This is a genomic window from Streptomyces sp. 5-10 (assembly GCF_014712245.1).
GTDB lineage: Bacteria > Actinomycetota > Actinomycetes > Streptomycetales > Streptomycetaceae > Streptomyces > Streptomyces violaceusniger.
The window spans coordinates 115,344-170,838 of sequence record NZ_JACVYG010000013.1; the positions used below are offsets into that span (position 1 = coordinate 115,344).

Annotated in this window: 54 protein-coding genes and 1 pseudogene (2 of these 55 only partly in view); 29 read left to right on the forward strand and 26 right to left on the reverse strand. The window is 71.0% G+C overall.

Features of this window, described 5'->3' with window-relative positions:
• Nucleotides 1–153 carry the 5' portion of a SpoIIE family protein phosphatase gene (locus tag IEJ02_RS17770; RefSeq protein ID WP_191065767.1) on the reverse strand. It extends 1,749 nt beyond the left edge of the window, so the window shows 153 of its 1,902 coding nt (coding positions 1–153); its start codon is at nt 151–153; the stop codon falls past the left edge of the window.
• Nucleotides 154–246: 93 nt separating this feature from the next.
• Here IEJ02_RS17770 and IEJ02_RS17775 point away from each other — a divergent pair, with 93 nt between their 5' ends.
• Together IEJ02_RS17775 and IEJ02_RS17780 are read left to right on the forward strand one after the other, a co-directional pair.
• Nucleotides 247–4,896 (forward strand): HAMP domain-containing protein, encoded by a 4,650-nt coding sequence (locus tag IEJ02_RS17775; RefSeq protein WP_191065768.1) that lies wholly within the window; start codon nt 247–249, stop codon nt 4,894–4,896.
• On the forward strand, nt 4,893–5,384 hold the full coding sequence (locus IEJ02_RS17780; RefSeq protein WP_191065769.1) for a response regulator: 492 nt from the start codon (nt 4,893–4,895) through the stop codon (nt 5,382–5,384). Before IEJ02_RS17775 ends, IEJ02_RS17780 begins: the two co-directional genes overlap by 4 nt.
• 24 nt (nt 5,385–5,408) lie before the next feature.
• Here IEJ02_RS17780 and IEJ02_RS17785 read toward each other — a convergent pair whose 3' ends face one another.
• Nucleotides 5,409–6,113, reverse strand: coding sequence for a nucleopolyhedrovirus P10 family protein (locus tag IEJ02_RS17785; RefSeq protein WP_191065770.1), 705 nt, complete (start codon nt 6,111–6,113; stop codon nt 5,409–5,411).
• A 171-nt stretch (nt 6,114–6,284) separates the two neighbouring features.
• Between IEJ02_RS17785 and IEJ02_RS17790 the strand changes: the two genes are divergently transcribed.
• Genes IEJ02_RS17790 through amaP form a run of 5 tightly spaced genes read left to right on the forward strand, consistent with a single transcriptional unit; the run spans nt 6,285 to nt 8,773 of the window.
• Nucleotides 6,285–6,809 carry an Asp23/Gls24 family envelope stress response protein gene (locus IEJ02_RS17790; protein ID WP_191065771.1) on the forward strand — a complete coding sequence of 175 codons (525 nt, stop codon included), beginning with the start codon at nt 6,285–6,287 and terminating at the stop codon, nt 6,807–6,809.
• Between the two features lie 41 nt (nt 6,810–6,850).
• Nucleotides 6,851–7,042, forward strand: coding sequence for a hypothetical protein (locus IEJ02_RS17795; protein WP_020872298.1), 192 nt, complete (start codon nt 6,851–6,853; stop codon nt 7,040–7,042).
• Nucleotides 7,043–7,072: 30 nt separating this feature from the next.
• A complete protein-coding gene (locus IEJ02_RS17800) occupies nt 7,073–7,522 on the forward strand; it encodes an Asp23/Gls24 family envelope stress response protein (RefSeq protein WP_275560383.1) in 450 nt (149 codons plus the stop codon).
• Complete coding sequence (locus IEJ02_RS17805; protein WP_223863985.1) at nt 7,519–8,211, forward strand: DUF6286 domain-containing protein; 693 nt, start codon at nt 7,519–7,521, stop codon at nt 8,209–8,211. Before IEJ02_RS17800 ends, IEJ02_RS17805 begins: the two co-directional genes overlap by 4 nt.
• A gap of 7 nt (nt 8,212–8,218) precedes the next feature.
• Entirely contained in the window at nt 8,219–8,773 is a 555-nt protein-coding gene (amaP, locus tag IEJ02_RS17810; protein ID WP_191065772.1) for an alkaline shock response membrane anchor protein AmaP, read from the forward strand.
• Nucleotides 8,774–9,998: 1,225 nt separating this feature from the next.
• Here amaP and IEJ02_RS17815 read toward each other — a convergent pair.
• From IEJ02_RS17815 to IEJ02_RS17840, 7 genes and pseudogenes are all read right to left on the reverse strand, one after another.
• Complete coding sequence (locus IEJ02_RS17815; protein WP_191065773.1) at nt 9,999–10,754, reverse strand: SDR family oxidoreductase; 756 nt, start codon at nt 10,752–10,754, stop codon at nt 9,999–10,001.
• Between the two features lie 4 nt (nt 10,755–10,758).
• Nucleotides 10,759–10,932, reverse strand: a complete 174-nt coding sequence (locus tag IEJ02_RS17820; protein ID WP_191065774.1) for a glycoside hydrolase family 15 protein — start codon at nt 10,930–10,932, stop codon at nt 10,759–10,761.
• Nucleotides 10,883–11,121: pseudogene (locus IEJ02_RS48620) on the reverse strand (trehalase-like domain-containing protein); the annotation flags it as partial. The gene IEJ02_RS17820 and the pseudogene IEJ02_RS48620, both read right to left, overlap by 50 nt.
• Nucleotides 11,122–11,750: 629 nt before the next feature.
• Entirely contained in the window at nt 11,751–12,560 is an 810-nt protein-coding gene (locus IEJ02_RS17825) for an SURF1 family cytochrome oxidase biogenesis protein (RefSeq protein WP_191065775.1), read from the reverse strand.
• 77 nt (nt 12,561–12,637) lie between these two features.
• Nucleotides 12,638–12,871: a metallothionein gene (locus tag IEJ02_RS17830; RefSeq protein ID WP_137977402.1), complete on the reverse strand. Its 234-nt coding sequence runs from the start codon at nt 12,869–12,871 to the stop codon at nt 12,638–12,640.
• 63 nt (nt 12,872–12,934) lie between these two features.
• Entirely contained in the window at nt 12,935–13,921 is a 987-nt protein-coding gene (locus IEJ02_RS17835) for a DEDDh family exonuclease (RefSeq protein ID WP_191065776.1), read from the reverse strand.
• 101 nt (nt 13,922–14,022) lie between these two features.
• A complete protein-coding gene (locus IEJ02_RS17840; RefSeq protein ID WP_191065777.1) occupies nt 14,023–14,925 on the reverse strand; it encodes a hypothetical protein in 903 nt (300 codons plus the stop codon).
• Nucleotides 14,926–15,045: 120 nt separating this feature from the next.
• On the opposite strand from IEJ02_RS17840, the gene IEJ02_RS17845 reads away from it, so the two are divergent.
• Both IEJ02_RS17845 and IEJ02_RS17850 read left to right on the forward strand, forming a co-directional pair.
• A complete protein-coding gene (locus IEJ02_RS17845) occupies nt 15,046–16,011 on the forward strand; it encodes a sterol desaturase family protein (RefSeq protein ID WP_191065778.1) in 966 nt (321 codons plus the stop codon).
• Nucleotides 16,008–16,715 (forward strand): lysoplasmalogenase, encoded by a 708-nt coding sequence (locus IEJ02_RS17850; RefSeq protein ID WP_317985829.1) that lies wholly within the window; start codon nt 16,008–16,010, stop codon nt 16,713–16,715. The genes IEJ02_RS17845 and IEJ02_RS17850 overlap by 4 nt, the downstream gene beginning before the upstream one ends.
• 125 nt (nt 16,716–16,840) lie before the next feature.
• On the opposite strand, the gene IEJ02_RS17855 is transcribed toward IEJ02_RS17850, so the two are convergent.
• Nucleotides 16,841–17,389, reverse strand: coding sequence for a hypothetical protein (locus IEJ02_RS17855; RefSeq protein WP_223863986.1), 549 nt, complete (start codon nt 17,387–17,389; stop codon nt 16,841–16,843).
• A gap of 66 nt (nt 17,390–17,455) precedes the next feature.
• Nucleotides 17,456–18,988 (reverse strand): S8 family peptidase, encoded by a 1,533-nt coding sequence (locus IEJ02_RS17860; protein ID WP_223863987.1) that lies wholly within the window; start codon nt 18,986–18,988, stop codon nt 17,456–17,458.
• Between the two features lie 690 nt (nt 18,989–19,678).
• Here IEJ02_RS17860 and IEJ02_RS17865 point away from each other — a divergent pair.
• From IEJ02_RS17865 to moaA, 3 genes are all read left to right on the forward strand, one after another.
• A complete protein-coding gene (locus IEJ02_RS17865; protein ID WP_191065779.1) occupies nt 19,679–20,035 on the forward strand; it encodes a DUF485 domain-containing protein in 357 nt (118 codons plus the stop codon).
• The gene (locus IEJ02_RS17870) at nt 20,032–21,651 is read left to right on the forward strand and encodes a monocarboxylic acid transporter (protein ID WP_191065780.1); all 1,620 of its coding nucleotides are present in this window, start codon (nt 20,032–20,034) and stop codon (nt 21,649–21,651) included. Before IEJ02_RS17865 ends, IEJ02_RS17870 begins: the two co-directional genes overlap by 4 nt.
• Nucleotides 21,652–21,753: 102 nt before the next feature.
• A complete protein-coding gene (moaA, locus tag IEJ02_RS17875; RefSeq protein WP_191065781.1) occupies nt 21,754–22,743 on the forward strand; it encodes a GTP 3',8-cyclase MoaA in 990 nt (329 codons plus the stop codon).
• Here moaA and IEJ02_RS17880 read toward each other — a convergent pair whose 3' ends face one another.
• A complete protein-coding gene (locus IEJ02_RS17880) occupies nt 22,744–22,983 on the reverse strand; it encodes a hypothetical protein (protein ID WP_191065782.1) in 240 nt (79 codons plus the stop codon).
• A gap of 193 nt (nt 22,984–23,176) precedes the next feature.
• Complete coding sequence (locus IEJ02_RS17885; protein WP_137980662.1) at nt 23,177–23,566, reverse strand: DUF3099 domain-containing protein; 390 nt, start codon at nt 23,564–23,566, stop codon at nt 23,177–23,179.
• A gap of 216 nt (nt 23,567–23,782) precedes the next feature.
• On the opposite strand from IEJ02_RS17885, the gene IEJ02_RS17890 reads away from it, so the two are divergent.
• Entirely contained in the window at nt 23,783–24,067 is a 285-nt protein-coding gene (locus tag IEJ02_RS17890) for a GlsB/YeaQ/YmgE family stress response membrane protein (protein WP_191065783.1), read from the forward strand.
• Between the two features lie 123 nt (nt 24,068–24,190).
• Here the strand turns inward: IEJ02_RS17890 and tyrS are convergent, their stop codons facing one another.
• The 5 genes from tyrS to IEJ02_RS17915 all read right to left on the reverse strand — a co-directional run bounded on the left by tyrS (nt 24,191) and on the right by IEJ02_RS17915 (nt 29,848).
• Nucleotides 24,191–25,606, reverse strand: a complete 1,416-nt coding sequence (gene tyrS, locus IEJ02_RS17895; protein WP_191065784.1) for a tyrosine--tRNA ligase — start codon at nt 25,604–25,606, stop codon at nt 24,191–24,193.
• A gap of 94 nt (nt 25,607–25,700) precedes the next feature.
• Nucleotides 25,701–27,095 carry a metallopeptidase TldD-related protein gene (locus IEJ02_RS17900; RefSeq protein WP_191065785.1) on the reverse strand — a complete coding sequence of 465 codons (1,395 nt, stop codon included), beginning with the start codon at nt 27,093–27,095 and terminating at the stop codon, nt 25,701–25,703.
• A complete protein-coding gene (locus tag IEJ02_RS17905; RefSeq protein WP_191065786.1) occupies nt 27,092–28,627 on the reverse strand; it encodes a TldD/PmbA family protein in 1,536 nt (511 codons plus the stop codon). The genes IEJ02_RS17900 and IEJ02_RS17905 overlap by 4 nt, the downstream gene beginning before the upstream one ends.
• 223 nt (nt 28,628–28,850) lie before the next feature.
• On the reverse strand, nt 28,851–29,054 hold the full coding sequence (locus tag IEJ02_RS17910; RefSeq protein ID WP_191065787.1) for a DUF397 domain-containing protein: 204 nt from the start codon (nt 29,052–29,054) through the stop codon (nt 28,851–28,853).
• A complete protein-coding gene (locus tag IEJ02_RS17915) occupies nt 29,051–29,848 on the reverse strand; it encodes a helix-turn-helix domain-containing protein (RefSeq protein WP_191065788.1) in 798 nt (265 codons plus the stop codon). Before IEJ02_RS17915 ends, IEJ02_RS17910 begins: the two co-directional genes overlap by 4 nt.
• A 186-nt stretch (nt 29,849–30,034) precedes the next feature.
• Between IEJ02_RS17915 and IEJ02_RS17920 the strand changes: the two genes are divergently transcribed.
• Entirely contained in the window at nt 30,035–30,502 is a 468-nt protein-coding gene (locus IEJ02_RS17920) for an ATP-binding protein (protein WP_191065814.1), read from the forward strand.
• A 30-nt stretch (nt 30,503–30,532) separates the two neighbouring features.
• On the forward strand, nt 30,533–31,126 hold the full coding sequence (locus tag IEJ02_RS17925; protein ID WP_223863988.1) for a Uma2 family endonuclease: 594 nt from the start codon (nt 30,533–30,535) through the stop codon (nt 31,124–31,126).
• Nucleotides 31,127–31,745: 619 nt separating this feature from the next.
• Here the strand turns inward: IEJ02_RS17925 and IEJ02_RS17930 are convergent.
• The 3 genes from IEJ02_RS17930 to IEJ02_RS17940 are packed head-to-tail and all read right to left on the reverse strand — an operon-like array spanning nt 31,746 to nt 37,064.
• On the reverse strand, nt 31,746–36,164 hold the full coding sequence (locus IEJ02_RS17930; RefSeq protein WP_223863989.1) for a putative T7SS-secreted protein: 4,419 nt from the start codon (nt 36,162–36,164) through the stop codon (nt 31,746–31,748).
• Nucleotides 36,164–36,685, reverse strand: coding sequence for a hypothetical protein (locus tag IEJ02_RS17935; protein WP_191065789.1), 522 nt, complete (start codon nt 36,683–36,685; stop codon nt 36,164–36,166). Before IEJ02_RS17935 ends, IEJ02_RS17930 begins: the two co-directional genes overlap by 1 nt.
• Nucleotides 36,678–37,064 (reverse strand): SseB family protein, encoded by a 387-nt coding sequence (locus IEJ02_RS17940; RefSeq protein WP_223863990.1) that lies wholly within the window; start codon nt 37,062–37,064, stop codon nt 36,678–36,680. The genes IEJ02_RS17935 and IEJ02_RS17940 overlap by 8 nt, the downstream gene beginning before the upstream one ends.
• Nucleotides 37,065–37,293: 229 nt before the next feature.
• Between IEJ02_RS17940 and IEJ02_RS17945 the strand changes: the two genes are divergently transcribed.
• The 4 genes from IEJ02_RS17945 to IEJ02_RS17960 all read left to right on the forward strand — a co-directional run bounded on the left by IEJ02_RS17945 (nt 37,294) and on the right by IEJ02_RS17960 (nt 40,554).
• On the forward strand, nt 37,294–38,163 hold the full coding sequence (locus IEJ02_RS17945) for an MBL fold metallo-hydrolase (RefSeq protein WP_137977392.1): 870 nt from the start codon (nt 37,294–37,296) through the stop codon (nt 38,161–38,163).
• 267 nt (nt 38,164–38,430) lie between these two features.
• Nucleotides 38,431–39,135, forward strand: a complete 705-nt coding sequence (fabG, locus tag IEJ02_RS17950; RefSeq protein ID WP_137977391.1) for a 3-oxoacyl-[acyl-carrier-protein] reductase — start codon at nt 38,431–38,433, stop codon at nt 39,133–39,135.
• Between the two features lie 5 nt (nt 39,136–39,140).
• Nucleotides 39,141–39,911: an enoyl-ACP reductase FabI gene (gene fabI, locus IEJ02_RS17955; RefSeq protein WP_191065790.1), complete on the forward strand. Its 771-nt coding sequence runs from the start codon at nt 39,141–39,143 to the stop codon at nt 39,909–39,911.
• Between the two features lie 319 nt (nt 39,912–40,230).
• Nucleotides 40,231–40,554: a hypothetical protein gene (locus IEJ02_RS17960; protein WP_137977389.1), complete on the forward strand. Its 324-nt coding sequence runs from the start codon at nt 40,231–40,233 to the stop codon at nt 40,552–40,554.
• A gap of 95 nt (nt 40,555–40,649) precedes the next feature.
• On the opposite strand, the gene IEJ02_RS17965 is transcribed toward IEJ02_RS17960, so the two are convergent.
• Nucleotides 40,650–41,324 (reverse strand): FadR/GntR family transcriptional regulator, encoded by a 675-nt coding sequence (locus tag IEJ02_RS17965; RefSeq protein ID WP_137977388.1) that lies wholly within the window; start codon nt 41,322–41,324, stop codon nt 40,650–40,652.
• A 140-nt stretch (nt 41,325–41,464) separates the two neighbouring features.
• Between IEJ02_RS17965 and IEJ02_RS17970 the strand changes: the two genes are divergently transcribed.
• From IEJ02_RS17970 to IEJ02_RS17980, 4 genes are all read left to right on the forward strand, one after another.
• Nucleotides 41,465–42,778, forward strand: a complete 1,314-nt coding sequence (locus IEJ02_RS17970; protein WP_223863991.1) for a CynX/NimT family MFS transporter — start codon at nt 41,465–41,467, stop codon at nt 42,776–42,778.
• A 104-nt stretch (nt 42,779–42,882) separates the two neighbouring features.
• On the forward strand, nt 42,883–42,999 hold the full coding sequence (locus tag IEJ02_RS49900; protein ID WP_251983317.1) for an SGM_5486 family transporter-associated protein: 117 nt from the start codon (nt 42,883–42,885) through the stop codon (nt 42,997–42,999).
• A 151-nt stretch (nt 43,000–43,150) separates the two neighbouring features.
• Nucleotides 43,151–43,369, forward strand: a complete 219-nt coding sequence (locus IEJ02_RS17975) for a hypothetical protein (protein WP_044577431.1) — start codon at nt 43,151–43,153, stop codon at nt 43,367–43,369.
• Between the two features lie 115 nt (nt 43,370–43,484).
• Nucleotides 43,485–44,003 (forward strand): SixA phosphatase family protein, encoded by a 519-nt coding sequence (locus IEJ02_RS17980; protein WP_191065791.1) that lies wholly within the window; start codon nt 43,485–43,487, stop codon nt 44,001–44,003.
• 182 nt (nt 44,004–44,185) lie between these two features.
• Here IEJ02_RS17980 and serB read toward each other — a convergent pair whose 3' ends face one another.
• Together serB and IEJ02_RS17990 are read right to left on the reverse strand one after the other, a co-directional pair.
• Nucleotides 44,186–45,418 (reverse strand): phosphoserine phosphatase SerB, encoded by a 1,233-nt coding sequence (gene serB / locus IEJ02_RS17985; protein ID WP_137977386.1) that lies wholly within the window; start codon nt 45,416–45,418, stop codon nt 44,186–44,188.
• Between the two features lie 124 nt (nt 45,419–45,542).
• The gene (locus IEJ02_RS17990; protein ID WP_191065792.1) at nt 45,543–47,057 is read right to left on the reverse strand and encodes a streptophobe family protein; all 1,515 of its coding nucleotides are present in this window, start codon (nt 47,055–47,057) and stop codon (nt 45,543–45,545) included.
• A gap of 224 nt (nt 47,058–47,281) precedes the next feature.
• On the opposite strand from IEJ02_RS17990, the gene IEJ02_RS17995 reads away from it, so the two are divergent.
• Nucleotides 47,282–49,975, forward strand: coding sequence for an ABC transporter ATP-binding protein/permease (locus IEJ02_RS17995; protein WP_191065793.1), 2,694 nt, complete (start codon nt 47,282–47,284; stop codon nt 49,973–49,975).
• Nucleotides 49,976–50,098: 123 nt separating this feature from the next.
• Here the strand turns inward: IEJ02_RS17995 and IEJ02_RS18000 are convergent, their stop codons facing one another.
• Complete coding sequence (locus IEJ02_RS18000; RefSeq protein WP_191065794.1) at nt 50,099–50,857, reverse strand: transglycosylase SLT domain-containing protein; 759 nt, start codon at nt 50,855–50,857, stop codon at nt 50,099–50,101.
• 440 nt (nt 50,858–51,297) lie between these two features.
• Between IEJ02_RS18000 and IEJ02_RS18005 the strand changes: the two genes are divergently transcribed.
• The 3 genes from IEJ02_RS18005 to IEJ02_RS18015 all read left to right on the forward strand — a co-directional run bounded on the left by IEJ02_RS18005 (nt 51,298) and on the right by IEJ02_RS18015 (nt 53,476).
• Nucleotides 51,298–52,461, forward strand: a complete 1,164-nt coding sequence (locus IEJ02_RS18005; RefSeq protein WP_191065795.1) for a GAF domain-containing sensor histidine kinase — start codon at nt 51,298–51,300, stop codon at nt 52,459–52,461.
• Nucleotides 52,454–53,098, forward strand: coding sequence for a response regulator (locus IEJ02_RS18010; RefSeq protein ID WP_191065796.1), 645 nt, complete (start codon nt 52,454–52,456; stop codon nt 53,096–53,098). Before IEJ02_RS18005 ends, IEJ02_RS18010 begins: the two co-directional genes overlap by 8 nt.
• 138 nt (nt 53,099–53,236) lie before the next feature.
• Nucleotides 53,237–53,476, forward strand: coding sequence for a chaplin (locus IEJ02_RS18015; protein ID WP_137977380.1), 240 nt, complete (start codon nt 53,237–53,239; stop codon nt 53,474–53,476).
• A gap of 108 nt (nt 53,477–53,584) precedes the next feature.
• Here IEJ02_RS18015 and IEJ02_RS18020 read toward each other — a convergent pair whose 3' ends face one another.
• Entirely contained in the window at nt 53,585–54,388 is an 804-nt protein-coding gene (locus tag IEJ02_RS18020) for an Rv1486c family protein (RefSeq protein WP_191065797.1), read from the reverse strand.
• A 110-nt stretch (nt 54,389–54,498) separates the two neighbouring features.
• On the opposite strand from IEJ02_RS18020, the gene IEJ02_RS18025 reads away from it, so the two are divergent.
• Together IEJ02_RS18025 and IEJ02_RS18030 are read left to right on the forward strand one after the other, a co-directional pair.
• Nucleotides 54,499–55,290: an ABC transporter ATP-binding protein gene (locus tag IEJ02_RS18025; protein ID WP_191065798.1), complete on the forward strand. Its 792-nt coding sequence runs from the start codon at nt 54,499–54,501 to the stop codon at nt 55,288–55,290.
• Between the two features lie 82 nt (nt 55,291–55,372).
• Nucleotides 55,373–55,495 carry the start of an NfeD family protein gene (locus IEJ02_RS18030; protein ID WP_317985831.1) on the forward strand. 303 nt of this gene lie beyond the right edge of the window, so 123 of the gene's 426 nt are visible here — the first part of the coding sequence; it begins with the start codon at nt 55,373–55,375; its stop codon lies off the right edge, out of view.

Consider the following 55,495-nt stretch of genomic DNA (forward strand, 5'->3'; position numbering starts at 1 on the left):
CTCGTCGAGGGTGATCGGGGCGAACGCCTCCGCCGCGCTCCGTCCCGTGAGCGCCGTATGGACGAAGGCGCGTGCCGCGGCGGGCGCGCGCACGCTTCCGGGCAGCGTCGTCCGCGAGACGGACTCACGCGCGAGAGGAAACAGGGCTCCCACGTGCGGCTCCAGGGCAATATGGGCGGTTTAGGCCATCTAGGTGCCATATTATGACAGACAGGGGGATATGAATGATCTTTAAGGGACGACGCCATGGCTCTCGACCCGATCACCACCGACACTTCCCCGGCCCCGCCCGTGGAATGTCCGGAATCCGCTCGGCCGTCCGGCCCGGCGCGCGGTGAGGAGACCGCGACCGCAGCAGAGCTGCGGTCGCTGCTGGCGGCGATGAACGCCCTGTGCGACGGTGACTTCACCGTCCGCGCGGACACCTCGGCCGAGGGCGTGGTCGGCGAGATGGCCGGGGTCTTCAACCAGCTCGTGGTGCGCAACGCGCATCTGTCCGGGGAGCTGCACCGGGTGCGCCGCGAGGTGGTGCGCCAGGGCAGGCTGGACGAGCGGATCACCGCGAGCCCCGGCCAGGGGGCCTGGGCCACCACTGTGGACGCGGCGAATCAGCTGGTGGACGCCCTGGCCGGCCCGGTGTCCAACGCCACGCGGGTGCTCGACGCGATCGCCTCCGGCGATCTGACCCAGCGGGTGGATCTGCACGACGGCAACCGCCAGCTCCGCGGCGATCTGCGGCGGCTGGGACGCGGGGTGAACCGCACGGTGGACCAGCTGGCGCTGTTCACCGGCGAGCTGACCCGTATCGCCCGCGAGGTGGGCACCGAGGGGCGGCTGGGCGGCCGCGCCAAGGTGCAGGGGCTCTCCGGCGACTGGCGCATGGTGACGGAGGCCGTCAACACCATGGCCTCCCGGCTGACCGCGCAGGTCCGCGACATCGCCGAGGTGACCACGGCGGTCGCCCGTGGTGACCTCACCCGCCAAGTGACGGTCGAGGCCACCGGTGAGCTGCTGGAGCTCAAGCTGACCGTGAACACCATGGTCGACCAGCTGGGCGCGTTCGCCGACGAGGTGACGCGGGTGGCCCGCGAGGTGGGCACCGAGGGCGAGCTGGGCGGCCGGGCCCAGGTGCGCGGCGTCTCCGGGGTCTGGAAGGACCTCACGGACAGCGTCAACTTCATGGCGTCCAACCTGACGTCCCAGGTCCGCAACATCGCCCAGGTGACCACGGCGGTCGCCACCGGTGATCTCTCGCAGAAGATCACCGTGGATGCGAAGGGCGAGATCCTGCAGCTCAAGCTGACCGTGAACACCATGGTCGACCAGCTCTCCGCCTTCGCCGACGAGGTGACGCGGGTGGCCCGCGAGGTGGGGACCGAGGGACGGCTGGGCGGCCGGGCCCAGGTCCGCGGTGTCTCCGGGGTGTGGAAGGACCTTACGCAGAACGTCAACTTCATGGCGGACAACCTCACCTCCCAGGTCCGCAACATCGCCCAGGTCGCCACCGCCGTCGCGGACGGCGATCTGAGCAAGACGATCACGGTGGAGGCGAAGGGCGAGATCCTGCAGCTCAAGCTGACCGTGAACACCATGGTCGACCAGCTCTCCGCCTTCGCCGACGAGGTGACGCGGGTGGCCCGCGAGGTGGGGACCGAGGGACGGCTGGGCGGCCGGGCCCAGGTCCGCGGTGTCTCCGGGGTGTGGAAGGACCTTACGCAGAACGTCAACTTCATGGCGGACAACCTCACCTCCCAGGTCCGCAACATCGCCCAGGTCGCCACCGCCGTGGCGGAGGGCGATCTGAGCAAGACGATCACGGTGGAGGCCAAGGGCGAGATCCTGGAGCTGAAGTCGACGATCAACACCATGGTGGACCGGCTGTCGTCCTTCGCCGACGAGGTGACGCGGGTGGCCCGCGAGGTGGGCACCGAGGGCAACCTCGGCGGTCAGGCCCAGGTCCGCGGCGTATCCGGGGTCTGGCGGGACCTCACCGAGAACGTCAACTTCATGGCCCTGAACCTGACCTCCCAGGTCCGCAACATCGCCCAGGTGACCACGGCGGTCGCCAACGGCGATCTGTCGAAGAAGATCACGGTCGATGCCCGGGGCGAGATCCTGGAGCTCAAGGACACCGTGAACACCATGGTCCAGCAGCTGCGCTCGTTCGCCGACGAGGTCACCCGGGTGGCCCGCGAGGTCGGCACCGAGGGCCAGCTGGGCGGCCGGGCCGGAGTGCCGGGCGTGTCCGGGGTCTGGAAGGACCTTACGGACAACGTGAACTTCATGGCGTCCAACCTGACGTCCCAGGTCCGCAACATCGCCCAGGTCGCCACAGCCGTGGCGGACGGCGATCTGAGCAAGAAGATCGACGTCGACGCGCGCGGCGAGATCCTCGAGCTGAAGACCACCATCAACACCATGGTCGACACGCTCTCCTCGTTCTCCGACGAGGTGACGCGGGTGGCCCGCGAGGTCGGCAGCGAGGGCCGCCTGGGCGGCCAGGCCCGGGTCGAGGGCGTCTACGGCACCTGGAAGCGGCTGACCACCGGCGTGAACGAACTCGCCCTCAATCTGACCACCCAGGTGCGCGCGATCGCCGAGGTCGCGTCCGCCGTCGCCCAGGGCGATATGTCCGGGTCCATCTCGGTCGAGGCGCAGGGCGAGGTCGCCGAGCTGAAGAACAACGTCAATCTGATGGTCGCCAACCTCCGCGAGACCACCCGCGCGAAGGACTGGCTGGAGTCCAACCTGGCCCGTATCGCCTCCCTGATGCAGGGCCACCGCGATCTGGTCGAGGTCGCCGATCTGATCCTGAGCGAGCTGACCCCGCTGGTCAACGCGCAGTTCGGGGCGTTCTTCCTCAGCGCGGCCGGTGCCAGGCCCGGTGAGGGGCTCGAGCTCATCGCCGGATACGGCACCGATCAGGGCGCGGTCGGGGGCGACGGCCAGACGCCGCGGGCCGGTGTCCGGGGCCGCGGGCTGGTCGCCCAGGCGGCGGTGGAGAAGAAGCGGATCCTCATCAACGACGTCCCGCCCGACTACATCACCATCGACTCCGGGCTGGGCTCCGCGCTCCCGGCCAGCGTGGTGATCCTGCCGATCCTCTACGAGGACCAGGTGCTCGGAGTGATCGAGCTCGCCTCGTTCAGCCGGTTCAGCGATGTCCATCTGGCCTTCATCGACCAGTTCGTCAACACCATCGGCGTCTCGATCAACACCATCATCGCCAACGCCCGCACCGAGTCGCTGCTCTCCGAGTCCCAGCGGCTCACCACCGAGCTGCGCCAGCGCTCGAACGAGCTCCAGCGCTCCAACGCGGAGCTGGAGGAGAAGGCCGCGCTGCTGGCGACCGCCTCCCAGTACAAGTCCGAGTTCCTGGCCAATATGTCGCATGAGCTGCGCACCCCGCTGAACTCGCTGCTCATCCTGGCCCGGCTGCTCGCCGACAACCCCGAGGACCGGCTGTCCGCCCAGGAGGTGCAGTTCGCCGCCACCATCCACCGCTCCGGCTCCGATCTGCTCCAGCTGATCAACGACATCCTGGATCTGTCGAAGATCGAGGCGGGCCGGATGGACGTCCGGCCGAAGAAGCTGCCGCTGGTCAAGATCCTCGACTATGTGAACGCCACCTTCCGGCCGCTCGCCGTCGACCGGGGCCTGTCGTTCGAGATCGCGGTCGGCGAGGACGTACCGCGCGAGATGTTCTCCGATGAGCAGCGGCTCCAGCAGATCCTGCGCAATCTGCTCTCCAACGCCCTGAAGTTCACCTCGTCGGGCGGGGTGACGCTGCGCGTCGAGCGCGCCCCGGCAGCGCAGTTCGAGGAGGAGACGCTGCGGGCCGCGGGCGCCGTCATCGCGTTCTCCGTCACCGACACCGGTATCGGCATCCCGCCGGAGAAGCTGCCGGTGATCTTCGAGGCGTTCCAGCAGTCCGACGGCACCACCAGCCGGAAGTACGGCGGGACGGGCCTCGGCCTGTCCATCAGCCGGGAGATCGCCGGAATGCTCGGCGGCCGGATCGTGGCCGAGAGCGAACTGGGCGTCGGCTCCCGCTTCACCCTCTACGTCCCCGCGCACTACAGCGGCGTCGCCCCGGCCCCCGACCCCTCGGACCCCAGGGCCACCGGCTCCACCGTCCCGGCGGTCGCGCCCGCCTCGGACGAGACGCTGCCGGACACCGCCGACCACGCCCCGAGCGGGGTCTTCGGCGAGGCGGACAGCCTGGACGCCGGCCGGCTCGCCACCCGGGCCCCGGGCGGCGGGGCGGAGGCCGAGGCCGGGAGCAGCGGGGAGAGCGAGGGCGAGGACCACGACGACGGCTGGCCGGGAACCACCCGGCTCAAGGAGTGGCAGCGCGGACGCCCCGGCCAGGTGCTGAACGGCCGCCGCATCCTGATCGTCGACGACGACATCCGGAACGTCTTCGCGCTCACGCATGTGCTGGGCCGGGTCGGCATGACGGTGAAGTACGCGGAGAACGGCCGCGAGGGGCTGGAGGTGCTGCATCGCAACCCGGACGTCTCGCTGGTCCTGATGGACGTGATGATGCCGGAGATGGACGGGTACGAGACGATCCGGGCCATCCGCTGCACGCCGCGTCTCGCCGATGTGCCGATCCTCGCCCTGACCGCGAAGGCCATGCCCGGCGACCGGGAGAAGGCCATCGACAGCGGCGCCAACGGCTATGTCCCCAAGCCCGTGGACGTCGACCGGCTGATGTCGGCGATCCTCGATCTGCTCGATCCGGACAGTGAGGTGGGGGAGCCGGGCCGGCCCGGAGAGTCGGGTGAGTCGGGGGAGGCGGGCGAGTCCGGGAGCGGTGACGCCACGTCCGATGGTGAGACCGCCGCGCCTGCCGAGACCGGTCCGCCGAGGCCGAGGCAGGGGGAGAGATGACTACGAGCGTGCCCGAGAAGGCCGGAATCCTCATCGTCGACGACATGGAGGAGAACCTGATCGCGCTGGAGGCCGTCCTCGGCCCGCTCGATCAGCAGCTCGTCCGTGCCCGCTCCGGCGAGGAGGCGCTGAAGGCGATGCTGCGGCAGGACTTCGCCGTCGTTCTGCTCGACGTCCTGATGCCGGGCATGGACGGCTTCGAGACGGCCGCCAACATCAAGCGGCTCGACCAGACCAAGGACGTCCCGATCATCCTGCTGACCGGGACCGACGCCGACTCCGACTACGCCTACCGGGGCTATGCGATCGGCGCCGCCGACTTCCTCACCAAGCCGTTCGACCCCTGGCTGCTGCGGACGAAGGTCAATGTGTTCCTGGAGATGCACCGCAAGAACCGCCTGCTCGAGGCGCGGACGGAACAGCTGGCGGACCGGGTCGAGGAGCTGGAGCGCACGGTCGAGGGGCTGCGGAAGTACGCCGAGGAGTGAGTGACCGGCCGGGGCTGGTTCCGGTCAGGGCTCCACGGCCGTGACGAGGACGGCCACCGTGGGCGGCTGGTCTCCCGGGCCCGGGGCGGCCTCCGCCACCGCCGTTCGTACCGCCCTCGCCACGTCCACGGCGCGGTGATCCGCCGCCACGGCCAGTTCGATCCGGATGTGCGCACCCTCGATCCGCACGGCCCGGGGCGAGCCCAGCACCGGCGCCAGCCGGGCGACGCCGGGCACGGAGGCGGCGGCGCGGGCGACGGCCGCGGTGGCGGGGTCGGATTCCGGGCGCTCGATCCGGTGGGGGCGCGGGGTCTCCGGGGACGGGGCCGGGAGCTCGGCCAGCACCTCCGTCACCCGTATGTCCACCGCCTCCACCAGGAGACCGAGCCGGTCCGTCGCCGCGTCGAGCAGTGCGTCGCGCAGCCGGTCCGCCGTCACCGGAAGCGGTTCCTCCAGCGTCGCCCCGCACTCCGCCGCGATGCGCAGGGGCCCCGGCGGCAGCGCGCTCGGCGGGGGCGGGACCGCGGGCGTCCCGGCGGTGCCGGGGTCGGCGGGCCCGATCCGCAGCGCTCCCAGATGTGCTCCGGGCACCTCGGCGGCGGCCCGCCCGAGCACGTCGCTCGCCGCGCGTTCGGTGATCCAGGAGCCGTCCTCCCGCGTGCCCAGGGGCAGCAGCCGACCGAGCCGCAATTGCTCCCTTACGGTCTGCGCGAGCCGGTCCGTGACCACCGTGTCACCCCTTACCGCCGTACGGACGTGAGCCCCACCGCTCTCAGCCTGCCGTATCGATCGCGCGAGTGCCGCATCTCCGAAGCGGTTCGGGGAAGGCCCCTTTAAGGTGGCAAGTAGAGCGAACGGAAACCGCTTCCACCGCTCTTCGCTCGGAAGGGACGATCGGTGATGTCCGAGACCACACCACGGAACCGACCCGAGAACCCCGCCACGGAACCCGCCGCCGGTACGCCCAAGACGCTGGGCGCCGGGACCGGCGTCGCCCCGGCGGCCGCCGCCACCGATCGCAACCGGCGGGGCGGAGGCGACCCGGCCGCGCGGGGGCGCACCACGATCGCCGATGGCGTCGTGGAGAAGATCGCGGGTATGGCGGCCCGCGATGTGGTCGGCGTCCATGCGATGGGCGGAGGTCTCGCGCGTACCTTCGGGGTCGTACGGGACCGGGTGCCCGGCGGCCGGTCGGTCACCCGCGGGGTGAAGGCGGAGGTGGGGGAGGTACAGACGGCCCTCGACCTGGAGATCGTGGTGGACTACGGCGTCTCCATCGCCGATGTCGCACGGGCCGTACGGGAGAACGTGATCGCGGCCGTCGAGCGGATGACCGGCCTCGAGGTCGTCGAGGTCAATATCGCGGTCAGCGATGTGAAGTTGCCGGACGAGGAAGAGGAATCGCCGGAGCCGCGGCTCCAGTAGGCCGGCAGCGGTTCCGGTTGGCTCCAGCGAAGGAGCACACGATGAGCATGGCCGTGGTCGGGATGATCGCGGGAATGGCGCTGGCTTTCGCGGGTTATTTCGGTGGTTTCGGGGCCTTTCTGCTGGTGGCGGCGTTGGGAGCCGTCGGGTTCATCGTCGGCCGGTTCCTGGATGGTGATCTGGAGCCGGGCGACTTCTTCCGTTCCCGTGGCCGGGATGGGCGGCCACGGTGAGCGCCATGACGACCGTAAGGACGTGCCGTGGTGGAGCCGGGTGAGCGGGGTGCGACGCGGATCGCGGACCGGGTCGTTGCGAAGATCGCCTCGCAGGCGGCGCGGGAGGCGTTGCGGGGTGGCGGCGCGGCGGCTGCCGGTGCGAATACGGGTGCGGGTGCGGATATCGGTGCGGATGCCGGTGCGGCTGCCGGTGCGGGCCCCGGTGAGGCCGCCCTCGCCGGTGGCGTCGGCGCGCGGCCGTACGCGGTCGCCGCGGTGCGCGGGGGCGTCGCGCGCGTCCGGATCGCCGTCGAGCTCGGCTATCCCTCGGACATCGGCGCGCACTGCGGTGCGGTGCGTCGTCAGGTGATCGAACGGGTAGGCGAGTTGACGGGCATGGAGGTGCCCGAGGTCGCGGTGACGGTGGAACGGCTGCATGTGCCGCGGTGGGAGCGCCCGGAGCGCGGGGCGCGTCGGGGGAGGGACAGGGTGCGATGAACGCGGACCAGAAGATACGTCAGTCCACCTCGGCGTCGGCGTACGGCGCGAGGGCGGGTGCGGGTGCCGGTTCCGGTGCCGGGGACGGGGATCCGCCCGGGCGCGTCCGGCGCTTCTGGTCCGAGCGGCGGGTACCGGCCGGGATCGCCGCCCTGGTCATCGCCGCCGTCAGCGGGCTGCTGCTGTACGACGTGGCGGCCGTGCGCTCGGGGCGGCGCGCCCTGCGGTGGCGGGACTGGCTCGCCGATGAACTCGCCTCGCGGCCGCTGGACGACGCGTGGGTCATGGGCGGGGCGGCGCTGCTGGCGGCGCTCGGGGTGGGGATGGTGATCCTCGCGATGGCGCCGGGGCTGCGGGGGCTGCTGCCGATGCGCGCGCCGGAGCCGGAGCCGGAGCCGGGGCCGGAACCGGAGTCCGGGGCCGGGGCTGTCGTTCGAGCCGGAATCGACCGGACGTCGGCGGGGCTGGTGCTGCGCGACCGGGCGATGGAGGTGCCCGGTGTGCGATCGGCCCGCGTGGACGTCGGCCGGCGGCGGATCAGGGCCCGCGCGCTGGCCCACTTCCGCGACCTCGACGAGGTACGCGCGGATCTGGACGCCGCCCTCCACGAGGGCATCCGCCAACTGGGCCTGGCCCGGCCGCCCGCCCTCTCCGTTCACGTCCGGCGCTCGGCGAAGTCGAAGGGGTGAGCGCGCCATGCTGAGTGTCGTCAACCGGGTGCTGCTGGGGCTCGTGGGCCTGGTGCTGGCCGGTGCGGGCGCGGTGGTCCTGGCCGGGTGGCCGCCGTTCGACGGCCGCGACGATGTGCTGCTCAGCCGGGCGGACCGCACGCGGTGGCGGGACACCGGGTGGTGGTGGCCCGCCGTCATCGCGGCGCTCGCGGTGCTGTTCGTGCTTTCGCTGTGCTGGTTCCTGGCCCAGCTGCGACGGCGTCGGCTCCAGGAAGTGCTCGTGGAAACGGGCGACGGCGAGGGCGCCCTGCTGCGCGGCCGCGCCCTGGAGGCCGCGCTGCTGTCGGACGCGGAGTCGCTGGACGGCGTGGAGCGCGCCCACGTCCTGCTACGGGGCCGCCGGACGACGCCGGAGGCCCGGATGGGCTTGGCGCTGGACGCGCGGGCGGACCCGCTGTCGACTCTGGACGCGGTCCGAGCGGATGCTTTGGAGCGCGCCCGCGCTTCGGCGGGGCTGGAGCGGCTGCCGGCGGAGGTGCGGCTGAGGGTGGCGCGGCATGGGGCGGAGCGGGCGCGGTAGCTCTGCGAGCGCGAATGCGCGCCGCGACCCCCGCCCACCCGTGTTCGCCTCCGGCGGGCATTCCCCACCCCGCCCCTCCCCGAAACGCAGGGGCTCCGCCCCCACGACCCCCGGGGGGCTTCGCCCCGAGCCCCGTGCCGGGTTGTGCCCCTGCGGCCCGCGGGGCTGAGCCCGACGTCTTCGCTGGGGTTGCGCTCCACGGCGCCCGGGGCTGCGCCGCAAGCTGCCTGCCGGGGGCTTCGCTCTCACGCTCACGCCCCCGGGGGGCTTCGTCCCGAGCCCCGTGCCGGGGTTGTGCCTCTGCGGCCCGCGGGGCTGAGCCCGACGTCTTCGCTGGGGTTGCGCTCCACGGCGCCCGGGGCTGCGCCGCAAGCTGCCTGCCGGGGGCTTCGCTCTCACGCTCACGCCCCCGGGGGGCTTCGTCCCGAGCCCCGTGCCGGGGTTGTGCCTCTGCGGCCCGCGGGGCTGAGCCCGACGTCTTCGCTGGGGTTGCGCTCCACGGCGCCCGGGGCTGCGCCGCAAGCTGCCTGCCGGGGGCTTCGCTCTCACGCTCACGCCCCCGGGGGGCTTCGTCCCGAGCCCCGTGCCGGGGTTGTGCCTCTGCGGCCCGCGGGGCTGAGCCCGACGTCTTCGCTGGGGTTGCGCTCCACGGCGCCCGGGGCTGCGCCGCAAGCTGCCTGCCGGGGGCTTCGCCCTCACGCTCATGCCCCCGGGGGGCTTCGCCCCGAGCTCCGTGCCGGGGTTGTGCCCCCCGCGACCCCTGGGGCTGAGCCCGACGTCTCCGCTGGGGTTGCGCCCCACGGCGCCCGGGGCTCCGCCCCCCACGCCCCACCTGCATGCCCCTGCTGGGGCTCTGCCCCCGCGACCCTGGGGCTGCGCCCCACGGCCCCCGCCTGGACTCCGCCCCCGGCCCCGCTTCTCAAGTGCCGCCGGGGCTGCGGAGAGAACCGGCCGTGCCTGGCTCCGCGCGGTCCGGTATCCGGTGGCGGGTCGGTGTCACGGGCGGGGCGGGTACCGGGCTGGGTGTGGGCTCGCCCGGACGTCAGCCTCTCCGGCGTTTGAGGAGCGGGGTCCGGGGCGGAGCCCCGGTGGGGGTCTAGGGGGCGGAGCCCCATAGGTTCGGGAAGGGGCGGGGAGGGGAAATGCGCCGACCGCGCCCACAGCCCGCGCTTGGCGTCCAGCCGCGCCCAAATCTTGGGCGGAGCCCCGTGGGCCCCAAGCCCCCTCAGATGTTGTGGAGGGCCCCGCCATCCACCGGAAGCATCAGCCCGGTCAGATACGACGCCGCAGGCGAGAGCAGGAACGCCGCGGCCTTGCCGAATTCCTCGGGCGTCCCGTACCGCCGCAGCGGAATCGCCGCCGCGTTCCGCTCCCGCGCGGCCTCCGCGTCGCCGGAGAGGGAATCGAGCTCGCGCACGCGGTCGGTGTCGATGCGGGCCGGGAGGAGGCCCACGACGCGGATGCCGCGGGGGCCGACCTCGAGGGAGAGGGACTTGGCGAAGCCGGCGAGGCCGGGGCGCAGGCCGTTGGAGACGGTGAGGCCGGGGATCGGCTCGCGGACGGAGCCGGAGAGGACGAAGCCGATCACGCCCCCGGAGGGGAGCTGCTCGGCGGCGCCGCGGGCAAGGCGGACGGCGCCGAGGAAGACGGAGTCGAAGGCGGCCTGCCACTGGGCGTCGGTGATGTCGGCGGTCAGCCCGGCCGGCGGGCCGCCGACGCTGATGAGGACGCCGTCGAAGCCCCCGAAGCGCTCCCGAGCGGTGGCGATGAGGCGGGCCGCCGCCTCGGGGTCGGCGTTGTCGGTGGCGACCCCGACCGCGTTCGGCCCGAGGTCGGCGGCGACGGCGGCCGCCGTATCGGCGTCGCGGCCGGTGATGACGGTCTTCGCGCCGTCGGCGATCAGCTCACGGGCGGCCGCGAGCCCCAGCCCGCGGGTGGCCCCGGTGATGATGTACACCCGGTCTTTGAGTCCAAGATCCATGGGGTCAGTCTGCCCTGGGCCGCTCCGCGAGGGTGAGGGCGGTCCCCACCAGTCCGATATGGCTGAACGCCTGCGGGAAGTTACCGAGCTGCCGGTCGGTCGCCGGGGCGTACTCCTCGGCGAGCAGCTCGACGTCGTTGCGGAGAGCGAGGAGGCGTTCGAAGAGGGCCCGACTCAAGGACGAGGGAGTCGTCGAGGTAGCCGTGGCGGGTGCAGGCGCCCGCGCCCTTGGGGGCGGGCCGCCAGTGGCCGTTGTCGCGGTCGCCGAGGAGCGCGGCGAAGCGGGCGGGGGAGTCGAAGCGGGGCAGGCACAGCCAGTCGATCGAGCGGTGGTGGCTGACCAGGGCCGCCGTCTGGTGTCACCGATGAGGGCGGGGCCTGCGGGGTGTCCGGCGGGTCGTGACGCCTGCGGCGGGCTGTTCCCCTCCCCGCCCCTTCCCGAACCTGGGGCCGCCCCCCAGACCCCGAGTGGGGCCGGGGCCGCGCCCCAGACCCCGAGTGGGGCCGGGGCTGGGCCCCAGACCCCGAGTGGGGGCGGGGTTGTGCCTCCGATCCCGTGTGGGGCCGGGGCTGCGCCCCAGACCCTGGAGGGCCGGTGGCGCAGCCCTGCCGCGCGGCGGAGCCGGGGTTGTGCCTCAGGCCCTGTGTGGGGGCGGGGTTGTGCCTCCGATCCCGGGTGGGGCCGGGGCTGCGCCCCAGACCCTGGAGGGCCAGTGGCGCAGCCCTGCCGCGCGGCGGAGCCGGGGTTGTGCCTCAGGCCCCGTGTGGGGCCGAGGCTGGGCCTCCGATCCAGGGTGGGGGCCGGGGTTGTGCCTCAGGCCCCGTGTGGGTCTGGGGCCATGCCCCAGACCCCGGGTGGGGTCGGGGCCGTGCCCCAGACCCCGGGTGGGGCCGGGGCCGCGCCCCGGACCCTGGAGGGCCGGTGGCGCAGCCCTGCCGCGCGGCGGAGCCGTATATCGGTGCCGCGGGGGAGGGGGAAGAGCCGCCGGACGCCCTCTAGTCCGTGGCGGCCGTCGCGGGGACCTTCTCCGGCGTGGCCGCCGCCTTCGCGGCCTCGGCGGCGCGGTCCCGGCGCTCGCGGCGGGCCAGCACGAACCAGCCGATGGGCACACCGGCGGAGAACAGCCACCACTGGACGGCGTACGCCATGTGCGGGCCGATGTCGCTGTGGTTGGGCGCGGCGACCGGCTGGGGCTGCTTGTCGCCCTTGGGGGAGGACGAGGTGAGCTCGATGTAGCCGCCGAGGACGGGCCGGGACAGCACCTTCGCCTGCTGCTCGCTGTTGATCAGCGAGACCTGGCGGGGCGGCAGCCCCTGCTTGTCCTTGATGCCGCTGTTGCCGGTGGTCTCGTCGGCCTTCAGCCGACCGGTGACGGTGACCTTGCCGGAGGGGGCGGCGGGGACCTTGGGGAACTTGGTGAGGTCCGTGCCCGCCGGGATCCAGCCCCGGTTGACCAGCACCGCGCGGTCGTCCGGGAGCAGCAGCGGGGTGAGGACGAAGTAGCCGATGGACTGCTCGTCGGAGCCGGTGCGCTGGCGGACGACGACCTCGTGGGCGGCGTCGTAGGTGCCGGTGGCGGTCACCGTGCGCCAGGTGTCGTCGCGGGGGACCGTACGGCCGGGAGCGGTGAGCTTCTCGACGGACACGGCCGGGGCGTCGAGGTTGTCCCCGATCAGCTGGTTCTGCGCGACCCGGTGCTCATGGCGGTGCAGCTGCCAGAAACCCAGCCTGATCATCGTCGGGATCAGGGCCAGGGCCACGAGTGTGAGGATCACCCACTGCCGGGTCAACAGGAAGCGGTACACGTCCCTGACCCTACTCGGCGTGGATTGTCCCTCGGCCGCTGGGGGCGTCCCAGGACAATCCACGCAGGTGGCCGGGTTCACACATGGTCGACGATGCCCACCTTCCCTTCCGCCCGCGCGCAGTGCGCACAGCAGTAGAAGTGGCCGTCGGCCTCCACGCCCTGCCCGATGATCTGGGTCCGGCAGTGCTCGCAAATGGGCGCCATGCGGTGGATGGCGCACTGGAAGCAGTCGAAGACGTGCACATTGCCCTGTGCGTGCACTTCGAATGTCATCCGGTAGTCGTTTCCGCAGACCTCACAACGTGCCATGCGCCTCAGCGTGCGGGCCCGCGCGGTGGCGGGCGAGCGGCGTGCGGGCGCGTCGCGCCGACTTCACCTGTTTGTCGGCGGCGCGGGGGTGACGTCCTGGAGGAGCTGCATGAAGGCCGCCTCGTCGATGATGGGCGTGCCGAAGGAGCGGGCCTTGGCGGTCTTGGACGTGGGCGACTCGGGATCGTTGGTGACCAGCACGCTGGTGAGCCGGGAGACGCTGGTGGCCACGTGCAGCCCGGCCTCGACCGCCCGGTCCTCCAGCAGCTCGCGGTCCACGGAGGTGTCCCCGGAGAACGCCACCCGCATGCCCTGGACCAGCTGCCCGCCCGGCTCGTAGCGCCCGGGGTTGGGGTAGGGGCAGGCGGGGCGCTTGCGGCTGGGGCGCCAGGTCTGCCGGTACGACCGCTGGCGGCCGATGGCCGGGCCGTCGGACCACTCGGTGAGCGGCTGGCAGGCCAGCAGCGGCAGCCGCAGCCCGGTCTCGGCGGCCCGGTGGAGGCTGGGCCGGAAGGTCTCGGCGAGCACCCGCGCGTCGTCCAGGGCGTGGTGGGCGCGGCGCTGGACCACTCCGTAGTGCGCGGCGAGGGTCTCCAGCTTGTGGTTGGGCAGCGGCAGGCCCAGCTCCTTGGAGAGGGCGATGGTGCACAGCCGCTGCCGCACGGGCGCGGCGGTGCGGGTGCGGGCGTACTCGCGGGCGAGCATCGACCAGTCGAAGGCGGCGTTGTGCGCCACCAGGACGCGGTCGGCCAGGCGCTCGGAGAGCTCCGCGGCGATCTCGGGGAAGCGCGGGGCGCTCGCGAGCATCTCCTCGGTGAGGCCGTGGATCCACACCGGGCCCGGATCGCGCTGCGGATTGACCAGCGTGTACCAGTGGTCCTGCACCGCGCCCCGGGCGTCGAGCTGATAGACCGCCGCGGAGACGATCCGGTCGTCGCGGGCGAGGCCGGTGGTCTCCACGTCGACGACCGCGTACCCCTGCGGATAGGTGGCCGGCCAGGAGGACGGCGGGGCGAGGTGCGGGGCGGCTGCCGTGGGGTCTTCGAGCATGGTCCATGAGGATACGGGCCGTCACCGACAACCCTGACCGGCGGGCCGGTCCGGGCGTCCGACACGCCGGGGTTGACGGGGCGTCGGGCCCGGGCGGCGGGTCAGAGCCTGGACAGGGCCAGTTGCAGATCGATGTCGCTGATGAGGAGGCGGCCGGCGCGCTTGTCGCCCGGGCGGTCGGGCACCGTCACCTTCACCCCGGGCGAATCCCCGGTGAGAACCGTCACGTTGGCGCCGTCGAACCGCGGGGCCCGCTGGCGGATGACGGACTTCAGGCGGTCGGCGGCCCGTTCGGCGGTCCGTTTGCCGTCGGTGAGGGCGCAGATGACCCCGGATGTCTGCTTCGCGGACTTCGCCAGCTGTCCGGTGGCCGAGAGCCGCACCGGGTCCTTGGGGTCCTTCCCGCCGAAGTCGACGCGGTAGACATCGCCCAGACAGTCGCCCAGCGCCCGGTAATCCTGGTCGTCCGCCACGGACTCGCCCTTGGCCGGGCGCACCGCCGACAGGTCCTTACCGGCGTAGCCGAAGGAGATCTCGCCCTTGGAGACCTGGAGGGTGATCCCGTCCTTCGTCCAGACCGTCTCGCCGTGCCAGGCGCGCCGGGTGAATCCGCCCGCCTTGAGCTTGGCGGTGACGTGGTCCGCGTCGAAGGAGCCCTGCCAGTGCCCGGCGTAGCCATTGGTCACATCGGTGTCGATCATGGCCGGATCGAGGCCATAGGCATGGGCGTTGAAGCGGTAGCCCGTCATCAGCGGACTGCCCGCCTGGCCGACGGCGCGGAACCGCCGGGAGTCGCCCTTCTCCAGGGAGCGCACTCGGGCGGCGTCGAGATAGGAGACCTGGGCCCCCTTCGTGCCCGCGGTCGAGATGTGTCCCACCGCGTCCATCAGGGCTGAGGGGGAGTCATCGCCGCCGGACCCGGAGGAGCACCCCGTGGTGAGCGCCGACAGCAGGCAGGCGAAGGCCATGCCGCCGGTCCGGATCCGCTCTCTGGCTCTGCGCACAGCCGGGGAGCTTAATTGGCCATGCGGCGCGAGGCGAGGCCTCTTGTTGACACCGCATCTACCATACTTGTTGGTAACCACCTCTAGCGACGGCCTTACGGGCGGTCCTATGTTGCGGACATGCCGCACCTGCCCAATGCCGTGATGTGGTCGATACCGGCCTTTGTCCTGCTCGCCGTCGTGGAGATGGTGAGCTACCGCTTCCACCCCGACGAGGACGCCGAGGGGTACGCGGCGAAGGACGCCGCGACCAGCGTCACCATGGGGCTCGGCAGCCTGGTCTTCGATCTGCTGTGGAAGATCCCGATTGTGGCGATCTATGCCGCCATCCACGAACTCACCCCGCTGCGCGTGCCGGTGGTGTGGTGGACGCTGCCGCTGATGCTGCTCGCCCAGGACTTCTTCTACTACTGGTCGCACCGTGGGCACCACGTCATCCGCATCCTGTGGGCGTGCCATGTGGTGCACCACTCCAGCCGCAAGTTCAACTTCACCACCGCCCTGCGGCAGCCGTGGACCACCTGGACCGTCTGGCCGTTCTACGTGCCGATGATCGTGCTCGGGGTGCACCCGGCGGCGGTGGCGTTCTGCTCGTCGGTGAACCTCGTCTACCAGTTCTGGATCCACACCGAGCGGATCGGCACCCTGCCGCGCCCCATCGAGTTCGTCTTCAACACCCCTTCGCACCACCGCGTCCACCACGCCTCCCAAGGCGGCTATCTGGACCGCAACTTCGGAGGCATCCTCATCGTCTGGGACCGGCTCTTCGGGTCCTTCGTCCCCGAGACCGAGCGGCCCGTCTACGGCCTGACGAAGAACATCAACACCTACAACCCGCTGCGCGTGGCCACGCACGAGTACGCGGCCATCGCCCGCGACATCGCGGCGGCGCGGGACTGGCGCGAGCGGGCGGGCCGGGTCTTCCGGGGACCGGGCTGGCAGCCCGCGCCGGCCCTGGAAGCCGGTCTCCCGGAGGGCGGTTCCCCGGAGGACGGTTCCTCGGCCGCCGGTTCCCGGGACGCCGGCTCCCCGGAGGCCGGTCCGGAGGCCGGGCGGCCGGAGCCGGCCGGCGAGAGCGTGCGGTGACGGCCGCCGCCGGGCGCGCCACGACGGTCCTGCAGGCCCTCTTCGCGCTGCTGACCGCCGTTCACCTGGGCGCGCTGCTCGTGGACGCCACCACCGTCGTCCACCTCACCAAGCCCGCCCTGATGCCCGTGCTCGCCGTATGGGCCCTGGCGCGTGGCGGGCCGTGGCCGCTCCCGGCCGCCCTGCTGTGCGGCTGCGGGGGCGATGTGCTGCTGCAGATCGGCGGCGAGACCGCGTTCCTGGCCGGAATGGGCTGCTTCGCGGCCGGGCACCTCTGCTATCTGGCGCTGTTCGCCCGCGCCGGGTGGCGCCGTACGGCGCCATGGGTGGCCGCCGGGTACGGGGCCGCGTGGCTGGGCACGGTGGCGCTGCTGTGGCCCGGCCTCGCGGCGCATCTGCGGCTTCCCGTCGCGGGCTACAGCCTGCTGCTGACGGTCATGGGGCTGGCCGCGCTCGGGGCGGGTGCGTGGACCGGGCTCGGCGGGGCGCTGTTCATGCTCTCCGACACCCTGATCGCGGCCGGGCTCGCGGACTTGCCACGGCCGCCGGTGCCCCAGTTCTGGATCATGGCCACCTATATAGCCGCCCAGTGGCTGCTGGCGGCGGGGGCGACGCGCGAGGGAGCCCCGCGCCCCGCGTCCTGCGCTGGAACGGGCGCTCGTCAGCCCGTGACGTCCGTAAGGCCGCGACGCGTAGGGCCGTGACGTCCGTAAGGCTGTGCCCCTCACCGGCCCGTGCCCCTCGCCGGCCCGTGCCCCTCGCCGGCCCGTGCCCCTCGCCGGCCCGTGCCCCTCGCCGGCCCGTGCCCCTCGCCGGCCCGTGACCCCCGTCAGGCCGTGGCCGGCAGCCGCCTGAGCCGGACCATGCGCAGCGGGTCCGAGGGGCGGTCATGGCTCAGCTCCCAGCCCCGGGCACGCGCCGCCTCGACCACATAGCCCGCGCCCACCCCGCGGTACTCGCGCACGGGGATGTCGTGCGGACCGGGCGGCGGGGCCTTCTTCGCCTTCTGGGCGGCCAGTTCCTTGGCGGTCCAGGAGGCGATGCGCTTGTCGACCCGGGCCCGGTAGAAGGCCGCGTCGCCCTCGTGCCGCAGCTCCGGGAGCGTCACGCACCAGGCGGGCCACACCTTCACGCTGTCCCCGAACTTGTCGATCAGGCCGAGGAACCCCTTCTCGAATCCGGGGATCACCGTAAGGATCTCGGCCACGATTCCGAAGGCGATGAAGCAGAGGAAGATCACCACGATCAGCGCCCACCACAGCGGCAGCAGCAGCACGGTCAGCACGAACCGGATCAGCAGCGAGACGGCCGGCCGCGGGGGCAGCGGTCCCCAGGAGTCGTCGTGGTGCACGGGAACGGGGTCCTCTCGCGGCTTCATGGGGAACGCGTACGGGCCGCCGGGGCGGCTGCTCCGCCCCGGCGGCCCGTGCATTGTGTCAGCCGGTCACTTCTCGACGGCGTCCAGGGCGTCCGCGAGCCCGGCGCCGTAGAAGCCGTTGTACCGCTTGCCGCCCTCGCACACCGCGTCGACCGTGCCGTCGCCGTCGATGTCGTACGGCATCGGGCAGGCCAGGTCATCGGCCTCGGCCTTGAGCAGCGCCTTCACCTGCCGTGCGGAGGCGTGCGGATGGGTGCTCTTGATGAGCGCCGCGACACCGGCCACATGCGGCGAGGCCATCGACGTGCCCGCCATGTAGCCGTACTGCCCGCCCGGCAGCGTGTTGTAGATCAGGCCGCTGGTGGCCGGGGGCTCCGGCTTCTGGTAGGCGGTGCTGTCGCCGCCGGGGGCCGCGATGTCGATGATCCCCAGGCCGTAGTTGGAGAACGAGGACTTGAGCCCCTTGGCGCCGGTCGAGGCGACCGTGACGACGCCCGGCAGCTGGGTCGGGATGTCCAGGCAGACGCTCGGGTCCACCTCCCGGTCACCGGGGGTGGTGTCGTTGGGGCTGGAGGGGTCGGTGATGGTGTCCGAGGTCAGGTCGTAGTTCTCGTTGCCCGCCGCGGCCACATTGACCACGCCCCGGCGCTCGGCGTACGACGAGGCCCGGCGCACCGCCTCGACCAGGGCCTTCTGGTCCGGGTCGGTGGTGCAGTTGAAGTACCACGGGTCGGTGTAATAGCTGTTGTTGGTGACGTCCACGCCGTGCTCGGCGGCCCAGACGAAGCCGCAGACGACCGCCTCGGTGTAGAAGAACCCGGCCGTCGTGGACACCTTGATCCCCGAGACCTTGACGCCCGGGGCCACGCCGGTGACGCCGATGCCGTTCTTCGCGGCGGCGATCTCGCCCGCCACATGCGTGCCGTGCGGGGACTCCTCGGCGGTCGGCCGCCAGGCGCCGTCGGCGGTGTCCGGCTTGCCCGTCACACAGTTGACGGACGCCTTACGGTCGAAGTTCGGCGCCAGATCGGGGTGGGTGTCATCCACACCGGTGTCGATGACCCCGACGGTGACCTTACGGCTGCCCAGGCTCTTCTCATGCGCCTTGTCCGCCTTGATCGCCGGCAGGTCCCACTGCAGCGGCTCCAGCGGGTCCTGCCCGGCCTTCGCCTTGGCCGCCACCGCCTGCCGCTGCTTCTCGCTCAGCAGCTTCGGCGTGTCGATGTCGTCGGTGGACTGGGCGGGCAGCGGGGCGGTGCGGGTGTTCCCGGCGGAGGCGACGCCGCGCACCTTACGGACGGTCTTGGCGAAGTCCGGGTTGGCGGAGTGGACGACGATGACGCCGATCCGGTCGTAGGACACCACGACCGTGCCGCCGGCCTGGGCGATGGCCTTGCGGATCCGGGACGGGTCCTGCCCCGGGCGGGTGTTGACGACATAGCTCAGGGACGGACCGTCGGCCGTGGCGGCTGCGGCGGCGTGGCCGTCCCGTCCGAGCGCGGTGGCGGTGGTGGGCAGGAAGGCCAGCGCGGTGGTGAGCGCCATGGCGGCGGGTATCGCGGCGGTGCGCAGCGGCAGGGAGGTGCGGCGCGGCGTCATGGGTACTCCGGTTCTCTCGACGGTTCTCTCGAGGACGGTTCTCTCGAGGTGGCTGAGAAGGCTCTGGGCGGGCGGACCGGGCTGGATCGTCAGCGTTCCGGACCGGGGGCGCGGACGCGCGCTCAGCGCGCCACTCGGGGGACGCGGAGCCCCCGGGCGCGGGCGGCGGCCCAGCGGGCCGTGTCAACGGCGGTGGTCCAGCGGGCCGCGTCAACGGCGGTGGTCCGGCCGGGGTCATCCGCACAAGCGAATGTGCGCGCCCTCGTGGCGCGGATCCCGCGCGCCGCCTCGATGCCCCGGGACGCCGCGGGACCGGGGCAGAGGCGGCGGGGAGTGGTGAGGGGGTGGTGCGAAGCCGGCGGGCCGTCAAAGGCCCGCCGTCCGGGTCTTGGAGGTGCCGATCTCAGATGAGCCATGGGATCTCCACTTCATCCGTACGGGCCGCCCGAACGCCCTCCGCGGCTGGGCGGGTACATGACGATGGAAGCTATCGCTGATCAAGGTCGGACATCAATGCATTCCGGAAGAAAACCCGCCACAGTACCCGGAGCCGATCCCTCCCCCGAATTCTTATCCGTCTTTCAATCAACCGGCCCCTGTCGTACGGGGTCCGCACCGACCTACCATGCGTGATCCGGATCACTCGCCGCCGTATTTCGTTCCCGTCGGACCCACTCACCAGGAGAGACCGTGGATACCGCACCGGCCAACGATCGCCCCGACGATCAGCGGCAACTTGACCGTTCTGCCTACGCCGAGGTGCAAGCGAGCGCGGAGTTCGGCGAACTGCGCGGTGCCCACCGCTCGTTCGCCTTTCCGCTCACCATCGCGTTCGTCAGCTGGTACCTGCTCTACGTCCTGCTGTCCAACTACGCGGACGGCTTCATGGGCACCAAGGTCGTGGGCCACATCAACGTGGCCCTGGTGTTCGGGCTGGCCCAGTTCCTGACCACCTTCCTCATCGCCTGGTGGTACTCCCGGCACGCCGCCGCCAAGCTGGACCCGCGCGCCCAGGCCATCAAGGCCCGTCTGGAGGAGCGCTCATGAATCCCCAACTGCTCGCGGCCGAGAGCGCCTCGGACAACCGGCCGCTGATCGTCACGCTCTTCGCGGTCTTCGTCCTGGCGACCCTGGCCATCACCGTCTGGGCGGGCCGGCAGACCAAGGACGCCACCGACTTCTACGCCGGCGGCCGCCAGTTCACCGGCTTCCAGAACGGCCTGGCCATCTCCGGCGACTACATGTCCGCCGCGTCCTTCCTCGGCATCGCCGGCGCGATCGCGCTCGCCGGTTACGACGGCTTCCTGTACTCGATCGGCTTCCTCGTCGCCTGGCTGGTCGCCCTGCTGCTGGTCGCCGAGCCGCTGCGGAACTCCGGCCGCTACACGATGGGCGACGTGCTCGCCTACCGGATGCGCCAGCGCCCGGTGCGCACCGCCGCGGGCGTCTCCACCATCGTCGTGTCGATCTTCTACCTGCTGGCGCAGATGGCGGGCGCGGGGGTGCTGGTCTCCCTGCTGCTGGGCATCACCAGCGAGGCCGGGAAGATCCTCATCGTCGTCCTCGTCGGCGTCGTGATGATCCTCTACGTCACCATCGGCGGCATGAAGGGCACCACCTGGGTGCAGATGGTCAAGGCCGTGCTGCTGATCGCGGGCACGCTGCTGATCACCTTCCTGGTGCTGCTGAAGTTCAACTTCAACATCTCCGACCTGCTGGGCGAGGCGGCCAAGAACAGCGGCATCGGCGAGTCCTTCCTGGAGCCGGGGCTGAAGTACGGGATCAACGCCACCACCAAGCTGGACTTCATCTCGCTCGGCATCGCCCTGGTCCTGGGCACCGCCGGCCTGCCCCACATCCTCATCCGCTTCTACACCGTGCCCACCGCCCGGGCCGCCCGTAACTCGGTCAACTGGGCCATCGGCATCATCGGCCTGTTCTACCTGATGACCATCGCGCTGGGCTTCGGCGCCGCCGCGCTGCTCAAGCACGACGACATCATCGCCTCCAACAAGTCGGGCAACACCGCCGCACCACTGCTCGCCGAGGAGATCGGCGGCGGACCGGACTCCACGGGCGGCGCCATCCTGCTCGCGGTGATCTCCGCGGTGGCGTTCGCGACGATCCTCGCCGTGGTCGCCGGGCTCACCCTCGCCTCCTCGTCGTCCTTCGCCCACGACCTGTACGCCAACGTCATCCGCAAGGGCAAGGCGACCCAGGAGGAGGAGATCTCGGCGGCGCGCTGGGCCACCGTCGGCATCGGCACCGTCGCCGTCGTCCTCGGCGTCTTCGCACGAGATCTCAACGTCGCCGGACTCGTGGCACTCGCCTTCGCGGTCGCCGCCTCCGCCAACCTCCCGACCATCCTCTACAGCCTGTTCTGGAAGCGGTTCACCACCCAGGGCGCGCTCTGGTCCATCTACGGCGGACTGATCTCCTCGGTCTTCCTGGTGCTCTTCTCGCCCGTCGTCTCGGGCAAGGAGACCTCGATGTTCCCGGACGTGGACTTCCACTGGTTCCCGCTGGAGAACCCCGGACTGATCTCCATCCCGCTGGGCTTCCTGCTCGGCTGGCTGGGCACCATCGTCTCCAAGGAACAGCCCGACAAGGAGAAGTACGCCGAGCTGGAGGTGCGCTCGCTCACCGGGCACGGAGCCCACTGACCGGCCATTTCCACCCGCGCGGTCCCTCCATGTCACACCCGTCACGTACGCTGCGAGACAATTGAGCAGTGCACGCACGCCAACCGTGGAGGGGCCGCCACCATGTTGATCGACACCTATGGTCGCGTAGCCACCGACCTGCGTGTCTCCCTGACCGACCGCTGCAATCTGCGCTGCACCTACTGCATGCCGGAAGAAGGCCTGCAGTGGCTCGCCAAACCGGATCTGCTCACCGACGACGAGATAGTCCGGCTGATCGGGATCGCCGTCACCGAGCTCGGGGTCACCGAGGTCCGCTTCACCGGCGGTGAGCCACTGCTGCGCCCCGGTCTGGTCGGCATCGTGGAGCGCTGCGCCGCCCTCGACCCGCGTCCCCGGATGTCGCTCACCACCAACGGCATCGGGCTGGAGCGCACCGCCCAGGCCCTGCGCGACGCGGGCCTGGACCGGGTCAATGTCTCGCTCGACACCCTGCGCCCCGAGGTCTTCCAGACCATGACCCGGCGCAAGCGCCATGGCGATGTGCTGCGCGGCCTCGACGCGGCGCGCACCGCCGGGCTCACCCCGGTGAAGGTCAACGCCGTGCTGATGCCCGGGCTCAACGACGACGAGGCGCCCGACCTGCTCGCCTGGGCCCTGGAAAACGGCTATGAGCTGCGCTTCATCGAGCAGATGCCGCTCGACGCCCAGCACGGCTGGAAGCGCGACGGCATGATCACCGCCGGGGACATCCTGGCCAGTCTGCGCACCCGCTTCACCCTCACCGCCGAGGGCGAGGAGGAGCGCGGCTCCGCGCCCGCCGAGCGCTGGCTGGTGGACGGCGGCCCGGCCCGGGTCGGCGTCATCGCCTCGGTCACCCGCCCGTTCTGCCGCGCCTGCGACCGCACCCGGCTGACCGCCGACGGGCAGGTGCGCACCTGCCTCTTCGCGCGCGAGGAGTCCGATCTGCGCGGAGCGCTGCGCTCCGGCGCCCCGGACGAGGAGATCGCCCGGCTGTGGCGGCTGGCTATGTGGGGCAAGAAGGCCGGATCCGGGCTCGATGACCCGTCGTTCCTCCAGCCGGACCGGCCGATGTCGGCGATCGGGGGCTGATCACTGGTCTTCGGCGGCCGACCATTCCTCCAGCGTCACCACGTCCTTGAGGAAGCCCCGCACTCCGAGGAACTCCGAGAGATATGCGCGGTGTTCCTCGCAGGCGAGCCAGGTCTTGCGCCGCTCGGGGGTGTGGATCTTGGGGTTGTTCCAGGCCAGCACCCATACGGCGGGGGCGTGGCAGCCCTTGGCGGAGCAGATCACGGTGTCGGTCTCGGCGGCGGTCTCGCGGGTGTTCACACCGCAGACTCTACGAAAAGCGCGCCGGACATGGCGACGCCGGGCAGCCACGGGGGGAGCCGCCCGGCGTCGGTCCGTCGCTCCGACGGGGGATGCGGAGCGCGTACGCAGTATGTCACGAGGGATGGGGCCCGGTGCACCGGTACCGCACTATTGATCTGAGGTTTTCTTGAGCTTACGGAAACCTGGCAGGTCAGCCACGCTCACCGCGTCCAGGCTCGCTGATATGTCCGACGTCCTCCGGGACGGATTCCGCCCCTCGGGGATCGCCCGGCTCCTCTCCGCGCCCGGCGATCAGCATCGGACGGGGCGGGGTCGGGATGAAGGTGGTGGGCAGCGAAGTGGCGTTCTCCCGGCCCGCGTTGGCTATCACGACCGCGATGTAGGGCAGCACCGCGCCGAGTACCAGGGCCACGATGGCCACATGGCGCTCCACGTTCCACAACACCGCCGCCAGCACGACCGCGACGGTCCGGACCGACATCGAGATCACATAGCGGCGCTGCCGGCCGCGTACGTCCTCGGCCAGCCCCTGCCGCGCTCCGGTGATCCGGAAGACCTCCGTATCGCCGTGCTTCCGCATCACGTTCCACCACCTGATCGCCGAGCGGGCTTCCCCCGCTCTGGAACGTACTCAACGTTACGCCGTGCCTGCCCTCGGTTCGAGACCGGGGCACCCTGATGGGTGCCGTCCCCGGGTGCGCCGATGTGCGTACCGGGCCTCCGGCGTGCGCCGTACTCGAAGTGGCCGAACACTGGAAGGGATGTGCATCCCCTCGCCGCGTGTCAGGGAGGCGACATGAACTGGCTATGGGCGATCGTCGTGGGCCTGATCCTGGGTGTGATCGCCAGGGCGATCCTGCCCGGCAAACAGGCCATTCCGCTCTGGCTGACCTGCGTCTACGGCATCCTCGGCGGCATGCTGGGCAATGCGGTGGCCGGCTGGATCGGGGTCAGGCACACCGGGGGCTTCGACTGGATCCGGCATCTGCTCCAGCTGGCGGGGGCCGTGCTGATCGTCGCCCTGGGCACTCCGCTGTGGCACTCGATCCGGAGTGGCGGACGCAGACGCAGTGTGACCTGAGGGGCGCGAGGGCGGCGGCCGGTACGACGGCTGGTACGACGGCGGCGGCCGGTGCGCGTGGTGGACGTGCACCGGCCGCCGCTTTCGTGTGCGGTTGTGGAGCCTGTGGTGAGGCGGGCGGACTTACACCCCGCGCACCTGGGCGATCTTCCGCCCGGCCTTGAGGTAGACCGCGCCGGAGGCCCCCGCGAGCCCGGCGGACGCCAGCGTCTCCGCGACCACCTCGGCCAGCGGGCGCACCGCCTGGGCCTCGGGCAGCACCACCGACTCCTGGCCGCCGTCGGTCTCGATCACCAGCCGCAGACCGTTCTGCTTGGCGACCCGGCGGGCGGCCGAGGCGCTGGGCTGGAACTCCAGCACCTTGCTCAGCACGGTCGCGATGGACTCGGTGCCGTGCTCCCCGGCGTCGACCACCGGCGTCTCGACGTCGGTGAAGCTCTTCTTGGAGAACTGGGCGACGAAGCCCGCACGGGCCGCCATCGCCTTCTCGAGGCCGTACAGCGCCGCCACGACCTCGCCCGCCAGGACCTTCTTCAGATCCATTGGGTGCAGTGACCGCTCCTCGACCCGGGCGATCGCGGTGGCGATCTCCGCGTCCGTCCACTCGGTCCATGCCTCCAGGTACGGCTTCATCAGCCGGTCCGGAATCGACATGATCTTGCCGAAGACGTCGTCGGCGGTCGCGGAGAGCGCCACGTAGTTGCCCTTGGACTTGGACATCTTGGCGCCGGTGCCGTCGGTGCCCTCGATCAGCGGCATCGTGACCACCAGCTGCGGCCGCTGACCGCGCAGCTCCATCAGCTTGCGGCCCATCTGCAGATTGAGCAGCTGATCCGCGCCGCCCAGCTCCACATCGCACTCCAGGGCCACCGAGTCGAGGGCCTGCGCGATCGGGTAGAGCAGCTCGGACATGGTCAGCCCGGAGCCGGCGGCCAGCCGGTTGCGGAAGTCCTCGCGCTGCAGCAGCTGGGAGACCGGCACCTGGGAGAGCAGCCCCAGCAGCTCCGGGAAGGTGTACGGCGCCAGCCACTCGCTGTTCTGCCGGAAGTTGACCTTCTCGAAGTCGAAGAACGGCCGGACCTGGTCCTGGTAGCCCGCGAGGTTCCGGGCGATGTCCTCGTCGGTCAGCGGCGGGCGCTCCGCCGTACGGCCCGACGGGTCGCCGATCTTGGCCGTGAAGTCGCCGATCAGCAGCGTGACGTCGTGCCCCATGCGCTGGAAGCGGTTGAGGATGATCATCGGCACCACATGGCCGAGGTGCACATCGGCGGCCGTCGGGTCGATGCCCAGCTTGATCGCCAGGCCGTGGCCGGCGCCGCGGCGCTCCTCGATCCGCTTGGCCAGCTCCGCCACGCCGGGCAGGATCTCGACCGTACGGGACGCGATCAGCTCGGCCTGCTCCGTCGGCGAGAGGTCCGTCAGGTCGATATAGCGCCGCGAGCCCGTCTCCTCGAGCAGCCGCTCGACGGTCTTGTCGGAGGAGAGGTCCTGGGTGAGGAGCTCGCTGGCGCGGGCGACGGATTCGCCGAGGCGTGTCATGGCGTTCCTGGTGATAGACGAAACGGATATGGGCGGATGTGGATGGATTCGAAACGGTCGCTTCGGATGGGCGTGGACCAGTCTATTCGGCTCCTCACACCCCCTTGCTGACCGAGCTCATATTGAAGTCCGGAATGCGCAGCGGCGGCACCGCGGCGCGGTTGAAGTAGTCGCTCCACTCCCGCGCCAGCGTCCGCTCGGTGCGGCCCGCCTCGGTGGCGCGGGCGAGCAGATCCACCGGCGACTCGTTGAACCGGAAGTTGTTCACCTCGCCGACCACCTCGCCGTTCTCCACGAGATAGACGCCGTCCCTGGTCAGCCCGGTGAGCAGCAGCGTGGCCGGGTCGACCTCGCGGATGTACCACAGGCAGGTCAGCAGCAGCCCGCGCTCGGTCGACGCGACCATCTCCTCCAGCGAGCGGGTGCCGCCCGCGTCCGCGATGAGGTTGTCGATCGCCGGGGCGAGCGGCAGCCCGGTGAGGGCGGAGGTGTGCCGGGTGGTGATCAGCTGCTGGAGCACCCCGTCGCGGATCCAGTCGGTGGCCGACAGCGGCAGACCGTTGTCGAAGACCGACGCGTCGTCCCCGGACGAGTGCGCGATCACGAACGGCGCCGTCTCGAGACCCGGCTCGGCCGGGTCGCTGCGCAGCGTGAAGGGCAGCTCGGACAGCTTCTCGCCGACCCGGGTGCCACCGCCCGGCTTGCTGAAGACCGTACGGCCCTCCGCCGCGTCCCGGGCCGAGGACGACCACAGCTGGTCGATCAGCAGATCGGCCACGGCGCTCGGGGGCAGCAGCGTCTCGTAGCGGCCGGCCGGCAGCTCGACCCTGCGCTCGGCCCAGGCGAGCCGCTGGGCGAGCTCGGCGTCGATCGCGGCCGGGTCCACATCGGTGAAGTCCCGGGTGGCCCGCCCGGCCCAGGCCGAACGCGTACGGTCCGGGGACTTGGCGTTGACCTCCAGCGTGCCGGTGGGCTGGTCATGGCGCAGCCGCAGCCCGGTGGAGCTGCCGAGATAGCTGGAGACCAGCTCATGGTGGGCGAATCCGTAACTCTCCCGGCCGCCCGCGCGGGCCCGGGCGAAGGACTCGCCGAGGGCGGGGGCGAAGCCGGCGAACACCTCGGAGGAGGTCACGGCGGGGGAGTCGGTGAAGCCGGGGGAGACCGCCGCGTCCGGATCCCGCTCCACCAGCGGCTGGGCGTCCTCGGCCGGCTCCGCCGCCCGCGCAGCCGCCTCGGCGGCCCGGACCAGCGGCTCCAGCTCCTCGGCGGTGACCGCGGACCGGGACACCACGCCCGAGGCGGTGCCCTGCCCGCCGTTCACGGTGGCCACGACGGTCAGGGTGCGGCCGCGGGTGACGCCGTTGGTCGTCAGGGCGTTGCCCGCCCAGCGCAGATTGGCCGTCGAGGTCTCGTTGGCGATCACCACACAGCCGTCCGCGCGGGACAGCTCCAGGGTGCGCTCGACGATCTCATGGGGCTTCGCGCTCATCGTCCGGCCTCCTGGGTGGTGTTGAGGATGTTGACGCCGCGGAACAGCGCCGACGGGCAGCCGTGCGAGACCGCCGCGATCTGCCCCGGCTGGGCCTTGCCGCAGTTGAAGGCGCCGCCCAGGACATACGTCCGCGGGCCGCCCACGGCCGTCATCGAACCCCAGAAGTCGGTGGTGGTGGCCTGGTAGGCGAAGTCGCGCACCTGCCCGGCGAGAGCGCCGTTTCTGATGCGATAGGCCCTTTGCGCCGTGAACTGGAAGTTGTACCGCTGCATGTCGATCGACCAGGAGCGGTCGCCGACCAGATACAGACCGTTCTCGACGTCCCCGATCAGCTCCTCCGTCGAGGGGCCGCCGGGGGCGGGCTGGAGCGATACGTTCGCCATCCGCTGCACCGGCACATGGCCCGGCGAATCGGCGAACGCACAGCCGTTCGACCGCTCGAAGCCGGTCAGCCGGGCGATCCTGCGGTCCAGCTGATAGCCGACGAGCGTGCCGCCCTTCACCAGGTCCCAGGACTGGGCGGCCACGCCCTCGTCGTCGTAGCCGATGGTGGCCAGCCCGTGCTCGGCGGTCCGGTCACCGGTCACATTCATGACCTCGGAGCCGTACCTCAGCTTTCCGAGCTGGTCGAAGGTGGCGAAGGAGGTGCCCGCGTACGCCGCCTCGTAGCCGAGCGCGCGGTCCAGCTCGGTGGCGTGGCCGATCGACTCGTGGATGGTCAGCCACAGATTGGACGGGTCCACCACCAGGTCGTACGACCCGGCCTCGACGGATGGCGCGCGCATCTTCTCGGCCAGCAGCTCCGGGATCTCCGCCAGCTCCGCGTCCCAGTCCCAGCCGCCCGCGCCGGGCCCGCCGGTCAGATACTCCCAGCCGCGCCCGACCGGCGGGGCCAGGGTGCGCATCGAGTCGAACTCCCCGCTCGCCGGGTCCACGGCGACGGCCGTCAGCTGCGGATGGAGTCGTACCCGCTGCTGGGTGGTCGTGGTGCCCGCCGTGTCCGCGTAGAACTTGTTCTCCTGCACGGTCAGCAACGACGCGTCCGCGTGCGCGACCCCATCGGCCGCGAGCAGCCGCTCGCTCCACTCGGTGAGCAGTCCGGTCTTGTCGGAGTCGGCCACGTCGAACGGGTTGACCTCATAAGAGGACACCCAGGTCTTGTCGGCATGCACCGGCTCGTCCGCCAACTCGACGCGCTCGTCGGACCCGGCGGCCTCGATCACCTTGGCCGACAGCTTCGCCATCGCCACCGCCTGCGAGGCCACTCGTGCGGCGGCGTCCATGCTCAGATCCACCCCGGACGCGAACCCCCACGCCCCGCCGTGCACCACCCGTACGGCATACCCCAGGTCGGTGATGTCGGAGGCCCCGGACGGCCTGCCATCCCGCAACCGCCACGCGGCACTGCGCACCCGCTCGAACCGGAAGTCGGCGTGCGCGGCCCCCAGCGCGCGAGCCCGCGCGAGCGCCGCGTCGGCGAGCGCCCTGAGCGGCAGCGCGAGGAAGGACGGATCAATCTCGTGCGTCACGGGCGGCTCCTCTTCGTCGCGTACGTGGCGTGGTGTCCGTCGGCAGTGAACCACGCGGCTGCGGGGTAGGGTGCGGTAATTGCCGCTGGACCACCGGGCCCGGGGCCGCCGCCCTCGGCCTCCGGCCACGCCGCTCGCCGCTCGCTGCTCAGGACGGGCAACAGCACGCTCGGGTCGGCAAGCAACGGCCGCCCCGGTTGCCCAGGGCGGCCGAACGGGCTGGTTACACGCCGAACTCTTCAGCCGTGAGACGGCCGATGAACGCGTCCCACTGGCGTATGGAGAAGGCGAGTTGTGATCCGTGGCGGTTCTTGGAGTCCCGTACGTGGACGGTGCGGGCGGTGGCGGCAACCTCGACGCACATGCCGCCCTCACCGCTGCTGTAGCTGCTCTTGAACCACGACAGTTCGATGTCGTTGTTGTTCACGTTTCTCCCCGCAGTTTCTCGATGAAAGCCAGCGACTCCCGTGGAGTGAGAGCCTGGGCTCTGATGATCCCGTAGCGCTGTTCCAGCGTGCGGACCGCTTTGCGATCCGTCAGCAATCTGCTGATGTCCTGAACCTCCACATAGGCCATCATCTGGCGCCCCTTGGGCTCCAGCAAGGCAAATGGGCCGCCCGCTCCGGCATGCTCATCCACCCCCGTCGGCATGACCTGAAGGTCTACGTTCCGCATCTGGCCGAGGTGTAGCAGGTGTTCCAACTGCGCGCGCATCACCGGTGTTCCGCCGCATGGTCGGCGCAACACCGCCTCCTCGGTCACGAAGCTCATGATGGGCGGGGGTTGCCGAGTGATGAGTTCCTGCCGGGCCAATCGGGCGGCGACCCGCTGCTCGATGGTCTCCTCGCCCAGCATCGGGCGTTGCATCGTGAAGACAGCGCGGGCGTACTCCTCGGTCTGGAGCAACCCGTTGACCACCAGACATTCGTACGCGTGGAACTCGACCGCCTGCGCCTCCAGCCGTGCGGCGCCCCGGAAGAAGGCCGGGAGCTGTGCGTTGGCGACTTCCTCCTTGGCCGCTCGCAGGACCCCGAACGCCTCCAGCGCCTCGTCCGCCGCGTCCAGGAAGTCGGGCTGGGGAACTCGACGTCCCTGCTCGACCGAGGAGACCTGCTCCTCGCTGTACCCGATCGCCTCACCCAACTGCGCCTGTGTGAGCCCCGCCCGTTCGCGGAAGAGCTTCACCTGCCTGCCGATGCACTTGACGATGTCACCCGCCATGACCCACCCACCTCCTTGCGCGAGAACGCGCCTCTTTCCCTCGGCGTCACGGCAGTCCTCCCGTACGGACACCTACCGTGCCCGTACCGCGACCCTGCGTACCCGCTGCCCGTCTGGTCAGGCTAGGCACGCTTCGCCACGCTCGGTGACGTGAATGGCGAAAATCCCCCTGGCGGTACGTTCGAGATGTTCTTCACCTCTTCCCGGCGCGGTGCCCGGCTCGCCCGGCGCCTGGTCGTCCGCAGACTGGAGGAGTGGGGCATTCCCCGGGACAGCGGAGCCTCGCAGAGCCTCGCGCTGATCGCGGGGGAACTCGCGGCGAACGCCGTGAGTCATGGGCACGTGCCCGGCCGCCGCTTCCATCTGCGGCTCAGCGTGCAGCCGCCGCCCGGCCGGGACGGCCGTCGCGCCCCCGCCTCGGCCCGGATCGAGGTGTCCGATGCCCGCGACGAGCAGCGCCCGGTGCTCCGGGACCGGGACGACGAGGCGGAGTGCGGGCGCGGGCTGCTGCTCGTGGACGCGCTCGCGTCGAAGTGGGGGGTGGCGGAGCGGGGCATCGGCAAGACGGTGTGGTGCGAATACGTCATCGCTCCCGAGGGATGCGGGCCGCAGCAGGCCGTCACCGGAGACACCGGAGTTGGCGATGCGGGATGATGGAGGGCAGAGACGAACAGACCCGCCGTGATGGAGGAGCGTTCGGCCGTGGAGTACGGGCGTCTACGGGAAATCGCGGAGCGGCTCGCCGAGCACGCCCCGGATTCGTTCCGGGGCTACGAGATCAGCGGCGACGAGATCGTCATGATGATGTCCTCCTCGCGTCCGCACGAGTTCATCGCTCTGCGTATCCGCCAGCGGCTCGACCGGCAGATCCCGCATTTCCTGGTCGCCCACACGGGCGGTGAGGTGGAAGACGCCTCACTCGGGAAACTCCGGCGCCCTGATCTGATCGTCGTTCCGGACGCGGTGTTCGCCGAGAATACGATGGCGCCGTTCCATCCTCGAGATGTTGCTTTGGTCGCCGAGATCGTCTCGCCGTCGAATCACTCCACCGACTACGTCGAGAAGATGCACGACTATCCGGCGATGGGCATCCCTCTCTATCTTCTCGTCGATCCACGGAAGGGCACCATCGCGGCCCTGTCCGATCCGGGCCCCGGGCTCGGCGGTGAGGGCCCCTGTTACCGCACCCGCAGCGATTACGCCTTCGGCGACGAGGTGACCATCGGTGACTGGACCCTCGCCACAACGGACCTGCGGACCTATCCCGAGGCCCGCTGACCCTTCGACGCGGCCGACGCCGACAAGACCGGACTGCTCGCCGAGTGGAGCGAGCGACTGCTGGCCGCCGACGGCAGTCAGCGGGTACGTGGCGTGGTGCCCGTCGGCAGTGAACCATGTGCCTGGGGCCTGGGGCCTGGGGCCTGGGGCCTGAGGCCTGAGGCGCGGCAATTCCGCCGGAAGCGGGGAACACTGGCGTCAACCATTCACGCCTGCACTAGCCGTACTCGGGCCGACTCTGGCTCGCCGCTATCGCTCAAGGGTATGGCCGCCAGCACCTGGGCGAATGACTATTGGCTTACCCACATAGGGGACCAGTAGAGGACCTCAGTGCCGGTTTCGTCAGCCAAAAGAAGGGTCTTTCGGCCTTCGCTGCCATGCAGGGTGAACAATCTGACGGAATCTGTTGCAACCGACTCGAGGGCTTGTAGGAGGCGACTTATCTCCGCATATTCTGTCGTGTCCGAGGAGAACCTATTGATCCTCCTTCGGTAAGTTCGTTGTAGTGACTCGACGCTTACTTCGGAATGTGAATGATCCACCCTCTCTGTGTTTCCGATGAGCGATAGAAATGATGCGTCGATAACGCCTCGATCGATCGCCCTTTCGAGTGATTTGATCAACCTGGACATTTCCAGCTCTTCCCGTTGTTGGTGGACACTTGGGCCCCCGTTACTTCGCCCCTGATCAATATCTCACTTTCGCCATAGATGTCAGGTGACTCGACTATTCGCGATTCGGGTATGGCGGATTTTGGAATCCTCATGACTATTCCTCCAGATCCCAATTCGTCGGCCGCGTCCACCGCTACGCCATCGAAGTCGGTGGTCCATGAGGTGAACTCGCTGTTTGTGTTGCCTCCATTATGGCTTGCGGGATCATCGTGGCCACCCAGCGGTACTGCACGCCCCTGTTTGGCTTCATCGTACTTATAGTGTCCGTTCGGAACCCCGCGATAGAGATATTCGTCTTCGTCGCGTGCTCCCGATTCCAGACCCAGTGGGTCTATTCGGGTGAGAGAGTTCCGCACATAGGCATGATGATTGGGGGCTGGCCGAAGCCCGAGCGGATCTGGGGAGGCGTAGCGGGCCGTTTCGGGGTCGTAGTGGCGGAAATAGTTGTAGTGGAGGCCGGTTTCCGGGTCGGCGTATTGGCCGGGGAAGCGGAGGGGGCAGTCGGCCGCACCGGGTGGGGCGGGGAGAGACGTGCCCCAGAGGGTGGTGCGGTGTTGCCAGGCCAATTCCCCGTCGGGGGTGACCAGTTCCGTCGGGGTGCCGACCAGGTCGGTGATGACGGCGTGGAAGTGGGTCTCGGACCCCTGGTGCTCGGTTTGGGTCAGCGGGCGATGGGTTTCCGGGGCGTAGTCCCAGGTTGTGGCCCAGCCTTCCCGTGTGGTTTGTTCGGCCAGCCTCGTGCCGTCCCAGGTGAAGTCGATTCGGTCGGTGGCCGTGCCGTCCTTCGCGACGTGTTGTTTTGCGGTGCGGCGGCCCAGTGGGTCGTAGGCGTAGTGCCAGTGGTCGCCGTCCGGCGTCGTCGCGTCCGTCAGGCGGTCTTCCGCGTTCCAGGTGTAGGTCCAGGTGCGGGTCTGGCCGTTCAGGAGTTTGCGGGTGCGGCGGGTCAGGCGGCCCTGGGCGTCGTGTTCGTACGTGGTGCGGCCCGCTCGGTGGATCACTGTGCCGGTGAACTCGCGGTCCCCGGGGGACGCGTGATCAGGGGCCGTGGCGTGCGTCAGGTTGCCCGCCGCGTCGTAGGCGTAGGTCTCGGTCCAGCCGTGGGCGTGGACCGCCGTCACGCGGCCGACCGGGTCGAGGTCGAAGCGGCGGGTGCCGGACGTCAGCTCGCGGATTTCGGTGAGGTGGTCGTCGGGGCGGTAGCTGTACGCCCGGTGCTGGACGAGGGCGTTGGCCGGGCCGGTGACGGTCTGGCCCGTCAGGCGGTCCAAGGCGTCCCACGCCTGGGTCAGGGTCACGTCGTCGCCGAAGGTCCTCGACGTCTCCCTCCCCGCCGCGTCGTACGCGAAGTGCAGGGAGTTGTCCGCCGTGGTGAGGGACGCGGGGCGGCCCGCCGCGTCGTACGTCCACGCCGACCGCAGACCGCTCGGCGTGATCCGCTCGGTGCGGTTGCCCGCCGCGTCGTACGCGTACGACGTCGTACGACCGCCCACCGTCTCCGTCAGGACCCGGCCCAGCGCGTCATACGTGCGGCTCAGCTCCGTGTCCGGGTTCGCCGCCCGCACCAGGCGGCTCGCCGCGTCGTACGCGAACGTCGTCTCCGTGCCGTCCGCCGTGCGCGTGGCGACCGTGCGGCCCAGCGCGTCACGCGTGTAGGCCAGCGCTTCGCCCGCGCCGTTCACCCGGGATATCAGGCGGCCCGCCGCATCGTGCTGGTAGCTGAGCGTGCGGCCGTTGAAGTCCGTTTCCGCGGTGACCCGGCCCGCCCCGTCGTACGCGTACGTCCACGTCCGGCCCTGCGGGTTCGTCACCGTCGTCAGGCGCAACTCGGTGTCGTACGTGAAGGCGTACGTCGCCCCGTCCGGGTCGGTCCGCGTCGCCGGGAGGTCGAAATGGGTGTGGGTGTGGCGGGTGGTGTTGCCCGCGGGGTCGGTGTGTTCGACGAGGTTGCCCTCGGCGTCCCAGGTCCAGGTCTCGCGGCTGCCGTCCGGCCGGGTGCGCCAGGCGGGCTTGCCCTCGATGGTCCAGCCTTGGCGGGTGACATGGCCCAGGGGGTCGGTGACGCGCGTGATGCGGCCATGGGTGCCCCGGCGGACCGTGGTCGTGTTGCCCAACGCGTCGGTGACCTCGATCGGCAGGCCCGCCGCGTCGCACACGACACGCGTGGTGTGGCCCAGCGCGTCCGTGACCGAGGTCAGGTTCCCCGACTCGTCATACGTGTAGTGCGTCTCCGCGCCCGTCGGGTCCGTCGTCCGGACGCGGTTGCCCCGTTCGTCGTAGGCGTGGCGCCACACCGCGCCGGCCGGCTCCCGGACCTCCAGCGGCCGGCCGTACGCGTCGTACGTGGCCGTGGCCACCGTGCCGTCCGGGCGGGCCACGCGTACCAGGTTGCCGGAGTCGTCGTACGCGAAGCGCGTGGTGTGGCCCAGCGGGTCCGTCACCGACAGCGGCAGGCGGCGCGTCTCCGGGTCCCACTCGGTGCGGGTGGTGTGGCCCAGGGCATCGGTGCGGGCCACCGCGCGGTACGCCTCGTCGAAGACATACGTCACGCGGTGGCCGAGCGAATCCGTGTAGACGGTGGTGCGGGACGCCTCGTCGTAGTGGAAGCGGCCGGTCATCATGTCGTCCGAGCCGATGGTGCGCAGCACCCGGCCCCGGTGGTCATAGACGTACCCGAAGCTGGTGCCGTTGCGGTCGGTCCATGACGTGACGCGGTGCTGGTCGTCGTAGGTGAACCGCATCGGCTCGGCGGCGGAGTTGAAGACCTCGGTCAGGTCGCCCGCGCCGTTGTAGCCGAAGGAGACCAGCAAGGTCCCTTCCTCGGCGTCACCCACGCCCAGCAGCCGCAGCCCCGTGATGCGCATCAGCTCCGGATCGGCGTCGATCGCGATGCGGTACCCACCGGAGTGGACCACCTCGCGCGGGGTGCCGTCCTCGTCGTAGGCGAAGGTGATGGACCGGCCGTTGCGGTCCTCGATCACCGTCAGGGGGAGTTCGTTGCCCGCCAGCGGGTCGAAGCGCAGCGTGCGCCCCTGCTCCGGTATCTCGATCCGCATCGTGCCGCCCGCCGCGCCGTCCCAGCGCAGCGGCCAGCGCGGGCCCCGCGCCGGATAGGTGTCCTCCCCGGGCGTCGGTACCCCGTAGCGCAGCACCATGCCGTCGGCCGTGACGAACACGATCCCGTCCGCGTCCAGCTCCAGCCGCTGGTCGAGGGTGGCCGCCCAGGTGCGGCCGAACCAGCCGCCGCAGGTGTGCCCGGAGACGAAGGTGCGCTCCAGGACCAGGGGGAGCGCCCCGGGCAGGGACACATCCGTGGCCGACATGACCATCTCGCCGGTCGCGACGTCGACCGGGTCGTCCTCGCAGTCCCTGTCGTGGGTGTGCCGGTCGTGCGTGCCCTCGCTGTCCGCCCGCCCGGACGCCTCGCCGTCCCGGCCCAGGACCTTCTTGCGGGCCGCCAGCCGCTGGGCGGCGGTCCTGCCCGTCTGGAGCTCCTTGCGCAGCGCGCTCGCGCCGCCCGTGGCCAGGGCGAGCAGCAGCGACGGGGTCATCTCGCCCGCCGCGCGCAGCGGGTCCTTGGACCACATGTCCCAGTTCGTGACCGCCTTCGCGAACTCCTTGGGGTGCTGGGCCGCGTATGCCGCGCCGTCCACCATGCCGGCCAGCTGCATCGCGAAGCCCTGGGCGTCGCCCTTGAGGAGCGAGGCCGGGAGCTCGGCCACGCCCAGGATGCCGTGGTGGACCTTCCACAGCCCGTCCTTGAGGCTGTCCCCGGCCTTCTGCCAGTTGCTCGGCTTGTCCGGAGCCTTCTCCGCCGCCTCGTCGATCTTCTTCTTCGAGGCGTCGACGACCAGTTGCAACTCCTCGATCAGCTTGTCCAGCCGACCGACACAGCTCTCCATAGCGGCGATGCCCGGATCGGTCTCCGCGGGCTTCTCCGGTAACTGCTCGTCGCCGCGGGTCACCGCGTCGTTGTACGACTCGACCTTCTTGCTGTGCGCCTTGGACGCCGCCCGCGCCGCGTTCGCGTCCTCGATGATCGGCTCACAGCGCTTCTGCACCGACCGCAGCTTGGTGGCGTACGCCGCCAGCGCGCTCGCCGCATGGGTGAACTGGTCGTGGCCCGAGGTCAGTTCCTTCGGCAGCCGGTCGACCGCCTTCCGGAACTCGCTCGCGCCCTTGCCCGACCAGTCCGCCAGCTCCAGCGGCCGCAGCTTGTCCTTGCCGTCCTGGAAGGCGCCCGCGTACGCGCGCAGCTCCAGCACCAGGTCGTCGATGTCGTCCGGATCGCCGGGGATCAGATCCTTGGGCGTGGCGTCCGCCGGTATCCGTATCTGCGGGGCCCGCCCCGCGTCCGGATCGCCCATTACGACTCGTCCCCGTACTCACTCAGCAGCTTGCGCGAGAACTTCGACAATCCCGTGTCCTCCGGGCGCTTCTCCATCTCGGGCGCGCCCACGTGCTCCCAGGACCACTTGCCCGCCGCGCCCGAGGGGAGCTTGGCCATGTTCTCGTCCGAGGGCCAGAAGTCCTTGATCCGCATCAGGTCCGCCAGCATGTACCCGGCTATCGCCTCGTACAGCCGCTCCACCACCGCGTCCGCGTGATCGGCCAGCTCGCCCATGCCGAAGCCCCACGCCCGGAGGAAGCCCTTGCCCGATTCCAGGAGTTCGGGCGCGCCGCAGTGCTGGAGATAGGCCGTCAGCTTCTCCTGGCTGTTCTTCACGGCCCGGGCTCCGACGACCGACTCCTCCAGCGGGCTGATCAGACCCTTCACCGACTCGATCTCGATCTTGTAGCCGTCGGCGCCCTCGTTGCCGCCGTACTTGCCGTCTTCGCCGCCCTCGCTCGGGGCGCGGTTCACATTCCTCGCGTCGGGATCAGCCACCGTCGGCCCCCTCCGTGTCGCGCAGTGTCGCGGCGTCCAGCAGGAAGGGGCGCTCGCCCAGCGGATCCACCAGCGCCCGTACGCCCTCGGGCAGCAGGCCCACCAGGTCCTCGACGGTCGTGGACGCCCATCCGCACGCCCCCGCGAAGCGCGCGAACCCTTCGAGCGAGGTGAAGACCGGCACGAGCGGGCCGCCTTCGGCGGTCTCCGAGACCAGGAAGCCCGGCTCCTCCGGGCGCTGGAAATACAGCCGCGCCTTCCGCAGCGCCGCCCACTTCTCCCGCTCCGTCATCCGCGCGGCGGTCTCCTGGCGGACGAGGTCTGCCAGTGTCTGCTTGCCGCCCTGACCAGGCGGTCTGCTGTCCCCTCCCCCAAACATGCGGGCCATCTTCGCACAGGTGACTGACACCACTGGTGACCGCCGCACGACGCGCCGTGATGAATGGGTGAACCTGAAGGTCTGGACCAATTCTCGAGATTCACGGGCCCGTGAGAGAGGCCGGGGCCAGGAAGTGCAAGATCGGCGGGGTCTACCGGTTTTGTCCGCGACTGGCTATCCCTGGAAGTGCGGTCCGGGCCAGGGCCGCATTCCTGGAAGGAGCCCGGTCATGGACGACTGGTACGTGGACGACCGCTGTACCAACTGCGACGTCGCCCGGCAGCTGGCGCCAGAGTTGATCAGCGAGGTCGGCGGGCAGTCGGAGGTCGTGCGTCAGCCGCGCGACGAGGCGGAGACGCGGCGCCTGCACGCGGCCGTCTTCGCCTGTCCCACCCGCTCGATCCGCCGGACGTCCGGGCCGCCGGACCGGGCGCTCGACCCGTTCCCCATGGCGCTGGACGACGGGGTGCTGATCTGCGGCCACAATTCCCAGCACACCGCCGGGGCCAACTCCTATCTGCTGCCGCGGCCGTCCGGCACGGCGATGATGATCGACACGCCGCGCTGGAGCCGGGAGCTGGCCGGGCGTTACGCGGCGTCGGGCCCCGTCACCGATGTGCTGCTGACCCACCGCGACCACGCCGCACACGGCCGTCGCTACGCGGACCACTTCGGTGCCCGGCTGTGGATCCACGAGGGTGATCTGGACGCGGCGCCCGACGCGGACCGGGTGATCCGGGGGTTGGAGCCCGTGGAGATCGGCGAGGGGGTCACGGCCCATCCGCTGCCGGGCCACACCCGGGGCAGTGTGCTCTACCTCGCGGACGACCGGTACTGCTTCAGCGGTGACAGCATCTACTGGTCGCGCGCGATCGGAGACCTGGCCGTCGCGGAGAGCGTGACCTGGTACTCCATCGAGGAGCTGGCCGCCTCACTGGCGAGGGTGGCCGGACGGCTGCGTTGCGAGTGGATCCTGCCGGGGCACGGGGACCGGTGCCGTCTGGACGCCGACGAGATGTCCCGGCGTCTGCGGGCGCTGGCGGAGCGCACGGGGCTGCTGCGGCCCCGGCCGATCGACTTCACGGCCGTCCGCTGGTGACGGAGCGGCCGGGCGACAGAGAGGCCGGGTATCGGAGAGGCCGGTATCGGAGAGGCCGGGTATCGGAGAGGTCGTGATCGCGTCCGGCGGGCGCTCGGTGACCACTGGGCTTCTGTAGGAAGTCGACAGGGAGGGACACACGCCCCTGTGGCTGCCCGATTCCTCCTCGGGGGCCTTGGACCGATAGTTTGCGAGGGTAGGGGTCGGCACGCACTGTGACGTCCGGCTCGACACCGACATGAGAGATCGACAAGAGAAGGTGGTCCCTTGAGCCGCTCGGTTCTCGTCACCGGAGGCAACCGCGGCATCGGCCTCGCCATCGCCCGGGCCTTCGCCGACGCTGGCGACAAGGTCGCCATCACCTACCGGTCCGGTGAGCCGCCGGCCGGCTTCCTCGCGGTCAAGTGCGACATCACCGAGCCGGAGCAGGTCGAGCAGGCGTACAAGGAGATCGAGGAGAAGCACGGCACGGTCGAGGTCCTGGTGGCCAACGCCGGGGTCACCCGCGACCAGCTGCTGATGCGGATGACCGAGGAGGACTTCGCCGCCGTCCTCGAGACCAACCTCACCGGCACGTTCCGTGTGGTCAAGCGGGCCAACCGGGGGATGTTGCGGGCCCGTAAGGGGCGCGTGGTGCTGATCTCGTCGGTCGTCGGGCTGATGGGTTCGGCCGGTCAGGCGAACTACGCCGCGTCCAAGGCGGGCCTGGTGGGCTTCGCCCGCTCCCTCGCCCGTGAGCTGGGCTCGCGCAACATCACCGTCAATGTGGTCGCACCCGGTTTCGTCGACACGGACATGACGCGCGCGCTCAGCGACGACCAGCGCGAGAACATCGTGAAGCAGGTACCGCTCGCGCGTTACGCGCAGCCCGAGGAGATCGCCGCCTCGGTCCGCTTCCTGGCCTCCGACGAGGCCGCGTACATCACTGGAGCCGTCATCCCTGTCGACGGCGGATTGGGCATGGGTCACTGAACGTCATGAGTGGAATTCTCGCCGGTAAGCGCATCCTGGTCACGGGCGTCATCACCGAGGCGTCCATCGCCTTCCACGCCGCCAGGCTGGCCCAGGAGGAGGGCGCCGAGGTCATCCTCACCGGCTTCGGCCGGGTCTCCCTCGTCGAGCGGATCGCCAAGCGGCTGCCCAAGCCCGCCCCGGTCATCGAGCTGGACGTGCAGAACCAGGAGCAGCTGGACGGCCTGGCCGACAAGGTGCGCGAGCACCTGGGCGACGGCGTCGACCTCGACGGCGTGGTGCACTCCATCGCCTTCGGCCCGCAGGGCGCGTTCAACTTCCTCGAGGGCACCTGGGAGGACGTCGGCACGGCCGTGCACGTCTCGGCCTACTCCCTCAAGGCGCTCACCATGGCGTGCCTGCCGGTCATGCCGCGCGGCGGCTCGATCGTCGGCCTGACCTTCGACGCCCAGTTCGCCTGGCCGAAGTACGACTGGATGGGCGTGGCGAAGGCCGCCCTGGAGTCCACCAACCGCTACCTCGCCCGCGACCTCGGCGAGAAGAACGTGCGCTGCAACCTGGTCTCCGCCGGGCCCATCAAGTCCATGGCCGCGAAGTCCATCCCCGGCTTCGAGGAGCTCGCGGACGTGTGGAACCACCGGGCCCCGATCGGCTGGGACCTGACCGACCCGGAGCCGGCCGGCCGTGGCGTCGTGGCTCTGCTGTCCGACTGGTTCCCGCGCACCACGGGCGAGATCGTGCATGTCGACGGCGGTGTGCACATGATGGGTGCCTGAGTGCACCTGATGGGTGGCTGAGCCCAGGGCCGCGCCCACGGCGTTTCCGCGCGACGGCCGCCGTCCCGCTCCCGCGCACCGCGGGTCCGGGCGGCGGCCGTTCCGCGTCCGCGTTCACTCGTTCGGGGGAGCAGGGCGCGCGTACGGGTGGCGGGCACCCGCACTGTGGAGTCATACGCCCCGTAACACCTGATACTCCCGGGCTTTCGAGCTTCCGGGTTTCCGATACTCCCGGGCTCCCGATACGCCCGATACGTCTGATACGTCGAACCGACTCACCGGAGCGCCAGCGCCAGCGGCACGGCCGAGGAGGTCCCGCATGCGTACGACCCGCCGTGTCGCGGCCGCGGTGCTGCTCGTCGCCACGGTGGGTCTGGTCATCGCCGCCTCCAGCTCCGCCGCGCAGGACCGGCCCCGGCCGCGCGAGGCCGCCTGCAACACCACGGTGCGCGGCTCGCACGCCACCGCCAACTGCTTCAACCCCAATCCGGGCGCCGACCGGGTGCAGCTGCATGTGGAATGCGCCCGCTGGTGGGACCCGGACATGGACGCCCGTCCGGTGGAGGTCGGCCCGGCGCAGTATGTGCGGCTCGCCGAGCGCTGTTGGAAGGAGATACGGAAGGCCTGGGTGAGCCACCGCTGAGCGCGGGGCTGCCGCTGAGGGCGGGAGCTGCCGCTGAGTGCGGGGGGCCGCTCCGCATGCGTCCGCCCATGGCCCGATCTGCCGGGCGACCCCGCTCAGCGGCCCCGGAAACGGCAGCCGAACGGGTGGGTGCTGGCCTCGGCCGCCGCCCGCTCCCCGTCCCCCTCCCGGATCGCCTCCACCAGCCGTCCGTGGTCCACATACGTCTCCGGGCCCATCCCGCTGTCGACGTCCGCGCGCAGGAAGTCCCGTACGACCGCGCCCAGATCCGCGTACAGCTCGGCCAGCACATCGTTGTGCGCGGCGGCCACGACCGCCATGTGCAAGGTGGCGTCCGCCTCGACGAAGGCGTCCGGGTCGCCCGCCTCCCAGGCCCGCTCGCGCCGGTCCAGCTGGGCGTCCAGCTGCTTGAGGTCCTGCTCGGTACGGCGCTCCGCGGCCAGGTGGGCCGCCTTGGTCTCCAGCGCGCTGCGCAGCTCGGCCACATGACGGGGGTCGGCACCGGCGAAGCGGCGGTGCATCACCCCGGCCAGTTCGCTGGTCGCCAGTACGTACGTGCCCGAGCCCTGGCGGATGTCCAGCAGCCCGTTGTGCGCGAGGGCGCGCACGGCCTCCCGTACGGTGTTGCGCGCGACCCCGAGCTGCTCGACCAGCTCGGGCTCGGTGGGGATCCGCGAGCCCACCGGCCACTCGCCCGAGGTGATCTGGGCGCGCAGCTGGGCGATCACCTGGTCGGCGAGGGCGGAGCGCCGGGGCGAGGTCAGCGGCATGACTCTCCTGTGCGTACGGCGGATGCGGATGCCGCCCGAGGTGGGCGAACGGACGACCCTTCCATGATGCCGTCCGGCCGTTACCGGGTGGTTGCTATCCACTGGACGGGCATTCATCCCATGATTCTATGATGGTCGGCATGCATACGTCCCCGTCTGACGACCTCGCGACGCCCGAGACCGCCGCCTCCGCGCCCCGCCCGGCGGAACCGGGAGGCCCGCGCCGCGCGGCCTCGCCCTGGCGCGGCCGCGTCATGGCGGCAGGGCTCATGCTCGCCGCGCTCAATCTCCGCCCCGCCGTCACCAGCCTCGGGCCGCTGCTCGAGGAGGTCCGCGACGACCTCGGGATGAGCGGCACCGTCGCCGGAGTGCTCACCTCCGTGCCCGCGGCCTGCTTCGCGCTCTTCGGGCTCACCGCTCCCCGGCTGGCCCGGCGCTGGGGGCCGGGGGCCATCGTCTGCGCCGGGCTCGCCGCCATCGCCACCGGGCTGCTGCTGCGCCCCTTCGCCGGCGGGACCGTGGTCTTCCTGGCCGCCAGCGCGCTCGCCCTGGCCGGGATCGCGGTGAGCAACATCCTGATGCCGGTGATCGTCAAGCGCTGGTTCCCGGACCGGGTCGGCGCGATGACCGGGCTGTACTCGATGGGCCTGTCGCTGGGTACGGCCGCCGCCGCGGCGGTCACCGTGCCGATGACCGACGCGCTGGGCGGCTCCTGGCGGACCGGGCTCGGGGTGTGGGCGCTGCTCGCCGTGGTGGCGCTGGTGCCCTGGCTGTTCCTCGCCCGCGCCGGTGCGAGCGGCCCGGAGGCGGGCGGTACGGATGCGGACGCACCCGCCGCGGCCGGGACTGCCGCGGCCCCGGCCGACGCGCCCGCGATGCGCATCACCCGCTCCCCCCTCGCCTGGGCGATGGCCGTCTTCTTCGGCTTCCAGGCCACCGCCGCGTACATCTCCATGGGCTGGATGCCGCAGATCTTCCGGGACGCGGGGGTCTCCGCCTCCACCTCGGGTCTGCTGCTGGCCGTGATGATGGCGATGGGCGTGCCGCTCGCCTTCGTCCTGCCGCGGATCGCCGCCCGGCTGCGGCACCAGGGCGTCCTGGTCGTCATCCTCGGCGTCTTCGGGCTCACCGGTTACGCCGGGCTGTGGCTGGCCCCGGCCGAGGGCGCCTGGGCGTGGGCCGTGCTGCTCGGCATCGCCAACTGCGCCTTCCCGCTCGCCCTCACCATGATCGGCATGCGGACGAGGACCAACGCGGGCGTCGTCCGGCTGTCGGCCTTCGCGCAGAGCGTCGGCTATCTGCTGTCCATCCCGGGCCCGCTGCTGGTCGGCGTGCTCTACCAGCACAGCGGGGGCTGGGGGCAGCCGATCGCGCTGATGGCCGGGTTCATGGTGCCGCAGATCGTCGCGGGCGTACTGGCCGGACGCGACCGCCACCTCGAGGACGAAGGCTGACGCGCACGCGGCCTGACGAGCCTGATGAGCACGCGGCCTGACAAGCGCGCAGCCTGCCCAGGGGGCTGAGCGGTCCCGCGCAGCGGGGATGGGACACTGGTGCCATGCCAGTGCTCGATGAGAACCCCCCGAACGGCCAGAAGAAGCTCCTCGTCATCTTCGGCGTCATGCTGGGCATCACCGTGATCATCGGTGTGATCGCCACCATCGCCTCGCCCTGACCTGGTGTGCCGGCCGGATGGTGGGGCTGGCCCCACCATCCCCTAGGGGGCAGGGCTCAGGGGTAACTGGGTGGCTCACCGGATGGGAGACGCCCCGCCCGCTCCGTACCGTCGAACCATCGACACGTTCGGCGACCCCGGAGGCGATCCCATGTCCGCCCGCACCCAGACCCGGCCCGCGCACCCGGTGGACAGCGGCATGGACACCCGGCTGCCGTGGTGGGCCGTCGCCCTCCCGGCCGTGGCCTTCGCGGCGCTGCTGCTCCTGCTGACCGGACCCACCGACGCCCACGCCGACAGCGGTGGCTCAGGGCCGGTCTCGCAGGTCGTGGAGTTGGTGCGGCGGACCTTCGGAGAAGCGGCACCGTGACCACCGTAGGCGGTGGAGATCAGTTGTGTCCGCCATATCGCGGGTGTGCTCACGTTTGACGAGGTCGTTCCAACACCCTGCGCCTCGTGCACCGATTCATGCGAAGCTGGGACGCATGAGCGTCGATGTGCCCCGCAGGATTGTCCTCCTTCGACACGCCAAGGCCGACTGGCCCCAGGTGGCCGACCATGAGCGCCCGCTCGCGGACCGCGGCCGCAATGACGCCCCGCTCGCCGGGCGCCGGATCGCGGAGGCCGGTCTCACCCCCGAACTCACCCTCTGCTCCACCGCGCTGCGCACCCGTGAGACCTGGAAGCTGGTGGTCCACGAGCTGCCGCAGCGCCCCAAGACCGTCTACGAGGAGCGGCTGTACGACGCCCCGGTCGGTCAGCTCATCGAGGTGATCAACGAGACTTCGGACGACATCACCGACCTGCTGGTCGTGGGTCACAATCCCGGGATGCACGGCCTGGCCGACGCGCTGGCGGGCGAGGCCGACGAGGGCGCCAAGGAGCGCATGGACCGTGGCGCCTTCCCCACCTCCGCGTTCGCGGTCGTGACGTTCAGCGGCTCGTGGAAGTCGGTCGAGATCGGCTGCGGGCGGCTGACCAGCTTCTGGGCGCCCCACGAGTGAGCCGCCGGGGCCCGGCTCCCGGCTGAGCCGCCCGGACCTGCTCCCGGCTGATCCACCGGGCGTGATCCCCGGATGACCCCCCGGGCGTGATCCCACGTCCCAACGCACCGGCCCCCGCTCCACCTCGTCGTAGTCATACGGGCGGAGCGGGGGCCGCTGCGCGTTCCGCCGAGGCGGGCTCGTCAGTCCACGTGCGCGTCCGCCGCCTCGACCTCTTCGCGGGTCACGCCCAGCAGATACAGCACGGTGTCGAGGAACGGCACGTTCACGGCGGTGTGCGCGGCCTCCCGGACCACCGGCTTGGCGTTGAAGGCGACCCCCAGACCGGCCGCGTTCAGCATGTCCAGGTCGTTCGCCCCGTCGCCGATCGCGACCGTCTGCACCAGCGGCACCCCCGCCTCGGCCGCGAAGCGCCGCAGCAGCCGGGCCTTGCCCGCCCGGTCCACCACCTCGCCGATCACCTTGCCGGTCAGCTTGCCGTCCACGACCTCGAGGGTGTTGGCGGAGGCGAAGTCCAGGCCAAGACGCTCCTTGAGGTCGTCGGTGACCTGCGTGAAGCCGCCGGAGACCACACCCACCTGATAGCCGAGCCGCTTCAGCGTGCGGATCAGCGTACGGGCGCCGGGCGTGAGCCGGACCTCGGCGCGCACCTTCTCCACCACCGACTCGTCGATCCCCGCCAGCAGCGCCACCCGCGCGTGCAGCGACTGCTCGAAGTCCAGCTCACCGCGCATCGCCCGGGCCGTGACCTCGGCGACCTCGGCCTGACAGCCCGCGTGCGCGGCGAAGAGCTCGATCACCTCGTCCTGGATCAGGGTGGAGTCCACATCCATGACCACCAGCCGCTGCGCCCGGCGCTGCAGTCCCGACGCGACCACGGCCACATCGACGCCGATATCGGCGGCCTCGATGGCCAGCGCGGTGCGCAGCGGCTCCGTCTCGGCGCCGGACACCTCGAACTCCACGGCCGTCACCGGATACTTCGCCAGCCGGAAGATCCGGTCGATATTGCCGCCGGTGCCGGTGATCCGGGAGGCGATGGCGGCCGTCGACTCGGCGGTCAGCGGATTCCCCAGCACGGTGACGTGCGACCGGCCCGTGCCACGCGGCCGGTTGTCGCCCCGGCCGGAGATGATCTCGGCCTGGAGCCGCATCGACTCCGCCCAGCTGTGCACGGTGGCCCGCAGATCGCCCTCCGCCCCGTCGGCCTTGGGCGCCGTGACCAGGACGCACAGCACGATGCGGCCCCGGGTGACGACCTGCTCTATGTCGACTATGTGCACGCCATAGGCGGCGAGGGTGTCGCAGAGCCCGGCGGTGATACCGGGGCGGTCCTTGCCGAAGATCTTGACAAGGAGAGTGGGGACATCGTCGTCCGGGACGGTGGCGACAGGGGGAATCCGCGATGCGCTCATGGTCTTCCCACCGTATCCGGCCGCATCCGCGATGCGCGCGGCAGCCCGCACCGTGGACGGCCGGCCGAGGGGATACGTTCATGTCCCGGTCGCCGTGCTGTCACCCCTCGCCTGATCGGCGACGTCATGTGCCACGCCCGCCGCCGTGCCCCCGGGGCCCGCCTGGGCCGCCGTCCCCCTCGTCCGGCCGCGCGAGCGCCACCGCCCGGCGACCCGCCGCGCCCGTCGCCCATGCCGCCAGCGCTCCGGCTGCCCCCGCCGCCGCGCCCCACCCCGCGCCCAGCGCCAGCGCCGGCGCGGCGTTCCCGTACAGCTCGATCCCCGCCCCGAAGGCGTCGAAGCCGAGCACGGACAGGCTCGCCCCCGCCGAGACCCGGGTCAGCCCCACCAGCAGCGGCAGCGCGAGCGCCGTCGCCACGCCCAGCCGCAGCGCACACCACCCCGCGAAGGCGAGCGGCCGGGAGCTCCCCAGGGGTGTCGGCCGGGAGTTCCCCAGGGGTGTCGGCCGGGAGCTCCCCGCGGGGGACGGCCGGGAGCCTCCCACGGGTGTACGGGCCGCGGTGAGCACCCCGGCGGTGAGCATCAGCAGCACGCTCGCGACCACCAGCAGCCAGACCCGGCCGTCGAGCTCCGCCAGCCGCCCCACCGTGAGCCGCTCCCCACCCGGCCCGGCGAGCAGATCGTCCACCGGGTCGGGCAGCACATGTCGCAGTGCGCCGGTCGCCCTGCCGTACCAGGGGACGAACAGGCCCAGCGGTACGCCGATCCACACCCCGTTGGGCGCGCCGAGCAGCGCCGCCCCGAGCACCAGCCGCGGATGGTCGTCGCCGATCGCCGCGTAGACCCCGGCCGCCAGGCCCGCGCCGACCGCGAGCACCAGCACCCCGCACAGCGCGGACACCGCCGGCCGGACCGTGCGGTGCAGCGCCTGGCCGCCGGGCGGCAGCGGGGTACGGCGCGAGGCGAGCAGCGCGAGCAGCAGGACGGCGACGACCCACACCACGCCGCCCAGCAGCGAGCGGCCGGGGGCCACGGTGAAGCCGACGGACGCCTTGGCGCCGACGAGGCCGGACAGCCGGTCCGGCAGCAGCCCGCTGCCGATGTCCGCGATATCGCCCAGCTGCTCGGGGAGCCGGCTCAGCAGCTCGTGCTCGGCGTGCTCGGTGCCGAGGCCGCGGCTGACGAGCGTGGCGCCGTCGATCGTGACCGTATCGTTGCCCACCCAGGTCAGCCCGGCGAGCAGCAGCAGGAAGAGCAGGGCCACCAGGCCCGCCCGCGCGGCGAGTTCGGCAGGGCCGATCACCGCCCCCGCGCCCCGCAACGACCGTACGAACAGCCAGCCCAGCAGCAGCGCGCCGACCAGGCTCACTCCGAGTGGCGCGATATCGATGGCGGCGTGGGCCTGGGCGCCCTCCAGTCCGAAGGCGCCCACGTCGCCGTACGGAGTGACGGAACCGCCGACCGCCAGGACCGTCGCCGCGGCGGCCATCGGCCCGAGCGCGCCCGCCCCGTCCGCGCCGATCAGATGCAGACCGAGTGCGGCGATCCCCACCATGGCCAGGAACGACCAGCTCACCGAGGCGATGGCGGCGAGCAGCGCGGGCCCCCAGGGCACTCGTACGCCGCCGCTCGCGCTCATACCGCCGACCCCCCGATCGTCGCGAGTTGCCCGGATAAACAATGATCCGCACTATCCGTCAGCGCTTACCACTTTCCGAGGGCCTTTCGGATGAGTCAATGACGCCCGAGATGCGGTCTTGTCAAAACCCGACTTCCGGTGAAGGGACTGAGCCTGAAATAGTTCCTCACGATGTTCGCCATCCCTAGACTCCCTGTGTCAGGGGGTAGCTCGGGGGACAACTAGTGGGGCATGGAGTGCCGGAACTCGTACTGGAATTGAACGGACAGACCTGGACACTTGATCCATCCAGGTCGTACAGCCTGGGGCGTGACCCGCAGGGCGACATGGTGCTGGACGACGCCAGGGTCTCCTGGCGACATGCCACGGTGCGCTGGGGCGGGCGCAGTTGGATCATTGAGGATCAGGGTTCCACCAACGGCACCTATGTGCAGGGCCAGAGAATCCAACAGGTGGAAATCGGCCCTGGTTCGGCCGTCCATCTCGGTAATGCCACCGACGGCCCCCGGCTCAGCGTTTCCGGCGGCGGTGCCCCCTCGATGGGTGCCGCGGGCGCGTACGGCGGGCAGGCGGCGATGGGCATGCCCCAGCAGGGTCAGCAGGCCCACCAGGGCCAGCAGCCCCCCGCCCAGCCGCCGCCGCAGCAGCCCGGCCCCGGCGGCTGGCCGCAGCAGGGCGGCCAGCCGCCCCAAGGGCAGCCGCAGGCGCAGCCCCAAGGCTGGCAGCAGCCCCAGGCCCCGCATCAGCAGCAGCCGTTCATCCCGCAGCAGCAGGCGCCCCATCAGCAGCCGCAGCAGGCCCCCCAGCCGCACCAGCAGCCGCAGCCCCAGGCCCCGCAGAGCAACCTCGCGCAGAGCGGCCCCGGCGCCGGTCCCTCCGGCCCGGCGGCCGGCACCGCGACCGCCCAGGGCGACCGCAGCCCGACCACCTTCCACCAGCTGGCCGCCGGCCGGGTGATGCGGATCGGTCGTGCGCTGGAGAACGACCTGGTCGTCTCCGATCTGCAGGTCTCGCGCCACCACGCCGAGTTCCGGGCGCTGCCCGACGGCCGCTTCGAGATACGCGACCTCGGCAGCCACAACGGCACCTATGTCAACGGTCAGCCGGTCCGGCAGCAGATCATCGGCCCCACCGACACCGTCGGCGTCGGTCACTCCACCTTCCGGCTGGTCGGCGATCGCCTCGAGGAGTTCGTCGACACCGGTGAGGTCTCCTTCTCGGCCCGCCATCTGACGGTGACGGTCGACGGCGGCAAGCAGATCCTCAAGGACGTCTCCTTCGGCGTCCCGGAGAAGTCCCTCGTCGCGGTCATCGGCCCGTCCGGCTCCGGTAAGTCCACGCTGCTCAAGGCGCTCACCGGCTACCGCCCGGCCAACCAGGGCGATGTCCTCTACGACAACCGGAACCTCTACAAGCAGTTCGCCGAGCTGCGCCAGCGCATCGGTCTGGTGCCCCAGGACGACATCCTGCACAAGGAGCTGACCGTCCAGAAGGCCCTGCGCTACGCGGCCAAGCTCCGCTTCCCCGGTGACACCGCCGAGGCCGAGCGCGAGGCCCGGATCGACGAGGTGCTGCGCGAGCTCAAGCTGGACATCCACCGGGAGAAGAAGGTCACCGCCCTCTCCGGCGGTCAGCGCAAGCGGGTCTCGGTCGCGCTGGAGCTGCTCACCAAGCCGTCGCTGATCTTCCTGGACGAGCCGACCTCCGGCCTCGACCCGGGCATGGACCGCGATGTCATGCAGCTGCTGCGCGGTCTGGCCGACGACGGCCGCACCGTGCTGGTGGTCACCCACTCGGTCGCCGAGCTGGCGCTGTGCGACAAGCTCCTGGTGATGGCGCCGGGCGGTTCGGTCGCGTACTTCGGCCCGCCGGACGAGGCGCTCAACTTCTTCGGCTACGACAGCTGGGCGGATGTCTTCTCGGCGTTCGAGAACTACCGCGACTACGACTGGGCGGGCCGCTGGCGCGGTTCGCAGCACTACCAGATGTACGCCGCGGATCTGGACTCCGTGGCCCCGCAGTCGGTGAACGTCCAGGCGCCGCCGGCCCGGATGCAGAAGTCGCAGAGCTGGGGCTCGCAGCTGTGGACGCTGATCCGCCGCTATCTGTCGGTGATCGGCTCCGACAAGGGCTTCATGGGGCTGATGGTGATCCTGCCCGCCGTGCTGGGGTCGGTGAGCGTCGTCATCCCGGCGAAGTTCGGCCTCCAGATGGCCCCGAAGGGTAGTTTCAACCAGGCCGCGGGGACGGTGCTGCTGATCCTGGTGGTCGGCATGTGTTTCACCGGCGCGGCCAACTCCGTACGAGAACTGATCAAGGAACGGGTCATCTACGAACGGGAACGGGCGGTCGGCCTGTCCCGCTCCGCGTATCTGATGTCCAAGGTGATCGTGCTCGGCGTGATCACCGCATGCCAGGGCGTCATCATCTCCGCCATCGGTCTCTCGACGCGCAAGCTGCCCGAAGAGGGCCTGCTGATGCCGCCGGCCGCCGAGCTCTGCGTGGCCGTCATCGCGATCGGCTTCACCTCGATGATGGTGGGCCTGGTCATCTCGTCCCTGGTGAAGACCGCCGAGAAGACCATGCCGCTGCTGGTCATGTTCGCGATCGTCCAGGTGGTCTTCACCGGTGTGCTGTTCAAGATCTTCGGATCGCCGGGCGTGGAGCAGTTCGCCTGGCTGATGCCGTCCCGCTGGGCGATCGGCGCGGCCGGTGCCACGCTGGACCTCGGCCCGGGCGCCGGCCACATGATGGCGCCGTGGGACAGCAAGAAGCCCCTGGACACCGACCCGCTGTGGGAGCACACCACCACCCAGTGGGGCATCGACATGGTCGCGCTGATCGTCCTGGGCATCGTGTGCGGCATCGCGGTCGCACGGCTGCTGCGCCGCCATGAGCCGGAGGTCATGCGCAAGTAGCCGCCACCTCGGTCACGGAAAAGGGCGACGGCACCCCTCGCACACAGGGGGTGCCGTCGCCCTTCGGCGTCGCGACGCCGGGTCCATGACGGGCCGTTCGGACTTGGTACGGGCCGTTCGGGCTCAGTACGGGCCGTTCACGTTGTCCATCGAGCCGTACCGCGCGGCGGCGTAGTTGCAGGCGGCGGTGATGTTCGCGACCGGGTCGTACGGGTCCCAGGAGGTGCCCTCGACGTGGTACTGCTTGAAGGTCGGGGCTATTACCTGGAGCAGGCCCTTGGAGGGCACGCCGTTCTGGGCGTTGATGTCCCACAGGTTGATGGCGCGCGGGTTGCCGCCGGACTCCCGGATGATGTTGCGGTGGATGCCCTCGTAGGAGCCGGGGATGCCCTTCTCCTTCATGATGTCGAGGGATTCCCGGATCCAGCCGTCGAGGTTGTCCGGGTAGGTCTTCTTGGTGGTGTCGGCGACCGTCTCGATACGCGTGGCGGAGCGGCTCGCGGCCTGCTTGGCGGCGCGCTCCTTGGCGGCCTGGGCCTCGGCGGCCTTCTTCGCGGCGGCCTCTTCCGCCGCCTTCTTCGCGGCGGCCTCCGCCGCGGCCTTCTTCGCCGCGGCCTTCTTCGCGGCCTCTTCCTTGGCCTGCTTGGCGGCGAGGGCGGACTGCTTCGTCAGGGCCTCGTGGTGGGCCTGGGCGTCGGCCTTCTGAGAGGTGAGGGCGACCGGCTTGTTCGGCAGGTCCTGGGCCGTGGTCTTGGCACCGGCGTCACCGCCGGGGACGACCGCGAAGGCTATGGCGGCCGCACCGGCGGCCGCGATTCCGGCGGCGGAGTACTTGTGCGTCTTGGTGAGACGGTTGTAACCGGGGATGTGGGGCAGGGGCATGGCGGAGTAGACCTCTTCCAATCGCTTGAGTCGCAGGCCAAATCGGCGCGCAGAGCGCCGTTCCTGGATCTACGGCGCCGTGCGACTGGGTGAAATTCTTAGCTGCCGCAAAAAGCTGTCGCAAAGGCGTGACATACGATGCTGCTTAGTGGATAAGTAGGCCGTTCATGCCCACGCGGACGGCCGTCATCCCCGCTCAGTCGCCTATGAAACGTCCACTAAGCACGTTCGTACGTGATTTAGGTCGTGTGTCCGGGCTCACATCGCGGAGCTTCTCATATTGCGCGCTGTGCCCACGCAAATGCTCAGGGTGTTTGTTTTTTCCACCCGTGTAACAGCCCCTTTGGGGGCCTCGTGTGCGCCGTTCGACCTAGGGCTCAGGTCTTATCAGGTGGCCGCCGACCGGCCGATATGCCCACCGGATGGCGGTGGGTACGGTAATGCCCATGACGAAAGGACGGAGCGGCGGCGCCGAGGCCGGGCTGAGCCGGGTGAGCGCGGCGCTGCTCGCCATGAGCCGACATCTGGAAGTCCGTGATGTCCTAAAGACCATCGTTGTGTCCGCCCGTGAGCTGCTCGATGCGGAGTATGCCGCTCTGGGGGTTCCGGATGATCACGGAGGTTTCGCCCAGTTCGTAGTAGACGGGGTGAGCGAGGAGCAGTGGAAGGCCATCGGGCCGCTGCCCCGGCAGCACGGCATTCTCGCCGCGATGCTCAAGGACGCCACTCCGCAGCGACTCGCCGATGTGCGGTTGGATGCCCGTTTTGAGGGATGGCCCGTAGCTCATCCCGTTATGTCGGATTTCTTGGGACTTCCCATTGCCGACGGCGATGAAGTTCTCGGCGCGGTATTCCTCGCCAACAAGCGATGCCCCAAGCCCGAGGGCGGCTGCGGTTTCACCGCCGAGGACGAGGAACTGCTGTCGATCCTGGCCCAGCACGCCGCCATCGCCCTGACCAACGCCCGGCTCTACGAGCGCAGCCGCGAGCTCACCATCGCGGGGGAGCGGGCCAGGCTCGCCCACGAGCTGCACGACGCGGTCTCCCAGAAGCTCTTCTCGCTGCGGCTGACCGCCCAGGCGGCCACGGCCCTGGTGGACCGCGACCCCGGCCGCGCCAAGGACGAGCTCCAGCAGATCGCGCTGCTCGCCGCGGAGGCCGCCGACGAGCTGCGCTCCGCCGTCGTGGAGCTGCGCCCCGCCGCCCTCGACGAGGACGGCCTGGTGGCGACCCTCAGGACCCAGGTCCAGGTGCTCGACCGGGCCCACTCCGCCCGTGTCACCTTCGCCTCGCACGGCATGCGGGCGCTGCCCGCCGCCCAGGAGGAGGCGGTGCTGCGGGTGGCCCAGGAGGCCCTGCACAACGCGCTGCGCCACGCCGACGCGCGGCAGGTGGACGTCACCCTCGCCCGGCACGGCCAGGGCGCCCGGCTCCGCGTCGCCGACGACGGCAGGGGATTCGACCCCTCGGCCGTACGGCGCGCCGGGCGCCACCTCGGGCTGGTGTCGATGCGGGACCGGGCCGGCGGCGTCGGCGGCGGTCTGACGGTGGAGTCGGCGCCCGGCAAGGGCACCGTGATCGAGATGGAGGTGCCCGGTGGCTGACCCGGCACGGATTCGGGTGCTGCTCGTCGACGACCACCAGGTGGTGCGGCGCGGCCTGCGGACCTTCCTCCAGGTCCAGGACGACATCGAGGTGGTCGGCGAGGCGTCGGACGGCGAGGAGGGCGTCGCCCGCGCCGAGGAGCTGCGCCCCGACGTCGTCCTCATGGACGTGAAGATGCCCGGCCTCGACGGGATCGAGGCGCTGCGCACCCTGCGCGGCCTCGACAACCCCGCCCGGGTGCTGGTGGTGACGAGCTTCACCGAGAAGCGCACCGTGGTCCCCGCCCTGCGCGCGGGCGCCGCGGGCTATGTCTACAAGGACGTGGACCCCGAGGCGCTGGCCCGCGCCATCCGGTCCGTCCACTCCGGGCATGTGCTGCTCCAGCCCGAGGTGGCCCTCGCACTGCTCTCCCAGGAGGACGGCGGCGGCCAGGGGCGCGGCGGGTCACTCACCGAGCGCGAACGCGAGGTGCTGGCGCTGATAGCGGATGGACGGTCCAACCGGGAGATCGCCCGCGCGCTGGTGTTGTCCGAAAAGACCGTGAAAACCCATGTGTCCAACATTCTTATGAAACTGGATCTTGCCGATCGCACTCAGGCCGCCCTATGGGCGGTACGACACGGGATCGGGGCATGAACAGCGTTTCTCCGTGAAATCACACCAACGTGTGGCGATCACTCGAACAGCGCAACTCGCCATGGGCCGGGCCGTTCTTCACGGCGTACCGCGGCGGACCGCCGCGGTGATGCGCTGATGAATGAAGGGTCTTGAGAAGTGAAGAACATCAAGAGGTTCGCTGCCCTCACGATCGTGGCCGGCGGACTCGCCGTCGCCGGTGCCGGTGTCGCCTCCGCCCAGGGCCCCCAGGCCGACGGTGGGGCCACGATGTCCCCGGGTGCCGTCTCCGGCAACAACATTCAGGCGCCCGTCCACGTGCCCGTGAACGTCTGCAGCAACACCATCTCGGTCATCGGGTCCATGAACCCGGCGCTCGGCGTCCCCTGCGTCCGCTGACCGACCCCCTGGCGGATATCCCGACGCACCACCGGCCGGCCCCGGAGGCACCCGCCTCCGGGGCCGGCCCCATGACGGCCTCCGGGCCCCGTAACACCCCCGCGGCGGTCAGAGACCGCCGCGCTCGCGCTCCTCCACATACGCGTTGTACGCCGCCACCTGGGCCCGTCGCGAGGTGCGCTCCACCGGCCGCAGCGCCTCGGACCGCGCCGTGATCTCCGACGCGCTCACCGCCCCGCCGTGCTCCCGGCCGTCCCCACCCGCCATATGCGCGATGTCCACCAGCGCACCCACCCGCTGCGCCAGCTCCAGCACCCGTATGGCACGCGGCGGATAGCCCGGGGCCAGCACCTCGCGCCCCCGCTCGGCCCGCGCCCGATACGCCTCCAGGGCCGCCTCGGCCACCGGGCCCGACCCCGCCACGTTCAGCCGCGAGAGCACCTCCGTGGCCTCCCGCAGCGCCTCCGCCAGCTCCCGCTCGGCCTCGCTCAGCGACGGCACATCGGCCGGCGGCGCCTCCCGCACGGCCTGGCACCGCCACACCACCTCGATGTGCTGATCGCCCTCGGGCCCGGCCGCCGACACCTCGGGCACCAGGCCGAGCGCCGCCCCGGTGGCGATCACCGCCTCGCCCGCCTCCAGCGCGTGGGCGTTGAACTCCGGCGGACCGCTCAGCCCCAGGGGATGCCCCGCTATGGGCAGCGCCACCCGCAGCCCCTTGGCCCCGAGCGCCCGCAGCCGCCCCAGCGCCAGCGTGAGCCCCACCTGCCCGGACTCCCCAGGAAGCCCGGTCACCCGGTGCGACGCGTCCTCACCCGCGATGCGATGCGCCGCCTCATCGGGGGAGACAAGTCCGGCGAGAAGGGCATTTCCCCAAGCTGCGAGGCGCCCTGAGCGTGGTTCATCGAGCATGGAACCAGCCTAAGGACTGCCACCGACAACGTGTGGCGTAGGTTTTCCTCAGGGGGCTGCGCCCACAGGCGCACGCACGACTCGAGACTGCAATGGGAGACAACGCGCTCATGAGCGAGGTTCTGGAGCTGCTGGACGTATCGGTGGTCCGCGATGGGCGGGCTCTGGTGGACGAGGTCTCCTGGTCGATCAAAGAAGGAGAGCGCTGGGTCATCCTCGGGCCCAACGGCGCCGGCAAGACCACCCTCCTCAACCTCGCCTCCAGCTATCTCTTCCCGAGCGCCGGAAGCGCCCGGATCCTCGGCGAGCGGCTCGGCGGCGTCGACGTCTTCGAGCTGCGCCCGCGCATCGGCATGGCGGGCATCGCCATGGCCGAGAAGCTCCCCCGCAGCCAGACCGTCCTGCAGACCGTCCTCACCGCCGCGTACGGCATGACGGCCCACTGGCAGGAGGACTACGACGCGGTCGACGAGACCCGCGCCCGCGCCTTCCTCGACCGCCTCGGCATGAACGAGTACCTCGACCGGAAGTTCGGCACCCTCTCCGAGGGCGAGCGCAAGCGCACCCTCATCGCCCGCGCCATGATGACCGACCCCGAGCTGTTGCTCCTCGACGAGCCCGCGGCCGGACTCGACCTCGGTGGCCGCGAGGACCTCGTCCGCCGCCTCGGACGGCTCGCCCGCGACCCGCTCGCCCCGTCGATGATCATGGTGACACATCATGTCGAGGAAATCCCCCCCGGCTTCACCCACGTTCTGATGATCCGCCAGGGGAAGGTGCTCACCGCGGGCCCGGTCGAGACCGAACTGACCTCCCGCAACCTCTCCCGCTGCTTCGGCCTCCCGCTGGTCGTCGAGCGCAACGGCGACCGCTGGACCGCCCAGGGCCTGCCGCTGACCTGATGTCCGCCCCCTGCGCCCACCGTGCCACCGGCAGGTGATCCGCGCACTGTCCCCGGCGACGTGGGACAACTACCATGACCATGTGGATCCATGGGTGTGGTGGCTGATCGCCGCCGTAGGGCTGGGCATCCCGCTCGTGCTGACCGCGATGCCCGAATTCGGGATGGTCGCGGTCGGCGCCGTGGCCGGTGCCATCACCGATGCG

Bases quoted from the DNA above. Each gene is read 5' to 3' on its own strand.
- IEJ02_RS17795 (WP_020872298.1), top strand. From the start codon at position 6,851: ATGAGCATGGCCGTGGTCGGGATGATCGCGGGAATGGCGCTGGCTTTC.
- IEJ02_RS17960 (WP_137977389.1), top strand. From the start codon at position 40,231: ATGCGTACGACCCGCCGTGTCGCGGCCGCGGTGCTGCTCGTCGCCACG.
- IEJ02_RS18020 (WP_191065797.1), bottom strand. From the start codon at position 54,388: ATGCTCGATGAACCACGCTCAGGGCGCCTCGCAGCTTGGGGAAATGCC.
- IEJ02_RS18000 (WP_191065794.1), bottom strand. From the start codon at position 50,857: ATGCCCCTGCCCCACATCCCCGGTTACAACCGTCTCACCAAGACGCAC.
- IEJ02_RS17925 (WP_223863988.1), top strand. From the start codon at position 30,533: ATGGAGGAGCGTTCGGCCGTGGAGTACGGGCGTCTACGGGAAATCGCG.
- IEJ02_RS17775 (WP_191065768.1), top strand. From the start codon at position 247: ATGGCTCTCGACCCGATCACCACCGACACTTCCCCGGCCCCGCCCGTG.
- IEJ02_RS17870 (WP_191065780.1), top strand. From the start codon at position 20,032: ATGAATCCCCAACTGCTCGCGGCCGAGAGCGCCTCGGACAACCGGCCG.
- tyrS (WP_191065784.1), bottom strand. From the start codon at position 25,606: ATGACACGCCTCGGCGAATCCGTCGCCCGCGCCAGCGAGCTCCTCACC.
- IEJ02_RS17845 (WP_191065778.1), top strand. From the start codon at position 15,046: ATGCCGCACCTGCCCAATGCCGTGATGTGGTCGATACCGGCCTTTGTC.
- IEJ02_RS17965 (WP_137977388.1), bottom strand. From the start codon at position 41,324: ATGCCGCTGACCTCGCCCCGGCGCTCCGCCCTCGCCGACCAGGTGATC.
- IEJ02_RS17830 (WP_137977402.1), bottom strand. From the start codon at position 12,871: ATGGCACGTTGTGAGGTCTGCGGAAACGACTACCGGATGACATTCGAA.
- moaA (WP_191065781.1), top strand. From the start codon at position 21,754: ATGTTGATCGACACCTATGGTCGCGTAGCCACCGACCTGCGTGTCTCC.
- IEJ02_RS17945 (WP_137977392.1), top strand. From the start codon at position 37,294: ATGGACGACTGGTACGTGGACGACCGCTGTACCAACTGCGACGTCGCC.
- IEJ02_RS17900 (WP_191065785.1), bottom strand. From the start codon at position 27,095: ATGAGCGCGAAGCCCCATGAGATCGTCGAGCGCACCCTGGAGCTGTCC.
- IEJ02_RS18025 (WP_191065798.1), top strand. From the start codon at position 54,499: ATGAGCGAGGTTCTGGAGCTGCTGGACGTATCGGTGGTCCGCGATGGG.
- serB (WP_137977386.1), bottom strand. From the start codon at position 45,418: ATGAGCGCATCGCGGATTCCCCCTGTCGCCACCGTCCCGGACGACGAT.
- amaP (WP_191065772.1), top strand. From the start codon at position 8,219: ATGCTGAGTGTCGTCAACCGGGTGCTGCTGGGGCTCGTGGGCCTGGTG.
- IEJ02_RS17885 (WP_137980662.1), bottom strand. From the start codon at position 23,566: ATGCGGAAGCACGGCGATACGGAGGTCTTCCGGATCACCGGAGCGCGG.
- IEJ02_RS49900 (WP_251983317.1), top strand. From the start codon at position 42,883: ATGCCAGTGCTCGATGAGAACCCCCCGAACGGCCAGAAGAAGCTCCTC.
- IEJ02_RS17855 (WP_223863986.1), bottom strand. From the start codon at position 17,389: ATGAAGCCGCGAGAGGACCCCGTTCCCGTGCACCACGACGACTCCTGG.
- IEJ02_RS18005 (WP_191065795.1), top strand. From the start codon at position 51,298: ATGCCCATGACGAAAGGACGGAGCGGCGGCGCCGAGGCCGGGCTGAGC.
- IEJ02_RS17930 (WP_223863989.1), bottom strand. From the start codon at position 36,164: ATGGGCGATCCGGACGCGGGGCGGGCCCCGCAGATACGGATACCGGCG.
- IEJ02_RS17970 (WP_223863991.1), top strand. From the start codon at position 41,465: ATGCATACGTCCCCGTCTGACGACCTCGCGACGCCCGAGACCGCCGCC.
- IEJ02_RS17915 (WP_191065788.1), bottom strand. From the start codon at position 29,848: ATGGCGGGTGACATCGTCAAGTGCATCGGCAGGCAGGTGAAGCTCTTC.
- IEJ02_RS17860 (WP_223863987.1), bottom strand. From the start codon at position 18,988: ATGACGCCGCGCCGCACCTCCCTGCCGCTGCGCACCGCCGCGATACCC.
- IEJ02_RS17835 (WP_191065776.1), bottom strand. From the start codon at position 13,921: ATGCTCGAAGACCCCACGGCAGCCGCCCCGCACCTCGCCCCGCCGTCC.
- IEJ02_RS17940 (WP_223863990.1), bottom strand. From the start codon at position 37,064: ATGTTTGGGGGAGGGGACAGCAGACCGCCTGGTCAGGGCGGCAAGCAG.
- IEJ02_RS17805 (WP_223863985.1), top strand. From the start codon at position 7,519: ATGAACGCGGACCAGAAGATACGTCAGTCCACCTCGGCGTCGGCGTAC.
- fabI (WP_191065790.1), top strand. From the start codon at position 39,141: ATGAGTGGAATTCTCGCCGGTAAGCGCATCCTGGTCACGGGCGTCATC.
- IEJ02_RS17980 (WP_191065791.1), top strand. From the start codon at position 43,485: ATGAGCGTCGATGTGCCCCGCAGGATTGTCCTCCTTCGACACGCCAAG.
- IEJ02_RS17780 (WP_191065769.1), top strand. From the start codon at position 4,893: ATGACTACGAGCGTGCCCGAGAAGGCCGGAATCCTCATCGTCGACGAC.
- IEJ02_RS17920 (WP_191065814.1), top strand. From the start codon at position 30,035: ATGTTCTTCACCTCTTCCCGGCGCGGTGCCCGGCTCGCCCGGCGCCTG.
- IEJ02_RS17815 (WP_191065773.1), bottom strand. From the start codon at position 10,754: ATGGATCTTGGACTCAAAGACCGGGTGTACATCATCACCGGGGCCACC.
- IEJ02_RS17890 (WP_191065783.1), top strand. From the start codon at position 23,783: ATGAACTGGCTATGGGCGATCGTCGTGGGCCTGATCCTGGGTGTGATC.
- IEJ02_RS17975 (WP_044577431.1), top strand. From the start codon at position 43,151: ATGTCCGCCCGCACCCAGACCCGGCCCGCGCACCCGGTGGACAGCGGC.
- IEJ02_RS17990 (WP_191065792.1), bottom strand. From the start codon at position 47,057: ATGAGCGCGAGCGGCGGCGTACGAGTGCCCTGGGGGCCCGCGCTGCTC.
- IEJ02_RS17790 (WP_191065771.1), top strand. From the start codon at position 6,285: ATGTCCGAGACCACACCACGGAACCGACCCGAGAACCCCGCCACGGAA.